The organism is Flavobacterium sp. TSSA_36, assembly GCF_051547165.1.
GTDB lineage: Bacteria > Bacteroidota > Bacteroidia > Flavobacteriales > Flavobacteriaceae > Flavobacterium.
In genome coordinates, this window is the sequence record NZ_JBPTTP010000002.1 from 115,344 (window position 1) to 173,014 (window position 57,671).

48 protein-coding genes, 1 tRNA gene and 1 other RNA gene (2 of these 50 cut by a window edge) are annotated in these 57,671 nt (G+C 34.8%); 25 read left to right on the plus strand and 25 right to left on the minus strand.

Going from position 1 to position 57,671, the window contains the following annotated elements; translation table 11 throughout:
• Positions 1 to 994, plus strand: the end of a protein-coding gene (locus ACSVH7_RS04715) for an endonuclease MutS2 (protein WP_438065539.1). It extends 1,172 nt beyond the left edge of the window; the window shows 994 of its 2,166 coding nt (coding positions 1,173–2,166); the start codon falls outside the window, past its left edge; the stop codon is at positions 992 to 994.
• Positions 995 to 1,258: 264 nt separating this feature from the next.
• Positions 1,259 to 1,681: a thiol-disulfide oxidoreductase DCC family protein gene (locus ACSVH7_RS04720; protein WP_438065540.1), complete on the plus strand. Its 423-nt coding sequence runs from the start codon at positions 1,259 to 1,261 to the stop codon at positions 1,679 to 1,681.
• A 210-nt stretch (positions 1,682 to 1,891) separates the two neighbouring features.
• On the opposite strand, the gene glgB is transcribed toward ACSVH7_RS04720, so the two are convergent.
• The 3 genes from glgB to ACSVH7_RS04735 are packed head-to-tail and all read right to left on the minus strand — an operon-like array spanning position 1,892 to position 7,110.
• Positions 1,892 to 3,799 carry a 1,4-alpha-glucan branching protein GlgB gene (gene glgB, locus ACSVH7_RS04725; protein ID WP_438065541.1) on the minus strand — a complete coding sequence of 636 codons (1,908 nt, stop codon included), beginning with the start codon at positions 3,797 to 3,799 and terminating at the stop codon, positions 1,892 to 1,894.
• A 52-nt stretch (positions 3,800 to 3,851) separates the two neighbouring features.
• Positions 3,852 to 5,792, minus strand: coding sequence for an alpha-1,4-glucan--maltose-1-phosphate maltosyltransferase (locus ACSVH7_RS04730; RefSeq protein ID WP_438065542.1), 1,941 nt, complete (start codon positions 5,790 to 5,792; stop codon positions 3,852 to 3,854).
• A gap of 37 nt (positions 5,793 to 5,829) precedes the next feature.
• The gene (locus tag ACSVH7_RS04735) at positions 5,830 to 7,110 is read right to left on the minus strand and encodes a glucose-1-phosphate adenylyltransferase (protein WP_438065543.1); all 1,281 of its coding nucleotides are present in this window, start codon (positions 7,108 to 7,110) and stop codon (positions 5,830 to 5,832) included.
• A 194-nt stretch (positions 7,111 to 7,304) separates the two neighbouring features.
• On the opposite strand from ACSVH7_RS04735, the gene ACSVH7_RS04740 reads away from it, so the two are divergent.
• Together ACSVH7_RS04740 and ACSVH7_RS04745 are read left to right on the plus strand one after the other, a co-directional pair.
• On the plus strand, positions 7,305 to 8,171 hold the full coding sequence (locus ACSVH7_RS04740; RefSeq protein ID WP_438065544.1) for an alpha/beta hydrolase: 867 nt from the start codon (positions 7,305 to 7,307) through the stop codon (positions 8,169 to 8,171).
• A 383-nt stretch (positions 8,172 to 8,554) separates the two neighbouring features.
• Entirely contained in the window at positions 8,555 to 10,612 is a 2,058-nt protein-coding gene (locus ACSVH7_RS04745; protein ID WP_438065545.1) for a beta-glucosidase, read from the plus strand.
• A 116-nt stretch (positions 10,613 to 10,728) separates the two neighbouring features.
• On the opposite strand, the gene ACSVH7_RS04750 is transcribed toward ACSVH7_RS04745, so the two are convergent.
• The 11 genes from ACSVH7_RS04750 to ACSVH7_RS04800 form a co-directional block, all read right to left on the minus strand.
• Positions 10,729 to 11,241 carry a CAP domain-containing protein gene (locus ACSVH7_RS04750; protein WP_438065546.1) on the minus strand — a complete coding sequence of 171 codons (513 nt, stop codon included), beginning with the start codon at positions 11,239 to 11,241 and terminating at the stop codon, positions 10,729 to 10,731.
• A gap of 164 nt (positions 11,242 to 11,405) precedes the next feature.
• Positions 11,406 to 12,050, minus strand: coding sequence for a pyridoxamine 5'-phosphate oxidase (gene pdxH / locus ACSVH7_RS04755; protein WP_438065547.1), 645 nt, complete (start codon positions 12,048 to 12,050; stop codon positions 11,406 to 11,408).
• A gap of 71 nt (positions 12,051 to 12,121) precedes the next feature.
• On the minus strand, positions 12,122 to 13,027 hold the full coding sequence (locus ACSVH7_RS04760; RefSeq protein ID WP_438065548.1) for a ribonuclease Z: 906 nt from the start codon (positions 13,025 to 13,027) through the stop codon (positions 12,122 to 12,124).
• Positions 13,028 to 13,084: 57 nt separating this feature from the next.
• Positions 13,085 to 13,417 (minus strand): ribonuclease Z, encoded by a 333-nt coding sequence (locus tag ACSVH7_RS04765; protein WP_438065549.1) that lies wholly within the window; start codon positions 13,415 to 13,417, stop codon positions 13,085 to 13,087.
• Between the two features lies 1 nt (position 13,418).
• On the minus strand, positions 13,419 to 14,345 hold the full coding sequence (locus tag ACSVH7_RS04770; RefSeq protein WP_024982693.1) for an aspartate carbamoyltransferase catalytic subunit: 927 nt from the start codon (positions 14,343 to 14,345) through the stop codon (positions 13,419 to 13,421).
• Between the two features lie 9 nt (positions 14,346 to 14,354).
• Positions 14,355 to 14,900 (minus strand): bifunctional pyr operon transcriptional regulator/uracil phosphoribosyltransferase PyrR, encoded by a 546-nt coding sequence (pyrR, locus tag ACSVH7_RS04775; protein WP_438065929.1) that lies wholly within the window; start codon positions 14,898 to 14,900, stop codon positions 14,355 to 14,357.
• Positions 14,901 to 15,064: 164 nt separating this feature from the next.
• Complete coding sequence (locus ACSVH7_RS04780; protein WP_438065550.1) at positions 15,065 to 16,684, minus strand: ABC-F family ATP-binding cassette domain-containing protein; 1,620 nt, start codon at positions 16,682 to 16,684, stop codon at positions 15,065 to 15,067.
• Between the two features lie 239 nt (positions 16,685 to 16,923).
• On the minus strand, positions 16,924 to 18,996 hold the full coding sequence (locus ACSVH7_RS04785; protein ID WP_438065551.1) for a beta-N-acetylhexosaminidase: 2,073 nt from the start codon (positions 18,994 to 18,996) through the stop codon (positions 16,924 to 16,926).
• Positions 18,997 to 19,094: 98 nt separating this feature from the next.
• Complete coding sequence (nagB, locus tag ACSVH7_RS04790) at positions 19,095 to 21,032, minus strand: glucosamine-6-phosphate deaminase (RefSeq protein WP_438065552.1); 1,938 nt, start codon at positions 21,030 to 21,032, stop codon at positions 19,095 to 19,097.
• A gap of 418 nt (positions 21,033 to 21,450) precedes the next feature.
• The gene (locus ACSVH7_RS04795; protein WP_438065553.1) at positions 21,451 to 23,031 is read right to left on the minus strand and encodes a RagB/SusD family nutrient uptake outer membrane protein; all 1,581 of its coding nucleotides are present in this window, start codon (positions 23,029 to 23,031) and stop codon (positions 21,451 to 21,453) included.
• 12 nt (positions 23,032 to 23,043) lie between these two features.
• Positions 23,044 to 26,073, minus strand: coding sequence for a SusC/RagA family TonB-linked outer membrane protein (locus ACSVH7_RS04800; protein WP_438065554.1), 3,030 nt, complete (start codon positions 26,071 to 26,073; stop codon positions 23,044 to 23,046).
• 291 nt (positions 26,074 to 26,364) lie between these two features.
• Between ACSVH7_RS04800 and ACSVH7_RS04805 the strand changes: the two genes are divergently transcribed.
• The 3 genes from ACSVH7_RS04805 to ACSVH7_RS04815 all read left to right on the plus strand — a co-directional run bounded on the left by ACSVH7_RS04805 (position 26,365) and on the right by ACSVH7_RS04815 (position 29,648).
• Positions 26,365 to 27,387, plus strand: a complete 1,023-nt coding sequence (locus ACSVH7_RS04805; RefSeq protein WP_438065555.1) for a sensor histidine kinase — start codon at positions 26,365 to 26,367, stop codon at positions 27,385 to 27,387.
• Positions 27,377 to 28,084, plus strand: coding sequence for a LytR/AlgR family response regulator transcription factor (locus ACSVH7_RS04810; protein ID WP_438065556.1), 708 nt, complete (start codon positions 27,377 to 27,379; stop codon positions 28,082 to 28,084). Before ACSVH7_RS04805 ends, ACSVH7_RS04810 begins: the two co-directional genes overlap by 11 nt.
• A gap of 304 nt (positions 28,085 to 28,388) precedes the next feature.
• Positions 28,389 to 29,648, plus strand: a complete 1,260-nt coding sequence (locus tag ACSVH7_RS04815) for an MFS transporter (protein WP_438065557.1) — start codon at positions 28,389 to 28,391, stop codon at positions 29,646 to 29,648.
• Between the two features lie 85 nt (positions 29,649 to 29,733).
• Here ACSVH7_RS04815 and ACSVH7_RS04820 read toward each other — a convergent pair whose 3' ends face one another.
• Entirely contained in the window at positions 29,734 to 30,246 is a 513-nt protein-coding gene (locus ACSVH7_RS04820; RefSeq protein ID WP_438065558.1) for an adenine phosphoribosyltransferase, read from the minus strand.
• A gap of 114 nt (positions 30,247 to 30,360) precedes the next feature.
• Here ACSVH7_RS04820 and ACSVH7_RS04825 point away from each other — a divergent pair.
• Positions 30,361 to 30,434: transfer RNA gene (locus tag ACSVH7_RS04825), tRNA-Arg, on the plus strand.
• Between the two features lie 62 nt (positions 30,435 to 30,496).
• Entirely contained in the window at positions 30,497 to 31,066 is a 570-nt protein-coding gene (locus ACSVH7_RS04830; RefSeq protein ID WP_438065559.1) for a pentapeptide repeat-containing protein, read from the plus strand.
• A gap of 2 nt (positions 31,067 to 31,068) precedes the next feature.
• On the opposite strand, the gene ACSVH7_RS04835 is transcribed toward ACSVH7_RS04830, so the two are convergent.
• From ACSVH7_RS04835 to glyA, 3 genes are all read right to left on the minus strand, one after another.
• Positions 31,069 to 31,563, minus strand: a complete 495-nt coding sequence (locus ACSVH7_RS04835) for an N-acetyltransferase family protein (protein WP_438065560.1) — start codon at positions 31,561 to 31,563, stop codon at positions 31,069 to 31,071.
• A 52-nt stretch (positions 31,564 to 31,615) separates the two neighbouring features.
• Complete coding sequence (locus tag ACSVH7_RS04840) at positions 31,616 to 32,209, minus strand: tRNA-(ms[2]io[6]A)-hydroxylase (RefSeq protein ID WP_438065561.1); 594 nt, start codon at positions 32,207 to 32,209, stop codon at positions 31,616 to 31,618.
• A gap of 162 nt (positions 32,210 to 32,371) precedes the next feature.
• On the minus strand, positions 32,372 to 33,646 hold the full coding sequence (gene glyA, locus ACSVH7_RS04845) for a serine hydroxymethyltransferase (protein ID WP_438065562.1): 1,275 nt from the start codon (positions 33,644 to 33,646) through the stop codon (positions 32,372 to 32,374).
• A gap of 108 nt (positions 33,647 to 33,754) precedes the next feature.
• Between glyA and fahA the strand changes: the two genes are divergently transcribed.
• From fahA to argH, 12 genes are all read left to right on the plus strand, one after another.
• A complete protein-coding gene (gene fahA / locus ACSVH7_RS04850; RefSeq protein ID WP_438065563.1) occupies positions 33,755 to 35,038 on the plus strand; it encodes a fumarylacetoacetase in 1,284 nt (427 codons plus the stop codon).
• A gap of 110 nt (positions 35,039 to 35,148) precedes the next feature.
• Positions 35,149 to 36,330 carry a hypothetical protein gene (locus ACSVH7_RS04855; RefSeq protein WP_438065564.1) on the plus strand — a complete coding sequence of 394 codons (1,182 nt, stop codon included), beginning with the start codon at positions 35,149 to 35,151 and terminating at the stop codon, positions 36,328 to 36,330.
• Between the two features lie 496 nt (positions 36,331 to 36,826).
• The gene (locus tag ACSVH7_RS04860) at positions 36,827 to 37,444 is read left to right on the plus strand and encodes a GNAT family N-acetyltransferase (RefSeq protein ID WP_438065930.1); all 618 of its coding nucleotides are present in this window, start codon (positions 36,827 to 36,829) and stop codon (positions 37,442 to 37,444) included.
• A 57-nt stretch (positions 37,445 to 37,501) separates the two neighbouring features.
• Positions 37,502 to 38,701, plus strand: a complete 1,200-nt coding sequence (locus ACSVH7_RS04865) for an argininosuccinate synthase (RefSeq protein ID WP_438065565.1) — start codon at positions 37,502 to 37,504, stop codon at positions 38,699 to 38,701.
• Positions 38,702 to 38,918: 217 nt separating this feature from the next.
• A complete protein-coding gene (gene argC, locus ACSVH7_RS04870; RefSeq protein WP_438065566.1) occupies positions 38,919 to 39,896 on the plus strand; it encodes an N-acetyl-gamma-glutamyl-phosphate reductase in 978 nt (325 codons plus the stop codon).
• A 127-nt stretch (positions 39,897 to 40,023) separates the two neighbouring features.
• Entirely contained in the window at positions 40,024 to 41,160 is a 1,137-nt protein-coding gene (locus tag ACSVH7_RS04875; RefSeq protein ID WP_438065567.1) for an aspartate aminotransferase family protein, read from the plus strand.
• A gap of 326 nt (positions 41,161 to 41,486) precedes the next feature.
• Positions 41,487 to 42,683, plus strand: a complete 1,197-nt coding sequence (locus tag ACSVH7_RS04880) for a glutamate-5-semialdehyde dehydrogenase (RefSeq protein WP_438065568.1) — start codon at positions 41,487 to 41,489, stop codon at positions 42,681 to 42,683.
• An 88-nt stretch (positions 42,684 to 42,771) separates the two neighbouring features.
• Positions 42,772 to 43,533: a glutamate 5-kinase gene (gene proB / locus ACSVH7_RS04885; protein WP_438065569.1), complete on the plus strand. Its 762-nt coding sequence runs from the start codon at positions 42,772 to 42,774 to the stop codon at positions 43,531 to 43,533.
• 64 nt (positions 43,534 to 43,597) lie between these two features.
• Positions 43,598 to 44,572 carry an N-acetylornithine carbamoyltransferase gene (locus ACSVH7_RS04890; RefSeq protein ID WP_438065570.1) on the plus strand — a complete coding sequence of 325 codons (975 nt, stop codon included), beginning with the start codon at positions 43,598 to 43,600 and terminating at the stop codon, positions 44,570 to 44,572.
• Positions 44,573 to 44,581: 9 nt separating this feature from the next.
• The gene (gene argB, locus ACSVH7_RS04895; RefSeq protein WP_438065571.1) at positions 44,582 to 45,358 is read left to right on the plus strand and encodes an acetylglutamate kinase; all 777 of its coding nucleotides are present in this window, start codon (positions 44,582 to 44,584) and stop codon (positions 45,356 to 45,358) included.
• A gap of 54 nt (positions 45,359 to 45,412) precedes the next feature.
• Positions 45,413 to 46,483 (plus strand): M20 family metallo-hydrolase, encoded by a 1,071-nt coding sequence (locus ACSVH7_RS04900; protein WP_438065572.1) that lies wholly within the window; start codon positions 45,413 to 45,415, stop codon positions 46,481 to 46,483.
• Positions 46,484 to 46,530: 47 nt separating this feature from the next.
• A complete protein-coding gene (gene argH / locus ACSVH7_RS04905) occupies positions 46,531 to 47,811 on the plus strand; it encodes an argininosuccinate lyase (RefSeq protein WP_438065573.1) in 1,281 nt (426 codons plus the stop codon).
• A gap of 40 nt (positions 47,812 to 47,851) precedes the next feature.
• Here argH and ACSVH7_RS04910 read toward each other — a convergent pair whose 3' ends face one another.
• The 3 genes from ACSVH7_RS04910 to ACSVH7_RS04920 all read right to left on the minus strand — a co-directional run bounded on the left by ACSVH7_RS04910 (position 47,852) and on the right by ACSVH7_RS04920 (position 50,327).
• Positions 47,852 to 48,226, minus strand: a complete 375-nt coding sequence (locus ACSVH7_RS04910; protein WP_438065574.1) for a hypothetical protein — start codon at positions 48,224 to 48,226, stop codon at positions 47,852 to 47,854.
• Positions 48,227 to 48,336: 110 nt separating this feature from the next.
• A complete protein-coding gene (locus tag ACSVH7_RS04915) occupies positions 48,337 to 49,380 on the minus strand; it encodes an AMP-binding protein (RefSeq protein ID WP_438065575.1) in 1,044 nt (347 codons plus the stop codon).
• A gap of 23 nt (positions 49,381 to 49,403) precedes the next feature.
• Positions 49,404 to 50,327: a CPBP family intramembrane glutamic endopeptidase gene (locus ACSVH7_RS04920; protein ID WP_438065576.1), complete on the minus strand. Its 924-nt coding sequence runs from the start codon at positions 50,325 to 50,327 to the stop codon at positions 49,404 to 49,406.
• Between the two features lie 103 nt (positions 50,328 to 50,430).
• On the opposite strand from ACSVH7_RS04920, the gene ACSVH7_RS04925 reads away from it, so the two are divergent.
• Together ACSVH7_RS04925 and ACSVH7_RS04930 are read left to right on the plus strand one after the other, a co-directional pair.
• Positions 50,431 to 50,775 carry an ArsC/Spx/MgsR family protein gene (locus ACSVH7_RS04925; protein WP_438065577.1) on the plus strand — a complete coding sequence of 115 codons (345 nt, stop codon included), beginning with the start codon at positions 50,431 to 50,433 and terminating at the stop codon, positions 50,773 to 50,775.
• A gap of 90 nt (positions 50,776 to 50,865) precedes the next feature.
• A complete protein-coding gene (locus ACSVH7_RS04930) occupies positions 50,866 to 53,310 on the plus strand; it encodes a TonB-dependent receptor domain-containing protein (RefSeq protein WP_438065578.1) in 2,445 nt (814 codons plus the stop codon).
• Between the two features lie 149 nt (positions 53,311 to 53,459).
• Here the strand turns inward: ACSVH7_RS04930 and ACSVH7_RS04935 are convergent, their stop codons facing one another.
• Entirely contained in the window at positions 53,460 to 53,630 is a 171-nt protein-coding gene (locus tag ACSVH7_RS04935) for a hypothetical protein (RefSeq protein WP_438065579.1), read from the minus strand.
• Positions 53,631 to 53,770: 140 nt separating this feature from the next.
• The gene (locus ACSVH7_RS04940) at positions 53,771 to 54,973 is read right to left on the minus strand and encodes an NAD(P)-dependent oxidoreductase (RefSeq protein WP_438065580.1); all 1,203 of its coding nucleotides are present in this window, start codon (positions 54,971 to 54,973) and stop codon (positions 53,771 to 53,773) included.
• Between the two features lie 231 nt (positions 54,974 to 55,204).
• Here ACSVH7_RS04940 and ACSVH7_RS04945 point away from each other — a divergent pair, with 231 nt between their 5' ends.
• Both ACSVH7_RS04945 and ssrA read left to right on the plus strand, forming a co-directional pair.
• Complete coding sequence (locus tag ACSVH7_RS04945; RefSeq protein ID WP_438065581.1) at positions 55,205 to 56,407, plus strand: serine hydrolase domain-containing protein; 1,203 nt, start codon at positions 55,205 to 55,207, stop codon at positions 56,405 to 56,407.
• A 94-nt stretch (positions 56,408 to 56,501) separates the two neighbouring features.
• Positions 56,502 to 56,898: a transfer-messenger RNA gene (gene ssrA, locus ACSVH7_RS04950) on the plus strand.
• A gap of 119 nt (positions 56,899 to 57,017) precedes the next feature.
• Here ssrA and ACSVH7_RS04955 read toward each other — a convergent pair.
• Together ACSVH7_RS04955 and ACSVH7_RS04960 are read right to left on the minus strand one after the other, a co-directional pair.
• Complete coding sequence (locus ACSVH7_RS04955; protein WP_438065582.1) at positions 57,018 to 57,188, minus strand: hypothetical protein; 171 nt, start codon at positions 57,186 to 57,188, stop codon at positions 57,018 to 57,020.
• Between the two features lie 350 nt (positions 57,189 to 57,538).
• On the minus strand, positions 57,539 to 57,671 hold the final stretch of the coding sequence (locus ACSVH7_RS04960) for a tetratricopeptide repeat protein (protein WP_438065583.1). 2,168 nt of this gene lie beyond the right edge of the window; only the last 133 of its 2,301 coding nucleotides appear in the window; its start codon lies off the right edge, out of view — the gene reads right to left on this strand; the stop codon is at positions 57,539 to 57,541.

The window sequence follows — 57,671 nt, forward strand, 5'->3', positions numbered from 1 at the left end:
CATAGAAAATCATTTGAGTACGTACAGTTATCGCTTAAAAAACATGAATTATTTTCTAAAAAAGTGCAATAGAAAAACCATGTTTTTGATTGATGAATTTGGAACAGGTTCTGACCCAGATTTGGGTGGCGCACTTGCCGAAATCTTCTTGGAAGAATTTTACCATCGTGAAGCTTTTGGAATTATTACAACCCACTACTCCAATTTAAAGATTTTAGCTAATGAATTGCCTTGTGCTCAAAATGCCAATATGCTTTTTGACGAGAAAACATTAGAGCCGTTGTACAAACTTGTTTTGGGTCAAGCGGGTAGTTCTTTTACTTTTGAAGTAGCTCAGAAAAACGGTATTCCGTTTGGCTTAATCAATCGTGCCAAGAAGAAAATCGAAACCGGAAAAGTACGTTTTGACAAAACCATTGCCACGCTGCAAAAAGAACGTTCTAAACTCGAAAAAACCTCTCAAGTATTAAAAGAAGAAGAATCGAAAGCCAGAGAGGAAAGCAAAAAAATGGAAAACATCAATGTAAAAATCAAGCAAAAACTGGAAAGCTATCAGGAATTGTATGACAGCAACCAAAAAACGATTTACATTGGTCAAAAAATAGAGGATATTTCGGAGAAATACTTCAACAATAAAAACAAAAAAGAACTCATTGGTGAGTTTTTGAAAATTATTGAAATAGAAAATTCTAAGCGTAAAAAGATTTCGGCCAAAGAAGCCAAAGTCATCACCGAAAAGAAAAAAGAGATTATCAAAGAGGTTGAAGTTAAGGTCGAGGAAATTCGAACAATCAAAAAAGAAAAGAAACTGAAACCCGTTGTTGAAAAACCAAAACCTATTCTAAAATTAGGCGATAGAGTGCGGATGGCTGATGGAAAAGCGGTGGGAACGATTGATAGTATTGAGAAAAATAAAGCTACTGTCAATTATGGTATTTTTACCTCAAAAGTAAGTTTAGACGAATTAGAATTAGTGGAAGCGGTTAAGAAATAAAAAAATGACCGCAAATTCGCAAATTTTTAATTGTATAAGAATTAATTTTACTAACACTTAATTTATCTACAAGGTCTTTTTTTTGACCTTGTAGGTATGAATTCAAGAAGCATACCTACAAGGTTTTGAAAACCTTGCAGGAAGTAATAAAACATTTGAAAATTCATCTAATTAACAATTGAATTAGGCTAATAAAAAAAATGAAATTTGCGAATTTGCGGTAATTAAACATATTCTAAAACCTAAATTAAGACCAATAAATAAATGCAACACTCGCTATCGCTTCCTGAAAACAAAAAAATCATCCTATTTGATGGCATTTGCAATTTGTGTAATTCTGCCGTACAAACCATTATACAACACGATAAAAAAGATGTGTTCCGTTTTGTGGCTTTGCAAAGTGAAATGGGTATAGCCATACAAAAACATATTGGGGTTGACACGCGCAAAATAGACAGTCTTGTTTTTTATGCGCCTGGGGTTTCGTATTCGTATAAATCGGAAGCGGTTTTAGATATTGCAAAGGAACTTGAAGGCATTTACAGTTTGGCTATTGTTTTCAAAATCCTTCCTTCTTCCCTTTTAAATTTCATCTATGATTATGTGGCGAAAAATAGGTACAAATGGTACGGTCAACAGGAACACTGCTGGATGCCTACTCCTGAATTGAAAGCAAAATTTTTATAAATCCAATAACGTTCTCACGAAGACACTTGCGTGAGTGATGGCAGTGGAGCTCTTTTTTTATTTTTCTTTTTTCGGAAAAATAAAAAAAAGCGGGAACGTACAGCACGACCTCCTCTAGCCTTTTTCTGGCTAGAGGAGGGCACGCCCAAATAAAAAAAACGTCTGTAAAATACTAGGTCTTACAAACGTTTTTATTTTGAATACGTTATGTTATTTCATTTTGAATACGGAAATAGCCAAAGGAGGCAACGTTAGGGCAATAGAATAATCTCTACCATCATAAGGTGTGGCTTCGACTTTTAACTTTCCGTTTTGTTGCACGCCACTACCGCCAAATAACTTGGCATCGCTGTTGAATAGTTCAACTAACTCGCCTTTTCTAGGAATTCCGATGCGATAATTTTCTCGAACTACTGGTGTGAAATTGCAAATCACAATCAAATCATTCTTTGAGTCATTTCCTTTTCGGATGTAGGTCATAACTGCATTCTCGTGGTCGGAATAGTTAATCCATTCGAATCCTTCTGGACTAAATTGCTTTTCGTACAAAGCTGGTTGTGATTTGTAGAGTGCATTCAGTTCGGTAATTACTGTTTGAATCCCTTTATGAAAAGGATATTGTAGCAAATGCCAATCCAAACTTTGCTCGAAATTCCACTCCCCACTTTGTCCGAATTCTGCGCCCATAAATAGTAACTTGGTTCCTGGATGCGTGAACATATACCCGTATAACAGCCTTAGATTTGCATACTTTTGCCATTCATCGCCTGGCATTCTTCCTGCTATAGAATGTTTTCCATAGACCACTTCGTCGTGAGAAAGTGGCAACATAAAATTCTCTGAGAAAGCATACGTCATAGAAAAAGTCAACTCATTTTGATGGTATTTTCTATAAACCGTCTCTTTTTGAAAATAATGCAAGGTATCGTGCATCCAACCCATCATCCATTTCATTCCAAAGCCTAATCCACCAGCATAAGTTGGTCTAGAAACCATAGGAAATGAGGTGCTTTCCTCAGCTATGGTTTGTACACCTTCATAATTGGCATAAACGGCTTCATTAAAATCTTTAAGGAAACTTATTGTATCGAGATTTTCGCGTCCACCAAAAATATTCGGTTCCCATTCCCCATCGTTTCTAGAATAATCTAAATACAACATTGAGGCAACAGCATCAACGCGTAATCCGTCTACATGATAATGGTGCAACCAAAACAAAGCATTGCTTATCAAGAAAGAGCGCACCTCGTTACGACCATAATTGAATACCAAACTTTTCCAATCAGGATGGTAACCTTTTCTGCGGTCTGGATGTTCGAATAGATTTGAGCCATCAAAAAAACCTAGCCCGTGTGCATCATCTGGAAAATGAGACGGTACCCAATCCAAAATTACTCCAATTCCTGCATCGTGCAAACGATCTACGAGATACATAAACTCTTGAGGGTTGCCAAAACGAGAAGTTGGCGCAAAATACCCAACCAACTGATACCCCCAAGAAGGATCGTAGGGATATTCCATTACGGGCATGAACTCAACGTGTGTAAATCCTGTTTCTTTGACATACCCAACAAGGTCCTCGGCCATTTCGGTATAACTTAAGAAACTATTGTCATCAGCGTGGCGTTTCCAAGATCCCAAATGCACTTCATAAACAGAATAGGGTTTATCTAGCGCGTTGTGCTCTTTTCGAGACTTCATCCATTTGTCATCATCCCATTTATAATCCAAATCCCAAATTACAGAGGCGGTGTGTGGCGGTTTTTCACAATAAAAAGCAAAAGGATCCGCTTTCTCAGTAACTATTCCGTTGTTGGATGACTGAATTTTATATTTATAAGTCATACCTTTAGTAATATTAGGAATAAAACCTTCCCATATACCCGAAGCATCCCAACGCACATACAACTCATGATTGCCTGCTATCCAATAATTAAAATCTCCAACCACAGAAACTGACTGCGCAGAGGGTGCCCAAACGGCAAAATATACTCCTTTCACGCCATCCACTTCAATTGGATGTGCGCCTAATTTTTCATAGAGACGAAAATGCTTCCCAGCTTTAAATAAATCGATATCAAATTCAGTGAAAAGAGAATGTACTTGTACTTTATTCATTTATTTGGTGTGGTATAAATATGAAAATTTGTTTTGTTTTTTTAAGGGAAAATTATTTCAAAATTTTGAATAAATGAAAAGGTAAGTCAGGCCGTAATTCAATGAAATTCCATTCCTTTTCCCAGTAATAAATCGCATCTGTCATTAAATCGTGTACACGAACGGGTTGATTCCCTAATTGTGCATAAGGCAAACGCACCATAGCTTGAACCATATGTTGATCATTTAAACTTACTACCATTAAAGTTTCATTTTGCTTGCTATCATCAAACTTATAATAGGCTATAACTTGATCGTTATTGGTTTCACAAAAAACGATATTATTGGTTTGTTGTAATGAATTTTGTTCTTTTCTGATTGCATTAATTTGTGAAATTCTATGAGTCAAATTATTTTGAATGTTCCAATCCCATGTAACAAACTCATATTTCTCAGAATCTAAATATTCTTCTTTTCCTGGAGCTAATGGTGCACTAATCCTATATTCAAAAACAGGCCCATAAATCCCCACATTAGAGCTTAGAGTAGCCGCTAAAAAATACTTTTGTAAATGAATGGATTCGTTTCCGCCTTGTAAAGCAAACGGGTTAATATCGGGAGTGTTGGGCCAAAAATTGGGTCTATAAAATTCTTTTTGAGCAGATTGTGTCAACTCGGTCACATATTCAGTTAATTCGTGTTTGGTGTTTCTCCAAGTAAAATAGGTATACGATTGACTAAAACCTTGTTTGGCCAATTCATTCATAATTTTTGGGCGTGTAAAAGCTTCGGCCAAAAACAAAACATGGGGATGTTTTTTCTTGATTTCACCAATCAACCATCCCCAAAAATAAAAGGGTTTAGTGTGTGGATTATCAACGCGGTATACTTTGATATTACATTCTTCTATCCAAAACAAAGCCACATCTAAGAGTTCTTTCCAAAGGTTTTTCCAGTCTTTGCTTTCAAAATAAATGGGCTGAATGTCTTGGTATTTTTTGGGAGGATTTTCGGCATATTGTACCGTTCCATCAGGTCTCCACTTAAACCATTGAGGAAAATCTTTTACATAAGGATGATCGGGTGCTGCTTGCAAGGCATAATCCATCGCTACCTCAATACCTAAATCTTGGGCTTTATTCACCAAAGATTTAAAATCTTCTATAGAACCTAACTCGGGATGAGTCGATTTATGGCCGCCATATTGAGAACCGATTCCCCAAGGTGAACCTACATCACCTTCCTGTGCATTGGTAGCGTTATTTTTGCCTTTTCGATTGATTTCCCCAATAGGGTGAATCGGCGGAAAATATAAAGTGTCAAAACCCATAGCAGCGACTCTAGGCAACAATCTTTCGCAGTCTTTAAAAGTACCGTGTTTCCCTTGTTCTTCCGATGAAGATCTTGGAAAAAATTCGTACCAAGTACTGAACAACGCTTTTTTTCTATCCACATACATCTTTAATTCTAAGGATTTATTTTCGATGTAACGAACGGGATATTTTTTAAAAATATTTTTTAATTCAATGGATACGGCCATTTTTATGGCTGTATCATAATCTGCTTCGTTTTTAAAGCACTGTAAAGCGTTTTGAAGGAAATCCTTCTCCGAAGCATCAACTTTGCTTAGGATCACTTCAATATACTCCGCTCCTTCTAGCAATTCAGATTTTACATATTGATGATCTTGAATTTTGCGTTCAGTTCCGTGTTGCCAATTGAGCGCATAATCCACCCAACCTTCTACAAAATAGCTATAATATCCCTGTTTTTCAACGATAAAACTTCCATTCCATTCATCATTATGAGTAGGCCACATCCTAACTTCTTGCCATTGCTTTTCTGACTCATGTTTGTATTTAATACAAGATTCAATTACATCATGTCCATCAGAAAAAACGTCTGCGGTAACAGCTACTGTTTGTCCGACTATTCTTTTGATAAAATGAGCGCCACCATCTAATTGAGGCCTCACATTTTCAATTACAATTCTTGTTTGGTTTTGTAAATTCATTCTTATTTTTTTTGATTTTCATCCCGTTGAAACAGATTTATTCTATTCTAAAATTATCTGGAATGATTTTCCCTTTTTTAATCACAACGATTCCTTCTTTGACACAATATAATTCTTCGTTGGAATTTTCGAGGTGTTTCCCGCCATTAATAAAGACGTTATTACCAACTCTAGAATTTTTTTCTATAATAGCTTGATTAAGATAACAGTTTTCTCCAATGCCAACTACTGGTTTTCCGTTAGCTTTATCCTTTTCTAAATTGTCAATGCTTTGATAAAAATCGTTACCCATTACATAACAGTTTTCAATAATAGTTCCATGTCCAATACGGGATCTATTTCCAATGACCGATTTTTTAATTTCTTTAGCATTAATGATACAACCATCAGAAATCAGGGCGTTATCTAGTTGTGTTGCTTTAAATTTCGAAGGAGGCAATAATCGAGGACGGGTATAAATCTTATTATCACTATCAAAGAGATTAAAATCAGGTAAATCGTCCGTAAGTCCAATATTGGCTTCAAAAAAAGAATCTATGTTTCCAATATCGGTCCAATAGCCTTCATATTGATAACTTACAATTTTGTTTACTCCAACGGCTTGAGGCATAATTTCTTTACCAAAATCCTTCGTTTCTTTATTTTTCATCAATTCAACCAATAGGTCTCTATTGAAAATATAAATTCCCATAGAGGCCAAATAATGTTTGCCTTGCGCTTTCATTTCCTCACTTACTTCCGAAGTCCATTCCGATAACAATGCTGGAGCAGGCTTTTCAATAAAGGATTCTATAACATTTTCTGTATTGGTTTTCAAAATGCCAAACTCAGGAGCATCTTTCGCATTTACGGGCAAGGTTGCAATTGATATTTCAGCATTGGATTCAATATGAGCTTTTAGCATATCATTAAAATCCATTTGATACAATTGATCACCCGAAAGAATTAAAACATATTCAAAATCATGATTGACAAAATAAGGCATACATTGTCGAACTGCATCAGCAGTCCCTTGAAACCAAGTGTGATTTTCTACGGTTTGCTCTGCCGCCAAAATATCCACAAAAGCATGGCTGAAAATACTAAAATTATAGGTGTTTTTGATATGAGCATTTAGTGATTTTGAATTGAACTGTGTTAACACAAAAATTCTAAAAATATCCGAATTCATACAATTCGAAATTGGAATATCAACCAATCGATACTTCCCACCAACAGGTACAGCAGGTTTTGATCTAAATTCTGTTAAGGGATACAATCGTGATCCCTGCCCTCCTCCTAATATAATCGCAATTATATTCGTCTTGTCATGTCTCATCTTTTAGTAATTATAGGTTTTTATTAGGTAATAAACAAATTAAATTATTGATTTTCAAAACATTACAAACACAACATCACCATTCCATAAATAAAACAACAAAAGAGTAAAACAATAGAATAAATAGTACTTTTATGTTTCTTAAATTTAGTAAAAAAAAAGATTGAATTTAACTTTGTAGAAAAATTAATAAAATGCCAAAAAAAAATACCCAACCACCAAAAAATTTAGAGATACCCAAATTTATTATCCTTACTGCTAAACTATTCGCTTTTTTATCTACAAAACTTGTCACTCGTTTTGCGGCACGACTTTTTGTTACTCCCATGAAACACAAAATGCCTAAACGAGAGTATGAAATGTATACTAACAGTACCAAATTAATGATTACAGTTCCGACAATTAATAAAAAAATCATGACCTATCATTACGGTAATGGTAACAAAAAAATACTTTTGGTACATGGTTGGTCTGGCAGAGGTACGCAACTTTGTAAATTAGCCGATGAATTACTTAAAAATGATTGTGCAACAGTAAGTTTTGATGCTCCCGCGCATGGAAAATCGCCAGGAAATTCTACAATTATGACTGAATTTATCGCGTCAATTCATGAAATTGATGCTAAATTTGGTCCTTTTGAGGCTATTGTCGGGCATTCCTTAGGAGGTATGTCTACTTTAAACGCCATTAAGAACGGATTACAAGTAAAAAACGCAACTATTATAGGGAGTGGTGACGTAGTACAAGATATTATTGATGATTTTATTTTCAAATTACAACTACACAAAAAAACAGCAATTCATTTAAAAAACTATTTTGAAAAAAAATACGGCGGATCGCTTGATGATTTTTCAGCTTTTAAAGCTGCCTCAAACCTAACGCTCCCCATTTTGGTCATTCACGATAATGATGATTCAGAAGTACCTGCTAGTGCTGGTATACATATCCATGAATATTGTAAAAAAGGAAAATTGCTTTTGACTAACAATTTAGGGCATCGAAAAATTTTAGGAGATAAGGAAGTGATACAAACTACCCTTCAATTTATAAGAAGTTCTTAAGCTCTTACCTTTTCAAATTAATAAAACGCAATTTTTAAATGATTGCGTTTTTTTTTATTAAATAGTACCACATGTAAAAATCACAACTAATTAGCAAAAGAATTTATTTAACAAATTATTCATCAAAAAAAGGTAACATTTGGTATGAAATAAAAAATCATAAAAATATTTCATTATATTGTGATACAGAAAGTTATGATAAACTTTGAATTCATTCAACCTACGTATCAAAACGCTGTAACAAAATCATTATCTAACGAAATTCTAATAACCTTTGTTGTATGAAAAAAATAACCTTTTTTATTATTTTATTTATAAAATGTTTTGCCTATTCCCAAACTGAGTCCCAAACTGAAAAACGCATTCAGTCATTATTAAAAAAAATGACATTAAAAGAAAAAGTAAGTTTATTACATGGTAATTCGAAATTCTATGTATCAGATATCAAACGATTAGGCATCCCGGAATGGGCTTTATCCGATGGTCCTCATGGAGTACGTGCCGAAATGAACCGACACAATTGGCAATATGCTGGTTGGAAAGACGATGCTGTTACTTGTTTTCCTCCGGGTACTGCCATGGCCGCCACTTGGAATTTAGATTTGACAGCCAAACGAGGATATGTTTTAGGTGAGGAAGCCCGATTTAGAAAAAAAGATGTGCTATTAGGCCCCGGAATCAATATCATTAGAAGTCCTTTATGTGGCAGAAATTTTGAGTATTTAAGTGAAGACCCTTTTTTGGTTGCTCAATTGGCAATTAGCTACATCAAAGCTTTGCAAAGTAAAGATGTAGCAGCAAGTGTTAAACATTTTGCAGCCAATAATCAAGAAGACAATCGTTTTGTAATTGATGCTTCTATGAGCGACAGGGCTTTACACGAAATTTATTTACCAGGGTTTAAAGCAGCGATTATGGATGCGAACGTTTTAACTGTAATGGGAGCTTACAATAAATTTAGAGGAGACTATTGTACCGAAAACATGTTATTGGGACGAACCATTTTACGCGATTTATACCAGTTTAAAGGAGTCTATATGTCGGATTGGGATGCGACTCATAGTACAGTCAATGCGGCTTTGGCTGGATTAGATTTAGAAATGGGTACCAATAACACCAATTATAATGAATGGTATTTTGCAGACCCTTTAATTAAAGCGGTGCAAGAAGGAAAAATAAAAGAAAGCCTTGTTGACGAAAAAGTTGCTAATATCTTAAGGGTTATGATCAAGACGAAGGTATTAGATCCCAAAACCAGAATTAAAGGAAGTCTAAACACCAAAGAACATCAAGCGATGGCGTATCAATCCGCAGTAGAATCTATTGTTTTATTAAAAAACGAAAACCAGCTATTGCCTTTGCCAATGAATGCCTTGAAATCGGTGGCGGTTATTGGAGATAACGCGACCAGAAAACATTGTGGGGGTGGACTGAGTTCCGAAATTAAGCCTTTATACGAAATCACACCATTAGAAGCCATTACCAATAAGTATGGAAACCAATTGCAAATTAATTATGCACAAGGTTACAATAAGCAATCTTCACCAGGAGAAGGCAGCAACAAAGGACAACTGAATTCTGATTTTGTAGATTGGAAATTAATCAATGAGGCTGTTTCTCAGGCCAAAAAATCCGATGTAGCTATTGTTTTTGCGGGTTTAAATCACGATTTTGATTCGGAGTCCTTTGACCGAATTCATATGCGTTTACCTTATGGACAAGAAACTTTAATTCAGGAAGTGACAAAAGCTAATCCCAAAACCATCGTGGTGATCATCGCGGGTTCTCCCTTAGAATTATCAGGAATACAAACACGAGTACCTTCAATTGTTTGGGCTTGGTACGGTGGAATGGAAGCTGGAAATGCAGTGATGGATGTCTTGAGCGGGAAAGAATCTCCTTCTGGAAAATTACCTTTTACAATGCCGGTTACACTACAACAATCCCCTGATATTGCCCTAGGTAATTATCCTGGAAAAGATTTAAAGGTCCACTACGAAGAAGATATTTTAGTGGGCTATCGTTGGTATGACACTAAAAACATTGCTCCTTTATACCCGTTTGGTTTTGGTTTATCCTATACTACGTTTGACATCAATCAAGCGAATATTGCTAAAAAAGAATTAGATAAAAATGAAAACATAACCGTGACATGCACCATAAAAAACACGGGAAATAAAGAAGGAGCCGAGGTAATTCAATTGTATGTCGCTCCAACTAATAGTAGGGTAATGAGAGCGAAAAAAGAATTAAAAGCTTTTCAAAAAGTGTTCTTAAAACCGGGTGAATCAAAAAATATCGAACTTACAATAAGAGTTAAAGATTTAGCATTTTATGATGAAAAATTAGCTGATTGGTCCATTGAAAGTGGTGAATATCAATTATTGTTAGGACAATCTTCTAGAGATTTAAAAGCACCACTAAGTGTTATTATAAAATAATTAAAAACACAGCCTATAATAGGATTAGAAACAAAACTCATATAAAAACAAAAAAGTCGAAAGTATAACTTTCGACTTTTTTCACTAATAAAACCATTCCATTTTTTATTCAGCCATTATATTTTTGCAAAAATATTTACATAATACGTTTTTCCAGTAAGTGGATCTTGTTTAATTGAAATTCCAAAATGAGTAAAATTACCCACGATATTTTCTTTGTGGCTTGAACTTTTTAACCATGCCTCAAAAGCCCCAGAGGGAGAAACATAATTGTAGGCTATATTTTCAGCTACATTTTTCGCACCAAAAGCACGAATAATTTCATTAGATCTTGAAGTAAAATCATTATGGTTTACCACATTATTAGCAATCATATAATTTACATGCCCTTCTGATTTTAATGAAATAAAATTCAATTTTTCAAGTGAATTCAATCCCAAAGATTTTCGGTAATTATTGATTAAACTCAAGGTTTCTACTTCTGTTGCATTGTAATTATAAACAGAAGTATCCGTGATTGCAGCAGTTGAGGTTTGAGATACACTAACTTCCTCAGGCTCGGAAGAACATGAAGACAACAAAACAGCACTAACAAACAACACCGCTAGTAATGAAAGCTTTGTTTTCATAATAATGGTAGATTAAGTTTAAAAGAAGATGTGGGGCAAATTCTTTATTTGATTTATAATATCTTTATTTTCAACACTATAAATTTACTATAAAACCCGTTAAACTACCAAATATTATCGATGAACTACATCATTTTTTTTTATTTGTAAAATATTTACTATAATTATGGTGAAAGACGATTAATCTTCCATGAAAAATCATCTTGAAGTTGATACTGTATCCTGTCATGCAGTCGGTTAGGTCTTCCTTGCCAAAATTCCACTTCAAAGGGAACTACTAAATAACCTCCCCAAAAATTGGGTCTCGGAATTTCTTTACCTTCATATTTGAGCTCTACTTCTTTTAAATTATTTTCTAAAAAAGCTCTAGAAGGAATGATTTCACTTTGATTGGAAACTATAGCACCTAATTTACTGCCGTCAGGTCTTGAATCAAAGTAACCATCAGACACAATATCGCTAGTCTTTTTAGCCTTACCTTTAATTATTACTTGGCGTTCCATAGAATGCCAAAAAAAGGACAAACAGATATTTGGGTTTGCCTCTATCGCTTTTCCTTTTTGTGAATTATAATTGGTATAAAAAACAAAACCTTCTTCGTTAAACTTTTTCAACAGCACAACCCTAGATTTTGGAAATCCATCCAAACCTATGGTAGCAACTGTCATGGCATTGACCTCCTCTACTCCACCAAAATCTTCTACTTCATGAAACCAACGGTTGAATAAATTAATTGGATCCTCAGGAATAGTAGATTCTAATAATTCACTTTTTTCGTATGATTTTCTGTAATTACTTAAATCTTTCATGATCTTATTTTTTAAAGAAAAGAACAAATTGAAATATTCTCTTGTTATTGATTATGTAAAACGTACCTATATTAAATTTCGAAAATTGCTCCATCATCTGCCAATTGCACATTAGAAAAAACAGTTAAAGCTTCCTCTTTAAATAAAGCAATACTTTTATATCGTGTAGAATAATGGCCTAAAAGTAATGATTTCACATTGGCCTTTGAAGCAATTGTAGCGGCTTGAATTGCTGTTGAATGCATCGTTTTGGTTGCTAACTTTGATTCACTTTCTAAAAAGGTAGTTTCGTGATATAATAAATCAACTCCTTCTACTAAAGGAATTAGTGACTCTGTATAAACTGTATCTGAACAAAAAGCATAAGATTTTGTAGGTTCTCCAGGAAAAGTTAGTTGCTCATTTTGGATTACTTGTCCATCCTCTAGCGTAATGTTACCTCCTTTTTTAATCTTCTTATAATAACAAATATCAATAGCTAATTCTTGAATAGCATCAATATTCAATTTTCTATCTCCTTCTTTTTCTTTGAATAAAAAACCATTGGTGTATACTCTATGTTTTAATGGAATAGTGTGAACCGAAACTTTTTCATCTTCAAATATCAATTCGCTTTCTTTGGAATCCAACTCATGAAAATGTATTTCATAATTGGTCCACGAATGTGAGAGCTTTAGTTGTAATTGAATAATTTCTTTCAAGCCTTTGGGACCGTAGATATGTAAATCTGTCACTCTTGATAAAAGAGAGAAAGAAGAAATTAAACCGATAAGACCATAAAAATGATCTCCATGTAAATGAGAAATAAATATATGACTGATTTTGGTAAACTTGACTTTGTTTTTACGCAATTGCACTTGAGTTCCTTCACCACAATCTATTAAAAAATACCTGTTTTTTATCTCCAACAATTGAGCTGTTGGATTAGTAAAAGTTCGAGGTGTTGCAGCATAGCAGCCAAGTACGGTTAATTTCAAAGTAATGAATGTTGTTTTTAGATAAACTATAATCTAACAATCTTGAGAAGCTTTTTACTAAAAGCCTAAATCTCTTTCAATTTCTTCCATTTCAATAATATCATTTGCTTCTAACATAGAAGGAACTACTGTTATGGATTGTGGAACCGCATTAAAATCAATGGCATCTGTAACTATAACCAATGACTTTTTGGCTTTTTTATGGCTTTTGGCCAAAGGCAAAAAAAGCTTTATGGAAGCTATATCGACTGTTTTATCATTAGACACGTCTAAAATCAAATTAAAATCTTTGAAACTAGCATATTGATTGGTTACTTTTTCTACAAAAGTAGTAACAATACCTTCAGTATCTTTTATGGTTATGGTATGTCCTTTGGTATCTACTTTCATTTTATTGAATTTTTGAAGCTAATAAATAAATTACAGCCATTCGAATGGCTACTCCATTTTCTACTTGGTTCAAGATTACTGATTGTTGAGAATCTGCGACGTCTGAAGTGATTTCCACACCACGGTTTATAGGTCCTGGGTGCATAATTACAATCTCTTTACTTAATGAATCTAGTAAATTTTTATCGACTCCGTATTGTTGCGCATATTCTCTCGTAGATGGAAAAAAGTTAACATCCATACGTTCATTTTGAACTCTCAACATATTTGCTACATCACACCATTCCAATGCTTTACGTAAATCTGACTCAACTGTTACTCCAAGTGATTCGATATATCTAGGAATCAATGTTTTGGGACCACAAACTTTAACTTCTGCTCCTTGCATTTGCAAAGCATATATATTAGACAACGCTACTCTTGAATGCAAAATATCTCCAACAATAACCACTTTCTTCCCTCCTACATCTCCTAATTTTTCTCTGATTGAATAGCTATCTAACAGCGCTTGTGTAGGATGTTCATGAGCACCATCTCCAGCATTTACGATACTTGCTTTTACATTTTTTGACAAAAAATAAGCCGCTCCAGGATTGGCATGACGCATAACAACCATATCCACCTTCATTGATAAAATGTTATTAACGGTATCGATTAACGTCTCCCCTTTTTTCACAGAAGATTGGGCTGCAGAAAAACTGATGACATCTGCAGATAAACGTTTCTGGGCCAGTTCAAACGAAAGTTTGGTTCTGGTACTGTTTTCAAAAAAAATATTGGCTATGGTAATGTCTCGTAAAGAAGGAACTTTTTTGATGGGTCTATTGATAACTTCTTTAAAATGATCAGCTGTTTCAAAAATAAGGTCAATATCGTTTTTGGTGATATATTTAATTCCTAATAAATGATTTACGCTTAACTCGCTCATTTTTTATACTTATTGATTATTATTGATTAAAAAAACACCATCTTCACCTCCTTGTTCTGACCAACTTACCACTACTTTCTCGTCATTAATGGCATCGACTTGTCGTCCGCGATAATCAGGCTGAATAGGTAAATCTCTACTGAATCTTCTGTCGATTAGCGTTAAAAGCTCAATGCCAGAGGGGCGACCAAAAGACTGGATTGCGGTCAGAGCCGCTCTGATACTTCTGCCTGTATAGAGTACATCGTCTATAAAAATTACTTTTTTATTTTCGACCAAAAAATCGATTTGTGTAATATTAGCTTCTAAGGGTTTATCAGTTCTTCTAAAATCATCTCTAAAAAAAGTGATATCTAAAAACCCTATTTTTATATCGGACACACGGTAGTCGTTTTCTAAAATACTTTTCAAACGTTTCGCTAAAAAAGTACCTCTCGGCTGAATTCCAATTAAGATGGTTTCAGAAAAATCAAGATGTTTTTCAATTAATTGACAAGCCAAACGATTTAGGATGATATTGACTTCTTTGGAAGTGAGCAATACTTTTTGATTCATGGTGTAATTTTGTTTGGTGCACAAATATACAAATTTCAATGCAGCAATATAACTTGGGATTAAAGTGATTTCAACTTTTTTCAATTGGTGACAAAATTTATTTTTGCATCAAAACAAGTAAGGAATATAAAAAAACCTCTCTTTCGAAAGGTTTTTTTTTGTTTTTATTTAGTATACATTTTAACTCTTAACTCCTGAATTTTATCATCATCCAAATATTCATCAAAGGTCATGTAACGATCAATAGCTCCATTTGGCGTTAATTCCACTACTCTATTTCCAACAGTTTGAGCAAACTCGTGGTCATGAGTGGTAAAAATAACAGAGCCTTTAAAGTTTTTTAATGAATTATTAAAGGCCGTAATTGACTCCAAATCAAGGTGGTTGGTAGGCTCGTCTAACATCAAAATATTAGCTCTTTCCATCATCATTCGAGACAACATACAACGTACTTTCTCTCCTCCAGATAAAACTCTACTTGTTTTTAAAGCTTCTTCACCGGAAAAAATCATTTTTCCAAGAAATCCTCTAATAAACACTTCATCGCGTTCTTCTTCTGTTTTTGCATATTGACGCAACCAATCTACAAGTGTATAATCATTTTCAAAAAAAGAATGATTGTCTCCAGGTAAATACGCTTGATTTGTTGTAACTCCCCAATCAAATTTTCCTGAATCTGCAACTTGATTGCCATTTAAAATTTCATAAAAAGCAGTTGTTGCACGAGAATCTTTTGAAAAAAGTACAATTTTATCTCCTTTTGCCATATTCAAATCTACGCCTTTAAACAAAAGCTCTCCATCCACAGAAGCACTCAAATCTTGTACATTTAAAATCTGATCACCTGCTTCACGATCTTGATCAAAAATAATAGCTGGATAACGACGGCTAGAAGGTTTGATTTCAGAAATATTCAATTTCGAAATCATTTTTTTACGAGAAGTCGCTTGTTTAGATTTTGCAACGTTGGCACTAAAACGACGGATAAACTCTTCCAATTCTTGTTTCTTCTCTTCGGCTTTTTTGTTTTGTTGTGCACGTTGTTTCGCAGCTAATTGGCTAGATTCATACCAAAACGTATAATTTCCTGAATAATGGTTGATTTTACTAAAATCAATATCAGAAATATGAGTACAAACCGCATCTAAAAAGTGTCTGTCGTGAGAAACCACAATCACTGTGTTTTCATAATTGGCCAAGAAATTTTCTAACCAAGCGATGGTTTCAAAATCCAAGTCGTTGGTAGGCTCATCCATAATCAACAAGTCAGGATTTCCGAATAAAGCTTGTGCCAAAAGGACACGTACTTTCATTTTCCCTTCCAAGTCGGCCATCAAAGTATAATGATTATCTTCTGTAATACCTAGATTTGACAACATAGCAGCCGCATCAGAATCGGCATTCCATCCGTTCATTTCTTCAAATTGCACTTGCAATTCTCCAATTCTGTCTGCGTTTTTATCATTGTAATCTAAATAAAGCTCGTCCATTTCTTTTTTGACAGCATACAACACTTTATTTCCCATCATCACTGTTTCCAATACCGTATGTTCATCAAACATGTTGTGATTTTGGTTCAGCACTGACATTCTTTTTCCTGGTTCTAAATGAATATGCCCAGAAGTTGGATCCATTTCACCAGAAATTATTTTTAAAAAGGTGGATTTTCCAGCGCCATTGGCTCCAATAACTCCATAAACATTTCCATGAGTAAAGGTAGTGTTTACTTCGTCGAATAAAATTCGCTTGCCAAATTGAACTGATAAATTATTAACTGTTAACATGAATCGTAGTTTTTAAAAATTTTTGCAAAAGTACAAAATTAGCTTTGTTATCGCTTTAAATAGCCTTTTATCTTTTGCTAAACCTATAAAAAAAAGAGGAAATCTAATGAAATCCTCTTTTTAAAATTAATCTCTAATAAAAACAATAACCAAATTGAAAAGAAATTAACACTAATCAATAATTAATAGTAACATAAAAAACCTCTTATTAACTAAACCCTATTAATTGTTGAACCAAACTAAAATTCTACTATTTTTTTTAAACCTGTAACAACCGCTAATTCAACATCAGCATGTTTTTTAGATTTACATTTTTCGAGTAACTCTATTGCTAAAGTAGCTTTGTACTCCGATTTTTTTTGTAATTTCAAGAGCAATTGTTCTGATAATTCACTTAGACTTTTTGACAACGGCAAGAGTGGCTGTACTAATGGAGCATTCTTACTGATTCCCTCTAAATCTTTTTGATTTTGAACCCATTTATTAAAAAACAATACTAAACCCTCTTCAGCTGTAACCGATTTGTTTTTCAGATATTCCTCAACCAATTGGTTGAATTGCAAAGCATCCTCAGCATCGGGTGTGCAAGCATCGGCAAACAAAGACAAAGGAGAATACACTTGATATTCTATCCCTCCTGCATTTCGAGAATAAATTTTTAAGGGTTCACAAACTGCCGAGAATGTTTGCAAAGCGGCTGTGTCCTGATAATTGCTAATATTTCGCAATAGCACTTCTTTGTTTCGAATGTGGGTGATGCCTAATTCTTCCAATCGAGTAGCAACCACTTTCATTCTTTTTCGCATGCTATTTAAATCCGTTACAGTAGCATCAGACCAAAATCGTTCTGCAATAGCTGCTGTTCTTGGCCAAATTCTGGAATCGATAGTTTGTGGAGTAACTAATTCAGTCCACATAGTGGCTTCACCTCCTAAAATTCTGGCTTGCTCTTCAGGTAACAAGACGGTATTTTTGGGCATAGGATCTACAAGATAATGATCTTCAACTCCTTGCATCAAATCAACATAATAACCATTTGACAAAACTGTTTTATAGCCATTTTTAACAGCATTTACTAGTGAAGCTCCTGCTGCAACGCCTTCATTAGGCCCTTTCCAAGAATGAATAATAGCCTCCTTGGACATATTTTTCGTCATGATTTCTTCCCAACCCATCAATTCTTTTTGATGCTTTTTTAACATCGGAATTAACTGCATGGTGAAATACGTCTGCAATTCATGATTATTGGCCAACTTATGCTTTTTCATGAATTCCTGTATCTTAGGATTTGCATCCCAGTCTTTGCCTTCATTTTCATCACCTCCAATGTGAAAATATTTGCCAGAAAACAAGGGACAAACTTCATCAAAAATCTCACCTAACAACTGGTAGGTTCTTGGATTAGAAGGATCTAAGGTAGGTGTGAAAATACCTGCATTTCTCTCTAACGAATAAGTTACTAAACCTGATGCTTTCTGTGTAGTTTCAGAAGACCCTTTGTTTATTGTCACAACTTTACTTCCTATTTCTGGAAAAGCAGTCAAAATTGCGGAAGCATGACCTGGTACATCTATTTCAGGTACCACAAGAATACCTCTATCAGCAGCATATTTTACAATACCTTTAATTTCTTCTTGCGTATAAAAAAGGCCATCAGAAGCTTTATCTGTAAGCACTTTATGCTTTTTCATTTCAATTCTCCAGCCTTGATCATCTACTAAATGCCAATGAAAAACATTCATTTTCATTGCTGCCATTGCATCTAAATTTCTTTTTATCACATCAACAGGTTGAAAATGTCTTGCAGCATCAACCATTATTCCACGCCATGTAAAACGAGGCATATCGGTGATGGTTACGTTAGGGAAATAAAAAGAAGTAGCATTATTTTGAAGCAATTGCAAAAGCGTTTCCAATGCATGTATCGCACCTAAATCAGAGGAAGCATGGATTGAAATTACATTCGATTGTATCGTCAATTGATAACTTTCATCTTCGTACAAGCCAATTTTTCCAGCTTTTACGCAATTAATTTGCAACTGTGCCTCAGGAAATTCATTAGTTGATGTCACAAAACCTTGTTTAAAAAACAATCCTGTTCTCCCATCTAATCGTCTTAAAAAATTAGAAGCAGCTACAAAAATTCTAGAATTAGGTTGCCCAGTAACATTTACTTTAAAAAAAGCATTCAATGCAAAATTTCCAGACTTGAATTCAATTTTTTGTGGCCAAGGCATTAAATTTAAAGACTCTTGGCTTACTTGAGCAGTCGAAGCTAATGTTACAAAAAACAGTACAAAAAGGTATTTCATAAGTGGTTTTGGTATATAAAATCTTCCATCAGGTGGTTAATCCTAATGTTAAGAAGAACCATTCGGCCGAATAAAACAACCGAATGGATTTCTAATTCTTAATAATCAAATCGTTTGAAGGCTTCGATAGCTTCATATTCAGCTAAGCCTAACTCGTCATATAATTTGGCGGTATTTTTATTTCTATCTTCGGCACGTACCCAGAATTCTCTAGAGTCGTTTCCTTGAAACATCACACGATCCTTTTGAGATTGGTGGAATAAAATCGCTTGTCGTTTCAACAATACTTCGTCTGGACTTAAGGGCACTGCCATGTCAATTTCGTGTAAATCCCATTCGTGCCATGCGCCTCGGTACAACCACAACCAACATTCTTTCATGTAAGGTTTGGCTTTTAATTGTTTCATCGCTGCAAAAATGGCATTCAAACACACCTCATGAGTTCCGTGTGGATCCGCTAAATCTCCGGCTGCAAAAACTTGATGCGGTTTAATTTTAGCGATGATATCCGCAACAATTTCAATATCTTCTGTTCCTAGAGGGTTTTTCTTTACTTGACCTGTTTCGTAAAAAGGCAAGTCTAAAAAGTGTACATTCTCATCTTTCAATCCGATGTAACGCACTGCAGCATACGATTCTCTTCTTCTAATTAATCCTTTTAATTTTCTAACCTCTAGAGAATCTATTTGATTATCATTCTTGTTTTTCAAGAAATCAATGACCGCTTGGAAGTTAATTTTACTGCTATCTTCCCCTACAAAATCATTACATACTTCTGCAAATTTTAAGGCCTCATCATCGGTCACTGCAATATTTCCAGAGGTTTGATATACCACATGCACCTCATGGCCTTGTTTGATTAATTTGGCAAAAGTACCTCCCATTGAGATCACATCATCATCTGGATGTGGACTGAATAAAATCACTCGTTTCTTTGCAGGATTCGCTCGCTCAGGACGATTGGCGTCATCTGCATTAGGTTTTCCTCCAGGCCAACCTGTAATGGTATGTTGCAACACATTGAACATATTGATGTTCAAATCATAGGAAGAGCCTTCTTGTGCTAACAAGTCAGACATTCCATTGTTGTTGTAATCTCTATCGGTAAGTTTTAAAATAGATTGATTGGTTTTTTCACACAACCAAACAATAGCTTTACTTTTTAGTTCTTGCGTCCAAATGCACTCACTTACTAACCATGGTGTTTCAAAACGGGTTAGAGATGATGCAGCTGATTGATCTAAAACAAAAGTTGCGTTAGGATGATTTTGCAAAAAGGTAGCCGGTACTTCTGAACTAATGTCACCTTGAATGGTTCTTTTGATGATATCGGCTTTATTTTGACCCCAAGCCATCAAAACGATTCGTTTAGAACGCATAATGGTAGAAACTCCCATTGTAATGGCGCGTTTGGGTACATTATTAATTCCATTAAAATCAGAAGAAGCATCTACTCTAGTAATATGATCCAAAGTAATAATTCGAGTACCTGAATTGATATGTGAACCCGGCTCATTGAACCCTACGTGACCGGTACGGCCAATTCCTAACAATTGAAAATCAAGTCCACCTGCTTTTTTAATGTTCATTTCATAATCAATACAGTACTGATTCAATTCTTCAATTGCTACCGTTCCATCAGGAATGTTTACATTATCAGGGTGAATGTCTATATGATTAAATAAATGCTGATGCATAAAATAGTGATAGCTCTGCTTGCTTTCTTTATTCATTGGATAATATTCATCCAAATTGAAGGTGATCACATTTTTAAAACTCAAGCCTTCTTCTTTGTGCATGCGAACCAATTCTTCATATACTTTTATTGGTGAAGAGCCTGTAGCTAGTCCTAAAACACAGTTTTCGTTCTTTTCTTGTTTCGAGCGAATCAATGACGCTATTTCTTCGGCTACTATTTTGGAAGCTTCCGCTGAATTTTTAAAAATCTCATTGTGGATTTTCTCAAATCGCGTTTCTTCGAATTTTCCTGCACTTTTGTAGCTAATATCCGGTTTTATCTCTAAAGTGTTTTTCATTGTATTTTTTATTTTAAATTTTTTATTTTTTTGAAAAAACCATAACAAATTCAACAGAGAGTTATCATTTTTTATAACAATTTTTACTTACAATTTTTAAATATCTGTGCTATTTAAAAAGGGAAGATTTGCTAATTACATATCAAATGTAAGCGTATTAATTGTAGCAAAAAAATAAAAAAAACAAACGGTAAGAGTTCATATACCAACGACAATAATTAATCAATAACAAGCTTTTTTAACCTAAATGCTAATCTTTAGCCCTCGTATTTTAACTAATTTAGTAGTGTTTTTATATTTTAAATCTAAAGAAATTGAGTAGCGTTACCCAACTTAATTTTTAAGAAGAATTCAGTAATTGAATAAAATGGAATAAGTAATTTTTCAGGTTACTTATTCCATTTAGTACTATCAAATATTAAAAGTTAGCACCTGTAGTATCCCACCACAATCTTGTACCTCCAGTATCAGGGCCACCGAGTTTACTAACACCAGTAGCAACACCACCAGCGTTACCATCTTTTTCAGATTGCACAAAGTTTATTCTTCTTGGGCCAAATTCAGTGGTAATTTTACCTCCACTTAAATTTTTCACAACTTTGAATAACTTTGGATATCCAGTTCTTCGATATTCTGACCAAGCTTCTTGTCCTTCAGGGAAATTTGCAATCCACTTTTGAGTAATAATCTTTTGCAATTTCACTTCATTAGCTGCAGCAGCATCCCAAGCCACAGTTACATTGTTAACCGCAACTCCATTATTAGCAGCATCTTTCACATCAACAAAATTTTTGGCTGTTTTAACATTGTCAGCTACATAAGCATCTGCACCACCAACACCATGTTGTTCAAAAGAGGCTTTGATTCCAGATTCATAAAGACTTTGAGCGGTACCACCCATTGCCCAACCTCTTAAAGCGCCTTCAGCACGCAAAAAGTAAATTTCTGCGGTACTCATCAATACTTTTTCGTTACCAGCAACTACACCACCGATTTCTGACATACCTGTACGATCAGATTTGGCAACGATATCAATTCCATTTCTAATACCGCGATATTGCCCAGGAAAATCAGTAGATTCTGAAAAATACTTAGCCAAACGAGGATCATTGTATCCGCCCATAATAGATTCCATATCCGCAGACATACGAATATCTCCCCATGATGATGAAATAGTTTTTATTGGATCTATAAAAGTAGAAGCATATCTAATTTTTGCGATATCATCTTTTACGGTTAAAACACCAATTTTGTGTGCAATTGCTTTCTCTGCTTCAGATTTTGCCAAAGTTGGATTTACTTTAACAATACGTGTCGCTAAACGCAAACGCAAAGAGTTAGCAAATTTTACCCATTTAGTGTAATTCCCTTCATAAGCAGTCAAATCTGTAGTTGCAAAAACGGTTTTCTCATTAGCATCAACACGCTTAGTCAGTTCTGTTACAGCAAAGTCTAATTCCTTAAACATCGCTTTATACACTTCCTCTTGAGAATCATAAGCAATAAGTGGATCTGTTGTTCCAAATTTTGAATACACGATAGGACCAAATGTATCGGTCATACGTTGCATCGCTTGCACCTTAAGAACAAGAGAAATCGCATACACCTGATCTAAAGAACCTTTAGTAAGTTGTTGCACTTTATAAAGATTGGCCATCACATCGGTATAACCTAAATTCCATACGAAACCATTCCATCCATCTACCAAATCATAAGTCGCATTATTACTTCCTCCTCTAAAACCTGTAGGAGTAGCCATATAACCTGACCATAAATCAGCATTTAAGTTTTGTTGCAATTGATATTTCCAATGCAAAGTATTGAAAACGCCATTAAAAGCTGACTGAAAAGGAGATTTTATGTGGTTAAAATCCTGAGTCAATTGCTCATTTGTTAATCCGTATGGATTTTCATTGATAGACTTAAAGTCATCCGTACACCCTATTGCCAAGAATAGAGACGCACATATAGCTGTTGATTTTATTTTATTTAACATCATTGTAAACACGAATTAGAAAGTTACATTTAAATTTAGACCGATACTTCTTGTAGAAGGCATACCAAATACATCTACTCCCTGTAAACCATTTCCTGTACTCAATGAAATGTTTGGATCAAAAGGTGCATTTTTGTAGAAAAACAATAAGTTTCTACCAACAACTGACAAGCTAGCTGCTTTCAAATATTTATTTTCGCTTAGTTTAAAAGTGTACCCTAATGATAATTCTCTTAAACTAATATTAGTAGCATCATAAATATATTCTCCTGTAGCACCTGCTCTACCTCCAACTTGAGTATAATAACTATCTGCTGGATATTTACCAGTGTAAGCACTTCCATTTGGATACACAGCGTTGATAGCCACTCCTCCAGCATTACGAGCATCACCTGTAGCTTTAGACACACCAAATTCGTCATTGATAGCCTGAGTTAAACTCATTACATCACCACCAAAACGTCCATCAATGGTAAAGTTCAAGAAATAATTACCCAATTTGAATGAATTTTGAAAACCAATCATGAAATCAGGATTAGCGTTTCCTACTTTTTCTAATCCAGTTTTTTGGATAGTTCCATCAGCATTTAATAGTACTCTACCTTGAGCGTCACGTTTTAAATTCACCCCTTCGATAATACCAAATGGTTGATTGTTATAAAGCGCATATCTGTAATTGTTAACTCCTGCAGGAGTTAACACAACAACTCCTCCTAAATTATCAGGCAAATTTGTTACTTTATTTCTGTTCAAAGAGTAATTCACATTAGCATCCCATTCAAAAGTATCAGATTTGATAACTTTTGCAAATAATACCGCTTCAATACCTGAGTTTTTAATTACTCCTGAATTAAAGATATAATTTTGATATCCTTCAGGGTTAGTAGCTGGAGCAGGTACAGAAAGTAATTGATTTTTAGTAGTGTTATTATAATATGTTAATTCTAACCCAATTCTATTTTCTAAAAATCTCCATTCTGTTCCAATTTCAAATGAATTTTGACGCTCTGCTTTTAATTTTGTTCCTGCCTGAGGGCCAAAAGTTGGAGCTATATTAGTTGGATTTGTAGCCGTATATAAGTTCATTGGATTCGAAACAAAGTTAGGAATATCATTTCCAACCGCTGCAACAGAAGCTCTAACTTTAGCAAAAGAAACATAAGAAGGAAACTCTACAATTTCAGATAACAAAGTCGTAACACCTAAAGAAGGATAAACAGCTGGTTGCTCAGCATTTACTAACGAAGATGACCAATCTTTACGTGCAGTTACATCGGCATATAAATAATCACGGAATCCAATTGTTGCAGCTGCAAAAAGAGATTGAGTCTGTTTTCTTTCCCCATAGTTTTGGAAAATACCTTGGGTATCATTAAAATTATGTAAAGTAAACCAATTGGCTATTTTTAATCCAGCAGGATTGGAATCCAAAACTTGCTCATCATTTAAAAAACGATCCGTTATACTAGCTCCAATATTGGCATTGAATGAAAAATCATCATTTATTTTGGTATTGATAGTAGCAATCAAGTCACCATATTTTTGAGTGCTTGCATTGTTAATCAATATATATCTTCCATTAGGATGTGATAATGTTCCTTCAGTTGTAGCATAAATGAATTTCTCAAATTTGCTATCAATTTTGTCATAGTTAAAACGAGAACCAATGCTTAACCATTTGTTTGCTTTGTAATTTACTCCTAAAGCACCATTAAAATAGTGATTCGAGTCTTCCGATTTATTTCTGTTCAATCCCCAATAAGGATTTTGCCAAATATCTCTACTTCCCACCCAATTTTGAACCATCATATTTCTAACAGGGTCAAAAACTTCAAAGTTGTTTTTATAATTGTTAAAATCAGCACCTCTTGGCATTAAATACACCCCTGTAAGAGGGTTAAAGTACAAACCACTAGTTGGACGGTTTGTGATTTCTTGAGTAACATAATTAACATTAGCATTAACAACTAATTTGTCATCTAATAATTTAAAAGTTTGTTTTAAACCAAAATTGTGTTTTCTCAAACTGTTTGTTGGAATAATACCATTAGAAGTAGTATTCGCATAAGATAAATAGGAAGATGATTTTTTTGAAGCCGTTCCAATATTCAAAGCAGAAATTTGTGTAGATCCAGTTCTAAAAAAATCTTTAACATGATCTTTGCTACCACTTTTAGCTCCCCAAGATTCATTAGCTCCTGGTTTAGCTATATAATCTGTTTGAAATTTTGGCAAATAAGCCGCAGACTCAAAAGTAGTATTAGATGAAGCTCTTACAAACGAAGTATCCTCTTTAATCTTTTTAGAAGTCAATATAATTACCCCTCTAGCTCCTTGTGAACCATAAAGAGCAGCAGCTGAAGCTCCTTTTAAAATTGTCATTCCTTCATAATCTTCAGGATTAATCAACGAAGCCACATCTCCACCATCTCTGTTCCCCCCTTGAGTACTTCCAAAAGAATCATTAGGTTGGCTTGATGAAGTATTCAACATCGGGATACCATCAATTACATAAAGAGGCTGATTATTCAATACCGATGAATTTCCTCGAATGGTAACTTTCGTAGAACCTCCAGTACCACCAGCACTTTTAACTACATTCACCCCTGCAATTTTACCTGCAATAGTATTAACAATGTTAGCATCTTTTGCACGTGTTAACTCTTCCCCTTTTAATTCTTGAGCGGCATAAGTTAGCGACTTTCTAGTTTTCTTAATCCCTAAAGAAGTTACCACTACTTCGGTCAATGCCGTTGTGGATTCGCTTTTTAAGATTACTTTAATTACTTCTTCATCTCCTACAGTTACGGATTTTGACTCATATCCGATGTAAGAGAAAACTAATGTTTTACCTTTGTTTACTTTTAATGCAAAACTACCATCAAAATCAGTGGAGGTACCATTTGATTCTCCCTGTACTTTTACATTGGCAGATGGTATTGGTGCACCACCGCCGTCAACTACCGTTCCTTTGATTGCTTTTACTTGTGCAAGTGTCAATTGCGAAGTAAAAATAATCATAACGATTACTAAAATTTGTTTCATTTTCATAAATGTATTTGTTAGTTATGGTGTAAATCTATTCTTAAGGTTTTGTTAAAAAAAATAAATTATACAAACAGTTGCTTTTTTTAAACCAACAACATTATTCATTCAATAATATGCTAAACGAAAACGTTTTCTTACCTAAACATTCACATAAAAAAACAATATCTATTACTTTTTACCAACCAAAACCAATTTTTAAGGACAAAATGAGTATTGTTGCATAATGAATTTTAAAAAAAATAATACGATCTAATCATAATGAATCGCATAAAGACATTAACTTTTGAAATGAAAATCAAAAATCACTTTTGGTTTTGGGGAATTTACTTTGTTTTAAATTTTTTGAGATGGGGGGCTTATTTTAATGACTATGAATATTCTTTCAAGTCTAATGTCATTGAATTTGCGTTACATATTCCGTTGGTATATTTCAACTTATTCCTATTAGTGCCTAGATACGTTTTAAAATCAAAGTATTGGCATTACACTTTATCGTTAATTCTGTCTTTGGGAGTCATTTATATCCTCAAAACGGGGCTCACTTATTTTCTTATCTCAAAAAACATTTGGCCCGAAGCCAATCGCGATTACGAAGCTTTTGAAATTAACCATATTATTGCGGTGTGCATTGGCGAATTGTATGTCTTAGCCATGGCATCATCGGTTTACCTGACGCTTACTTGGCTCAAAGAAAGAGAGAGAAATAGAATTCTTGAGGAAAATCAATTTAAAATAAAACTTAAGTATTTAAAAACTCAAATTCAACCTCATTTTTTCTTCAATACATTGAATAATCTATATGCACTTTCCCTTGAGTCTTCAGACAAAGTACCCAATGTAATCATAAAATTATCCCAATTAATGGAGTACGTTTTGTATGATGTTGAAGGCACAAAATACGTCTCTCTAATCAAAGAGTTAGATTATATTCAAAATTATATTGAAATTGAAAAATTGCGTTTTAACAATGTAGAAGTCGGTATTCATCTGGAAAACAACATAGAAAATATCTTTGTTCCTCCCTTGCTTTTAATCAATTTAATTGAAAATGCCTTCAAACACGGTGGCGCTAATAATAACGATTTAAAAATTAAAATAAATATCAAAATCACCCCTGAAAAGGTACTTGAGTTTGAAATAATAAATAATTTTGTATTTTCACAAAATGAAAATTCAAAAAAAGGAATTGGACTTACCAACACCCGAGAACGATTAGAATTACTATTTAATAACGATTTTCAATTAAACTATCAAATCAAGTTTAATTTTTACATAATTCGTTTACAAATCCCAATAAGCAATGAAAATTAAGTGTGTATTGATTGATGATGAACCATTGGCTGTTAAAGTTATACAAAATTACTTTCAAAATTTCCCAGAATTCGAGATTGTTAACACTTTTTCAAATTCCATTGAAGCTTTAGATTTCTTAAATAACAATACCATAGACGCCCTTTTTTTAGACATCAACATGCCGTTAATGTCTGGTTTCGAATTGATTAATTTGTATCACAATAAAAAAAATACCAAAATCATTATTACCTCAGCATTTCGAGAGTTTGCAGCAGAAAGTTATGATTTAGATGTATTAGATTATTTAGTTAAACCCATTCCGCTTCCAAGGTTTATCAAATGTCTTAATAAAATTACTGCAGAATTTCAACAAAAAAACAATTTAAAACAAGAAAACCACCGCGTTGAGCCCCATATTTTCATCAAAGTAGATAAAAAAATGGTCAAAATAAACATTGAAGAAATTCTTTTTGTAGAAGGTATGAAAGAGTATATTAAGGTAGTAACTTCTGAAAAAACCTATATTACTCACAAATCACTTTCTTCTTTAACCGAGGAACTACCCGAAGATCGCTTTATGCGAATCCACAAATCCTACACAATTGCTATAGATAAGGTAAAAACCATCGAAGGTAACCGAATTCAGATTTCCTCTTATACTATTCCTATTGGAAGAAATTTCAGCAAAGAAGTAAAAAACAGAATCCTTGAATAATGTTGTTTTCAAACATTTAACATTTCTATTAATAAAAAAAATAATTTGACTTCAAAAGCACAAAAGATTGATTGACTTCCTTTAGACTTATCCGATTGACTCCTCAATTTAACACTTATCACGTTTGATGTTTTTTTTTTAGATATACTAACAAAAAGTTAAAAAAATACATCTTGTTGAAGAAAAGCGACAGTTCATATAAAAAAATGTAAAAAAAGTCCAAAAAATTTTTTTTTCGAAAACGTATGAGATATATTTACGGCTAGTACAATATTGCATTATAAATTAAAAATTTAAAAAAACTATGTCTAAAAATAACAATTATTTGCTGCCTATTGCTATGATGTTCTTTTTGTTTTTCATCATTTCATTTGTAACTGGACTTCAAAACCCAATGGGAAACATCCTAAAAGTTCAATTTACTTTAAGCAATTTCGAATCACAACTAGCCAATATGGCGGTATTTCTAGCCTACCTCTTTATGGGAATACCTGCTGGTAAAATGATCGAAAAAATGGGTTACAAAAAATCAGCATTAATCTCTCTAGTTATTGGTTTTACAGGAGTTTTAATCTTATTTTTAGCTGGTAAAATTGAATCATTTAACTTTTATTTATTTGGAGCATTTGTTTCTGGATTCTCAATGTGTATTTTGAATGCTGTAGTTAACCCTATGTTGTCAATACTTGGCGACGAGAAAGGAGCCAATTCAAGACTTAATTTTGGAGGAGCATTAAACTCTTTAGGAGGAACTCTCGCTCCTATCTTAGGAGGTGTCGTAGTAGGCAATATTTTATCTCCAAAAATATCTGATGCTAATCCACTTTTATACATGGCTATGGGTATTTTTGCTTTAGTTTTCTTGGTATTATACAGCGTTCAAATCCCTGAGCCTGAAATTTCAGTAACTGAAAACGGAAATGAAAAAAATAGCCCGCTATCCTTTACCCATTTCAAAATGGGATTAATTGCCATTTTCTTATACGTAGGAGTAGAAGTTTCTATTTCTAACACCACCCTAAATTACTTAATAAACGATTTAAAGTTTGACAAAGGTGTCGCTGGTTCAATTGTTGGATCCTATTGGTTATTAATGTTAGTTGGTCGTTTATTCGGTGGTGTTTTAGGGAAAAAATATTCAAGCAAACAAATGTTGGTTACCGTTTCATCAGTAGCGCTATTTTTTGTAGTTGCCTCTATTTTGATAGGTACAGGTACTTCTGCTTATATGCCAGCTTTTTCCGGAGAGTCACTCTCGTTTAGCATGACACAAGTCCCCTTAAGCATTTTACTTTTGGTACTTTGCGGATTGTGTTTATCAGTAATGTGGCCTGGTATTTTTAATTTAGCCACTTCAGGCTTAGGAAAATATACCGCTCAAGGGTCAGGTTTTTTTATGACCATGGTTTTCGGTGGTGGAATTATCCCATTGGTTCAAGCTTATGCTGTAGATGTTACTGGAAGTTTCCCTTCAAGCTACTGGATTGTAGTGATAAGTCTTGCTTATATTTTATATTTTGCAGTATCCGGATGTAAAAACATTAACAAAGATATTCCAGTATAATTTTTAAACGTTAAGTATCAAAACTTCCCGTTTTTACTTCAAAAGAGCTCGATTTTCGAGCTCTTTTTCATTGATATAAAATCCACTAATAATGAAATAGCGAAAAAATAGCCGTATCTCCCAGTTTTGATCTTCCATTTAGAAAATCTAATTCCATAATAAAGTTACATTGTACAATCGTACCTCCTAATTTTTCTACTAATTCACAAACCGCTTTTGCAGTACCACCTGTGGCTAACACATCATCGTGAATCAAAACCCTATCCCCTTGCTGAATCGCATCGGTATGAATCTCTAAAGTGTCTGTACCATATTCTAAAGCATAAGAAGCCGCAAGCGTATCATAAGGCAATTTGTTAGGCTTTCGAACAGGTACAAATCCAACGTTTAATTCTTGAGCAATCAAAGTCCCCATAAAAAACCCCCTACTTTCAACTCCAACTACTTTTGTAATTCCCATCGTTCTTAATGGAGCAACTAGCAAATTCAAGCATTCTTTTCTTGCTATAGGGTCTAACAACAAGGGAGTAATGTCTTTAAACGAAATTCCTTCTTTCGGAAAGTCCTGAATATCACGAATATACTTTTTCATGTTCATTTTTTTTATAATTTATCCAAATTCGTGCTTGCAATTTACACATTTATTCTTATATTTGCACCCGCAATCAGGTCATCAATTAAAGCTCGCTAAGATTAAATGACTAACGCAAAAGGCCTCGTGGCGCAACTGAATAGCGCATCTGATTACGGCTCAGAAGGTTACTGGTTTGAATCCAGTCGAGGTCACAAAAAAACGCAATTATCACTCTGGTAATTGCGTTTTTTGCATTAAAACACTTCCTTTGTGCATGCCAAAATATCACCTAGATCAACAATATCATCAAATAATCTTCAGTAAAGACGAATTAAATCACAATGAATTCGAATGTTGCGCTTTCGAAAACTGTGATTTTTCGGCTTGCAATTTTATGGATGTCATATTTATTGATTGCGTTTTTACAAAATGTATTTTCGATGGCGCCCACATCAATCATGTGGCCTTACGAACGGTGACCTTCCATCATTGCGATATTAAAGATGTGAATTTTGCTATGTGTGACAAATTGATATTTGAAATACATTTTCATCACTGTATTCTAGATTTTTCAAAATTTTATACCCTTAAGATAAAAGAGACCACATTCAATCATTGTAGTTTAATTGCTGTTGATTTTATGGCAGCTGACCTAACCGAAAGCATTTTCGAGTATTGTGACTTGTATCGCGCCGAATTTGACAAAGCAATTGCCAACAAAACCAACTTCAAAACAAGTTATAACTACACCATAGATCCCACCAAAACAAAGCTAAAAAAAGCAATTTTTAGCCTCAAAGACGTAAAAGGATTACTATTCAAACATGAAATTTCAATCGAATAACATCAAAGTTTTCTTTCCATCACATAATCTTCCATCAAGTAACCATGCTCTAATTCAATTGTGACTTCATCGGAAATAGAGAATTTCATTTTTTTATAAAATTCAATAGCTTTATTGAAACGATTCACATTCAAACAAAGAACATCCGAACCATGCTTTTGAGCTTCAGAAGCAACATAGTCTATAAGTATCTTTCCCACTCCTTTTCCTTGAGCAGAAGGAAGAATATAAATTTTATGAATCTTAGTTTGTTTTTGATTATTGTAATCCCACTCAAAAGAGGCAAAGCCTAAGGTTTGATTTCCTTCTTTAGCTAAAATAAAATGATGCTCTTTAGTCACACTTTCCGCTAATGCCTTATCATTGTAAAACGCTCCTAACATATACTCCAACTGAGCTTTTGATAAAATTTGACCATATGCTATTGGCCAAGTTTCATAGGCAATAGCACGAATCGTGGCGAAATCAGCAGCAGTAGCTTGAAAAACTGTAATCATTAAAATAAAATTAAATTTAGAAATAGCCATTAACCCAAAAACTCGTTAAAAACTACCCATGAATAGTTTGGCTTTTACCATAATTTGCGATGACCGATTCTTCATAAGCCAACCATTCTCTCCACCGCTTCTCCACATCGATTCCGACTCCATATTTTCGGGCATAAGTGATAAAGGTAGTATAATGCCCTGCTTCACTTTCCATTAAATCTCTGTAAAAAATTGCCAATTCTTCGTCTTGAATATTTTCCGAAAGCACCTTAAAACGCTCACAACTTCTAGCTTCAATCATCGCAGAAAACAATAAACGCTCTACCAAACCCGAAACACGACTACCGTCACTACTTCGTTTCATATACAAATACAAGTCATTAACATACTCATCCTTACGCTCTCTCCCTAGCTTTAAACCACGCTTAATAATGAGGTTATGCACTTGCTCAAAATGATCAATTTCTTCTTTGGCCAACGCTAATAAATCTTGAACCAAATCCTGATATTCTGAATTGTTAGTAATAATTGTTATGGCATTGGTGGCGGCTTTTTGCTCACACCAGGCATGATCCGTTAGAATTTCTTCTATATTTTTCTCTACTATATTGACCCATCTTGGATCCGTTGGCAATTGTAATCGCAGTACCCCCATTTTTATAAGTTTAATATTGTTCTTAAAGTTGTTTTAACTGATTTAAAACAAACCTACACCAAATAAAAGAAAAAGTTTAAAGTTTAAATTATCGTGAAGACTTATAGTAATCACGCGCTTTAAACTTTAAACTTTTATAAAATATGAACCTTCAAACGAAAATTAGTACACAAAAATAGCTCTTTCGCTCATCATTTCATTCACTTGAGCAGCTACTTCTTCTATTACATCTTCATCGGTATGATTGGTTAACACTTTATCAATCATGGCTACAATTATTTCCATATCTTCTTCAACCAAACCTCGAGTCGTAATAGCTGCAGTACCTACACGAATTCCTGAGGTTACAAAAGGAGATTTATCATCAAAAGGAACCATGTTTTTATTGACCGTAATTTCGGCTTTCACCAAAGCATTTTCAGCATCCTTACCAGAAATATTTTTATTTCTTAAATCAATCAACATCATGTGATTGTCTGTGCCTCCAGAAATAATTTCGTACCCTCTTGATACAAATGCTGTCGCCATTGCTTTTGCATTCTTTTGTAATTGCATCGCATAAGTAAAGAATTCATCTTGTAATGCTTCACCAAAAGCAACCGCTTTAGCCGCAATAATATGCATCAAAGGCCCTCCCTGATTTCCAGGAAAAACCGCTAGATCTAATAAAGAAGACATCATACGAATTTCACCTTTTGGTGTTTTGTGTCCCCAAGGATTTTCAAAATCTTTCCCCATCATGATTAGACCACCACGAGGACCACGAAGAGTTTTGTGCGTTGTAGTTGTTACAATATGGCAATGCGGAATAGGATCACTCATTAATCCTTTAGCAATCAAACCAGCAGGATGAGAAATATCAGCCATTAAAATAGCGCCAACACTATCCGCAATTTGTCTGAAACGAGCAAAATCCATATCACGAGAATAAGCTGATGCTCCAGCGATGATTAATTTTGGTTGTTCTTTTGTGGCAATTTCTTGTATTTTATCATAATTCAAACGACCTGTTTCTTTATCTACACCATAAAAAACTGGTTTATACAAACGTCCTGAAAAGTTAACAGGAGATCCATGCGTTAAATGACCACCGTGAGACAAATCAAACCCCAAAATAGTATCTCCAGGCTGTAAACAAGCATGATAAACCGCTGTATTAGCTTGCGATCCGGAATGTGGTTGCACATTTGCATATTCCGCTCCAAACAAAGCTTTAGCTCTATCTATTGCAATTTGCTCTACCACATCAACTACCTCACAACCACCATAGTATCTTTTACCAGGATAGCCTTCAGCATATTTATTTGTAAGTACCGAACCGGCGGCTTCTAATACTTCATCACTCACGAAGTTCTCAGAGGCAATAAGCTCTAATCCGTGTATTTGTCTGTCTTGTTCTTCAAGAATTAAGTCAAAAATTTGTTCGTCGCGTTGCATTTTGTTGTTTTTCGTTAATTATGGCGCAAAAATACAAAAAATCGTTTGGTTACATCCTAGATTATAATATATTTGATGTGTAATTTTCAACAATATAATTAACACATTATGCCGTTATCCGCAAATAATCCTAATAGAAAATCATGGTTAGACGTTCCCGTTGACAGTGATTTCCCCATACAAAACATTCCATTTGGTGTGTTTCTAACTAAAGAAAATATTGTAACAGTCGGCTCCCGTATTGGGAATTATGCCATTGATTTAGGCGCTTTACAACAACTTAATTATTTTGAAGGTATCGAATTAACAGATGATATGTTTATGCAAGATACCTTAAATGATTTTATCTCTGATGGAAAAAAGACCTGGCGCTTGGTGCGCAATAGAATTGCCGCTATTTTCGACGCTACTAACCCTGAATTGCGTGATAATGTAAAGCATAGAGAAATCGTAATCTTTAATATTACTGAAGTTGAGATGCAGCTTCCTGTATTAATAGGTGATTATACCGATTTTTATTCTAGTAAAGAACACGCTACCAACGTTGGAAAAATGTTTCGTGATCCAGAAAATGCTTTATTACCGAACTGGCTTCACATCCCTGTAGGGTATCATGGAAGAAGCTCTACTATCATTCCTTCAGGCATTCCAGTACATCGTCCGATGGGACAAACCTTGCCTAATGGCGAAACAACTCCAGTTTTTGGTCCTTCTCGCTTGGTTGATTTTGAACTTGAAACCGCTTTCATTACAACCGACGTAAATATTATGGGGGAAAATATCCCAGTTTACGAAGCCGAAGATTATATTTTTGGAATGGTACTCCTAAATGATTGGAGCGCTAGAGATATTCAAAAATGGGAATATGTGCCCCTTGGTCCTTTTTTAGCTAAAAATTTCGCCTCTTCAATTTCACCATGGATCATCACTTTGGACGCCTTAGAACCTTTTAGAACTAAAGCTCCAAAACAAAGTCCATCACCACTTCCTTATTTACAGTCCAAAGGAAAACATGCTTTTGACATTAATCTAGAAGTAACAATAACCCCACAAAACGGAGTTCCCAACACTGTATCGACTACCAATTTTAAATATATGTATTGGACTATGTGCCAACAATTAGCCCATCACACTTCTAATGGCTGTAGAGTCAATTCGGGAGACATGATGGGGTCCGGTACTATTTCAGGCCCCACTCCAGATAGTTTTGGCTCTATGCTTGAACTTACTTGGGGAGGAAAATTTCCAATACAAATGAATGATGGCAGCGAAAGAAAATTCATAAATGATTACGACACCGTTACCATTAAAGGACACAGTAAAAACAACGAAGTCCGAATCGGTTTTGGAGAAGTTTCTAGCCAATTATTACCTCCATTTGTAAGAAAATAATTCTTTTTATCCTATCTCATAAAATCCGATAATTTGAATTGTCGGATTTTTTTTTGGTACTATATTTGGCCGCTCTTACAAATCATACACTTAACCCTAAAACTAAGAACATGAATAAATTTTCTTTATTTTTTATACTACTCTTATCCCTTTCTTCCTGCGGAGTAAAACAAACACAACAATTAGTTAGTAACGGAAATTACGACGAAGCCATTAACAATGCTTTGGCGAACCTTAGAACCAACAAAGACAAAAAAGGAAAACAAGACTACATTTATTTGTTAGAAGAAGCCTTTGCGAAAGCCAAAGAAAGAGATTTGAACAATATTCAAATGCTTAAAATCGAATCCAATCCCAATCAAATCGAAAAATTATACAATTATTATGTACAGTTACACGACCGACAAGAAAAAATAAAACCAATACTCCCCTTATTTTTAATAAAAGAAGGTCGCAATGCTATTTTCCCTTTTGACAATTACAACAGCCAAATCGTATCTAGCAAAAATGCTTTAGCAGAACACCTCTATACAAATGCAATTCAGTTAATAAAAACCAATACCAAAGTAAATTTCAGAAATGCATTTGATGCATTGACTTATCTTAACAAAATCAGCCCTAATTATAAAGAAGTAAACCGATTACTAGACGAAGCCAAATTCAAAGGAACTGATTTTGTTTTGGTAAAAACCAAAAACGAAACCAATATGATTATTCCTGAGCGCTTACAAACAGATTTATTAGACTTTAGTACTTATCGTTTGAATAATCCTTGGATTGTATATCACAATGCGCCACAAAAAGGAACCAAATACGACTTCTCAATGATGATTCTGTTCCGAAACATTTTGGTATCACCAGAACAAATCAAAGAACGCGAATTCATTAAAGAACGTGATGTTAAAGACGGTTACAAAAAAGTAGTCGATGCCAATGGCAAAGTGGTCTTAGACGAAAAAGGCAAAGAGGTTATGGTCGATAACTTCAAAAAAGTAACCATTCAAATCTATGAGTACCGTCAACTTAAAACGTGTCAAGTAGCCGCAAAAGTTGAATTTATCACCACAAAAGGGAACCAATTACTCCAATCTTATCCTGTTAGCAGCGAATTTGTTTTCGAAAATATTTATGCAACTTACAAAGGAGATCGAAGAGCAACAGAAGAAAACTATTTCCCAAATTTCGACCGTCGCGCCGTACTTTTTCCTTCAACCGAGCAAATGATTTTTGATACCGGCGAAGATTTAAAGTCAAAAATCAAGGAAATCATGAATACTAACCATTTCGAATAGCATTTTTCGAGTTACGAAAACCAATTCTTCTACACCAAAGAACAAAAAAAGTGATTTTGACTTTCAAGATCGCTTTTTTTGTTTTAAAAAATAAATTTTGTTGAATTTTAACTATTTTAAATAAAATTTGATTTTTATAAAAAATATATTGTAAATTTGCATCGATGAAAAAAACAAGTTTACATATAACTTCCATCTACCGGATACATTTACTTGCCACTTCTCCCGAAGTGCGGATGCTATTAGTATAGTTTCCAAAAAAAGTAATTCTTTTATTTTATCCATTTTTCACCAAGTTTTTTTGAAATTCAATTCATTTTTAGGATGACGTTTCAAAAATGATTCAAAACCAAACAAAACAACACCTAAGTATTTATTTTTCAAATACATAAACAAGATTTGTTGAAAATTTTATAGTACTTTTAATAGCCAATAGACTATGATCGCATTACAAAAAAAATCAAAACGAATAATAACCCATAATTCGAATCCTGAAATGAAAATTTCTATTATAGTAGCACAAAAAGAGCATTATCAATTTGCTGCAGAAATTTGTGATACCATTGAAACTTCTGCCTTGCTAAGAGGCACTGGAATTGCCAAAAGAACTCCAGAATACATCCAAAAGAAGATGGAAACTGGCGATGCCGTAATTGCTATTATTGACCAAAAATTTGCTGGTTTTTGTTATATCGAATCTTGGCAACACGGGCAATTCGTCGCGCATTCAGGTTTGATTGTACACCCAGACTTTAGAAATTTAGGATTAGCTAAAAAAATCAAAACATTCGTTTTTGAGTATTCTCAACAAAAATACCCAGAAGCCAAGGTTTTCGGTATCACCACTGGATTAGCGGTAATGAAAATCAATTCCGATTTAGGATATAAACCCGTTCCTTTTTCTCAATTGACTACCGACCCAACTTTCTGGAAAGGTTGCCAAACGTGCACCAATTTTGAAATTCTAAAAAGCAAAGACTACAAAATGTGTTTGTGCACAGGAATGCTGTATGACCCCAAAGAAAAACAAAAAAATCCACCAAAACACCCTTTCAATGTCCGGATTTGGAATCGTTTAAAAGAGATTAAACAAGCCCTTTTCTTAAAAAAATAATAGTTAAAAAAATAAAAATCAACGTTTTGTCAGACACAAAACATTAAAATATATACAATGGAAAATAAAAAAGTAGTATTAGCCTATAGCGGAGGATTAGACACTTCGTATTGCCTAAAATATTTAAAAAACGAAAAAGGATTCGAAGTACATACCGTTTTAATTAACACGGGTGGATTTGATGACGCCGAGCTAAAAGCTATCGAAGACAGAGCCTACGAATTAGGAAGCACCAAACACGCCAACCTTACCATTTTAGACAAATATTACGACAAAGCCATCAAATACTTGATTTATGGGAATGTCCTAAAAAACAACACCTATCCTCTATCCGTAAGTGCTGAGCGTGTTTTTCAAGCGATTGAAGCCATAAAATACGCCAAATCCGTTGGAGCCACAGCCATCGCACACGGAAGCACTGGTGCAGGAAATGACCAAATTCGTTTTGATTTAATTTTCCAAACCATCGCTCCCGAAATCGAAATCATCACTCCTATTCGTGATTTAAAGCTATCCCGTCAGGAAGAAGTAGATTATTTAGCCAAAAATGACGTGCATTATTCTTGGGAAAAAGCACAATATTCTATTAACAAAGGCCTTTGGGGAACCAGTGTGGGTGGAAAAGAAACCTTAACTTCAGGACAACCTTTACCAAGCGAGGCTTACCCTTCGCAATTGCAAAAAGAAGGTGAAGAGAAGGTAACTTTAGAATTCCAAAAAGGGGAATTGGTTGCTATAAATGGCAAAGCAGACAAACCTTCTAACAATATTGTGGCCTTAGAAAAATTGGCAAGCGCTTACGCCATCGGAAGAGACATTCACGTGGGCGACACCATTATCGGTATCAAAGGAAGAGTTGGTTTTGAAGCCGCAGCCCCATTAATCATCATCAAAGCGCACCATTTGTTAGAAAAACATACACTCGGCAAATGGCAACAATACTGGAAAGAACAATTGGGCAACTGGTACGGAATGTTATTCCACGAAGGGCAATTTTTAGACCCAGTGATGCGCAACATCGAAACGTTCTTAGAAGACACTCAAAAAACAGTCAATGGAACTGTAACGGTCTCTTTAAAACCGTATCATTTCAGCTTAGACGGCATCGAATCACCAAACGATTTAATGAACACCGGCTTCGGTCAATACGGCGAAATGAACAATGCTTGGACGTCTGATGATGCCAAAGGATTTATCAAAATTCTAGGCAATGCGCAAAACATATTTTCATCTGTGAATCAAGAAACTTACGAATAGTATAATTACTGATTAGGAGCGAAAGTTCAGGCATTTTTGGATACATTAGTTCCCGCTATACGTTGCAATATTTGTCGGCTGAACCCCAGCCCACATAGGATTTCCACTACTATCGGGGCTAAAAGAGAAAAAATGGTAACTTTTGAATGACAAACTTACATTTTAAAAACAAACCCTTAGCGCTTTGGCGTCTTTGAGTTGAAACAAAATAAAAATTATGATTAATGTTGGAATTATTGGCGGTTCGGGTTATACGGCTGGCGAACTCATCAGAATCTTGATGTTTCATCCCAACGCCAAACTCGACTTTGTGTACAGCACCACCAATGCGGGAAAACCCCTTTCGATAGCTCATCAAGATGTGATGGGCGATATCGAAATGAATTTTACAGATACCATCAACCCCAATGTAAACGTTCTTTTTCTGTGTCTAGGTCACGGCAAATCCAAAGCTTTTTTAACCGAAAATAAATTTGCCAGCCATACTAAAATCATTGATTTAGGCAATGATTTCAGGTTGGAAAAAGACTCAATTTTTGAGGGCAAAAAATTCATATACGGCTTACCAGAACTGAATAAAAAAGCCATTAAAAATGGACAATTCATCGCTAATCCCGGTTGTTTTGCCACTGCGATTCAATTGGCTTTATTGCCTTTGGCGGAAGCCAAATTACTCAACAGCGATGTGCACATCAACGCCACAACCGGAAGTACAGGAGCTGGAGTGAGTCTTTCAGAAACGTCACACTTTAGTTGGAGAAACAACAATATGTCGCATTACAAAGCTTTTGAACACCAACATTTGGGAGAAATTGGCGAAAGTTTGCATCAATTACAGGAAGATTTCAAAAACGAATTGCTTTTTATTCCTAATCGAGGCGATTTCCCAAGAGGGATTTTTGCCACCTTGTACACACATTGTGAGGAAAGCTTAGAAGATATCGTATCCAAATATGAAGCCTTTTATAAAAACGAACCGTTCGTAACGGTTACCACTACCAACATTAATTTAAAACAAGTGGTTCAAACCAACAAATGCATCATTAGTTTGATGAAAAAAGGCAACCGAATTTTGATTACTTCGATTATCGATAACTTAGTCAAAGGCGCCTCAGGTCAAGCCATTCAAAATATGAACTTGCTCTTTGGACTCGACGAAAGTACCGGATTGCATTTGAAACCAAGTGGATTTTAAAAAAAAAATGAAAGATTAAAAGATTGAAGAATTTAAAGATTATGAAATCCATAAAGTTTAAATCATTCAGCAACAAACACAAATCTTTCAATTTTTAAAATATTTAAATCTTTAAATTACAACAACAATGAACCTATTCGACGTTTACCCATTATACAACATCACACCTGTAAAAGCAGTAGACTGTACCATTACAGATGAAAACGGTGTGGAATATTTAGATTTATACAGCGGCCACGGAGTTATCTCCATTGGTCACACACAACCGCATTATGTAGCGAAAGTAAAAGAACAATTGGATGCTATTGGATTCTATTCTAATGCCATCCAAAATCCGTTACAAGTAGAATTAGCTCAAAAATTAGGCGAATTATCAGGTTATGATGATTACGCTTTGTTTTTGTGCAGCTCAGGAGCCGAAGCCAATGAAAATGCATTAAAACTAGCCTCTTTCCACAACGGGAAATCGAGAGTGATTGCGTTCGATAACTCTTTTCACGGAAGAACATCGGCAGCAGTGGCGGTAACAGACAACAAAAAAATTGTGGCACCCATTAATGCCCAACAAGTGGTTACTTTTTTACCACTAAACCAGATTGATTTGGTGGAAACCGAATTACAAAAAGGCGATGTGTGCACCGTAATTATTGAAGGAATTCAAGGTGTGGGCGGTTTAGATGAAGGCACTCCTGAATTTTTTCAAGCCTTAGAAAAGCTGTGCAAACAATACGAAGCCGTTTTGATTCTAGACGAAGTACAATCAGGTTATGGAAGAAGCGGGAAGTTTTTTGCGCATCAGTACAATAACATCAAAGCGGATATCATTTGCTTGGCCAAAGGAATGGGGAACGGTTTCCCTATTGGAGGAATTTTGATTGCTCCACATTTCAAAGCGAGTTATGGCTTGCTAGGCACAACTTTTGGCGGAAGTCATTTGGCTTGTGCCGCTGGAATTGCCGTTTTGGATGTGATTAAAAGCGAAAAATTAATGGATAATGTAAACGCCGTTAGCGAGTACTTTATGAATGCCATCCAACAAGTGCCTGAAATCATCAAAGTGAAAGGAAAAGGATTGATGCTGGGCGTAGAATTTGATTTTGATGTGAGTGCTTTACGCAAGAAAATGATTGTGGAAAAACATATTTTCACAGGAAGTGCTAATAATAAAAACCTGTTGAGAATTTTACCGCCCTTGACCATTACCACAGCAGCAATTGATACCTTTATCGTTGCTTTGAAAGAGTCGTTGGCCGAATTGAAATAAGAAACTGTGTGAGTATTCCTTGCCAGTCCGCTGCGTGAGGGCAATATCATTAAGTTAAGGAATAATCAATAATTTGATTGCTGATTTTTGATTAACGATTTTTGATTTCTGATGTAAAAAATAATGAAAATCATTTAATTTTTCATTCACTTGCACCAAAATCTAAAATCAAGAATCGTTAATCTTCAATCTAAAATCTCTTAACTTAATGACATTGTGCGTGAGGGATAGTCCCTATTTTTTCATCGAGAAGCGGGAAACCCGACCTACTGAGCTTGTCGAAGTATCGGGAGGGACACGCCAAAAAAATTAACTAACCAAAAACTATGAATACACTACTAACCATCGAAAAGAGAAACGCCGTTTTAACCACGATGGCGGCTTTGCTAGCGCAGGAACGAACGGCGTTGAAAAGTAGTAACCAACAAGATTTAGCCAATTATTCTGGAGAAGATTTGGCGATGGAAAAACGTTTGTTGGTCGATGATGCCAAAATTGACGGTATGATTTTGTCCTTGCAACAATTGGCCAGTCAAGAAGACCCAGTGGGGAAAGTTCGTTTTGAATTTGTTCACGATAATGGTCTCAAAATCTATAACAAAACAGCTGCATTTGGCACTATTTTAATTATTTATGAGTCCCGACCTGATGTAACAGTTGAAGCAGGTGGTATTGCTTTTAAGTCCGGAAATAAAATTCTTTTAAAAGGCGGCAAAGAATCATTACTGTCTAACCAAAAAATTGTAAGTCTTTGGCATCAAGCTTTGGAATGCAATGGTGTAGCAACGGATTGGGTAGAATACCTGAATTACGATAGAGCACAAACCCAAGCTTTTTTGGAAAAACCTACTCAAAAGGTCGATTTGATTGTGCCTCGTGGAGGAGAAAAATTGATTGAATTCACCAAAAAACACGCAACCTGTCCGGTGATTGTAAGTGGACGCGGTAATAATTTTGTGTACGTAAGTGCCGATGCCAACTTAGACAAAGCAATGGCAATAATTATAAACGCAAAAACTTCAAATATATCAGTTTGCAACGCTTTAGATAAAGTAGTAATTGACATTAATTTACCGAATTGGGAAGATTTTGCTAACCAATTAGTCCGTGCTTTACAAGAACGAAAAGTAAGCGTTTTAGGAGATGCCACAATGGCCAAAGCAACTCAAATTTCCCAAATTGATTCAGACGACATTTGGTATGAAGAATTTTTGGACTACAAGATTGTAATTGGCACCGTTTCTTCAAATCAAGAAGCAATAGCTAAAATCAACACCTATTGCGGAGGTCACTCAGCTGCTATCATCACCAAAAGTGAAACTACAGCCCAAGAATTTATGGATAACGTTGATGCTTCATCCGTTTATCATAATGCTTCAACTCGTTTTACCGATGGAGGGCAATTTGGTTTAGGCGGAGAACTGGCTATCAGCACAGACAAATTACACCAACGTGGCCCTATTGGTTTACAACATTTGGTTACCAACAAATGGTATGTTTACGGAGAAGGACAGGTTCGTTAGGGACATCGTAGGGACAGTAGGGACAAGTCGCGACTTGTCCCTACGATGCCCCAACCCAATGCACAATCTGTTTGTAAAAAAATACAAAATGACAAAAAAAAGAATATTATTAAAATTAGGCAGCAACACCTTAACCAAGGAAACCAATCATATTTCTAGAGGAAAAATTGAGGATATTGGAATGCAAATTGCCGCGCTACAAGACCAATACGAATTCATTATTGTGAGTTCTGGGGCAATTGCCGCTGCCAAGCAATTTGTTAAGCTGGACAATAATGACCAAGAAGTATTTGTAAAACAAGCCCTTGCATCCATTGGGCAACCCCATTTGATGCGTATTTATCACGAAAATTTCAGCGATTTAGGATTGCATATTTCACAATGCCTTCTCTCCTATTCTGATTTTGAGAAAGAACAATCCAAAGTCAACATCGTAAACACAATCAATGTGTTGGTCAAAAACAATTACATTCCCATCATCAATGAAAATGACACGGTGGCTACGGACGAAATCAAGTTTGGCGACAACGATAAATTAGCCGCTTTAGCAGCCGTATTGTTAGATGTAGATATTTTGATTATTGCCACCAATACTAATGGAATTTACACTAAAGCTTCTATCAACGATGCACTTCCATCAACGATAGAACTAGTAACCGATTTGTCATTGCTAGAAAAAGAAATCGGCGATTTCAAATCTTCACACGGAACTGGAGGTATGCAATCGAAAATTGAATCGGCAGCAATTGCCAAAAAAGCCAATATTGAGACTTGGATTGTGAATGGCCTAGAGGATGATTTTATGCGGAAAGCGCTGCGGAATGAAATCCCTTTCACTAAAATTATTTAACTTAGAGCCACTAAAAATTACAAACTACAAATCCGCTTATTCAGCATTCTAATAAGATAAAGCTATGAATTACACCTCAATAAAAGAAATCGATTCCCTAAAAAAATGGGTAAAACAAGCCCTTAAAATAAAGAAAGACCCTTTAAAAAATCAAAGATTAGGTAAAGACAAAACATTGGTTATGCTCTTTTTCAATCCAAGTTTGAGAACGCGTTTGAGTACTCAAAAAGCAGCCATCAATCTAGGAATGAACGTGATGGTTATGAATTTTGGAGCTGAAGGATGGACTTTAGAGTTCGAAGACGGCACAATTATGAATCAAGGCGCCTCAGAACACATCAAAGAAGCCGCCGAAGTCGTTTCGCAATATTGCGATATTATTGCCATCAGAGCTTTTGCGGGACTAACGGATAAAGAAAAAGATAATGCAGAAACTGTGTTGAGTGGTTTTGCAAAATACGCCACTGTGCCTATTGTTAATATGGAAAGTGCTACGGGTCACCCGCTACAATCCTTGGCCGATGCAATTACAATGGCCGAATTCAAAACCAAACACAAACCTAAAGTAGTACTGACTTGGGCACCTCATCCCAAAGCATTACCTCAGGCCGTGGCCAATTCGTTTGTAGAAATGATGCAACTGCAAAGAGATATGGATTTTGTAATTACGCATCCAGAAGGTTATGAATTGAATCCTGAAATCACCAAGGATTCGGTAATTGAATACAATCAGGACAAAGCTTTTGAAAATGCTGATTTTATTTATGCCAAAAACTGGAGCAATTACAACGACTACGGGAAAGTGACGAATACAGACGAAAATTGGACCGTTACGGCTGAGAAAATGAAGTTGACGAACAATGCCAAATTTATGCATTGTCTTCCGGTGCGTCGCAATGTGATTGTAGCCGATGAAGTGATTGATAGCGAAAACTCAATAGTGATTCAGCAAGCCCATAACAGAACCTATTCGGCACAATTGGTTTTAAAAAAAATACTGAAAAGATTACCTAATAAAACCAAAAGTTTAGAGTATTAATTCAAAAGAATGGAACAACTAACAATAGTAAAAATCGGTGGCAATATCATCGATAATCCAGCCGAACTACAACAATTTATTGCCGATTTTTCAAAAATTGAAGGCTATAAAGTGTTGGTGCACGGCGGAGGAAAATCAGCCACCAAAATGGCGAAAAGTATTGGTTTAGTCCCTCAAATGATTGATGGAAGACGCATCACCGACCAACCTATGCTAGACGTTGTGGTGATGATTTATGCTGGCGAAATCAACAAAAATATCGTAGCACAATTACACGCAAAGGGAACTAATGCTATGGGCTTTTCAGGTGCCGATGGTAATTTGATTCAGTCCACCAAAAGAAATCATCCCACGATTGATTACGGTTTTGTGGGCGATGTACAAAAAGTAAACACCTCGCTGCTAGAAACATTGCTAAAAAACGAGATAACACCAGTTTTTTGCGCTATTACACACGACAAACAAGGACAATTATTGAATACGAATGCTGATACGATTGCCAGTGAATTAGCCATTGCTTTGTCGGAAGTTTTTGAAGTAACTTTGACGTATTGCTTCGAAAAATCGGGGGTTTTGTATGATGCCGAAGACGACACTTCTGTCATTGAAAACATCAATAAAGAACTGTATGACCAATTAAAATCAGAAGGCGCCATACATTCAGGAATGATTCCAAAACTCGACAATTGCTTTAACAGCTTGTCCAAAGGCGTTCATAAAATAAAAATTGGACATCACAGACTATTGAAAGACAACAACGCACTTTGTACCAGTATAACATTATAGATTACTAACAACCCTTTCAGAATTCAGAACTCTGAAAGGGTTAAATTAAAAATTTTGAAAACCATTACAACCCTTACACAAGAAGCCATCGCCTTACTAAAAGCCCTGATTGCGACTCCTTCCTTTTCTAGTGAAGAGGAACAAACAGCGCTTTTAATAGAACAATGGTTCCAGCAAAATAACATTCCCTTTGAGCGGGAAAACAATAATATTTGGGCGTATAATCAACATTTTGATGCGGCTAAACCTACCCTTTTGCTGAACTCTCATCACGATACGGTAAAACCCAACCAAGGCTATACCAACGACCCTTTTGAACCTATAGAAAAAGACGGGAAATTATTTGGTCTCGGCAGTAACGATGCTGGAGGTTGTTTAGTGGCTTTATTGGCCACTTTTGTTCATTTTTATGGGCAAGAAAATTTGCCTTACAATTTGGTTATAGTCGCTTCCGCAGAAGAAGAAAGCAGTGGCAAAAACGGCTTGAATAGCGTACTACAACATTTACCAGAAATTGATTGTGCCATAGTGGGCGAACCAACCTTAATGCAATTGGCCATTGCTGAAAAAGGCCTTTTGGTTTTGGACGTGGTTGTAAAAGGAACCGCTAGCCACGCAGCGCATCATAATCCTGACAATCCGATTTACAATGCTATGCCAATTATTAGTTGGTTTAACAGTTACCTATTCGAAAAAATATCAGAAGTTTTAGGGCCCGTGAAAATGACGGTAACCCAAATCAACGCAGGAAAACAACACAATGTAGTGCCTGCTGAATGCCATTTGGTAGTCGATATTCGAGTAAACGATTGTTATACCAATGCAGAAATATTAGACACGGTTCGTCAACTAGTGAATGCTGAGATTACACCACGTTCTATGCATCTCAATGCTTCTTCTATTCCTCTTTCACACGGATTAGTACAAGCAGGAATCGCGTTAGGCCGCACCACCTATGGCTCTCCTACGCTTTCGGATCAATCGGTGTTGAGTTGCCAGTCGTTAAAACTTGGCCCAGGAGAAACCCTGCGGTCTCACTCGGCTGACGAATTCATTTACATCAATGAAATCGAAGAAGGAATTGAATTGTACATTAAAATATTGACAGATTTTTTAAAAAATTAATTTGTAGGGTCAGGTCGCGACCTGACCCTACGCATCATAAAAAATATATGAAACTCTGGGAAAAAGGAATACCAACCGACAAACAAATCGAACATTTTACGGTAGGAAATGACCGTGAACTTGATTTGGTTTTGGCCAAATACGATGCTTTAGGCTCTATCGCTCACGCTAAAATGTTGGCTCAAATAGGATTATTGGAGGCAACAGAAGCTGAGGACTTAGTTTTGGTCTTACAAGATATAATTACAACTATTGAAAAAGGAGATTTCGAAATCGAAGACAGCTTTGAAGACGTACATTCCAAAATCGAATACTTATTGACCGAAAAACTAGGCGACGCTGGTAAAAAAATACACACAGCACGTTCTCGAAATGACCAAGTATTAGTAGATGTCAATTTATATTTAAAAGATGTAGTTATAGCACTCAAAGAGCAAGTAAAAACACTATTCGATTTGTTGATGGAATCCGCTGAACAGTATCAAAATGTACTATTACCTGGCTATACGCATTTACAAATTGCTATGCCATCTTCCTTTGGTATGTGGTTTTCCGCTTACGCCGAAACTTTGATAGATGATATCACGATGTTGAATGCTGCTCTAAAAGTGGTAAATCAAAATCCATTAGGTTCCGCCGCTGGTTATGGCAGCTCCTTCCCTATCAACCGAACCTTTACTACTCAGGAATTAGGATTTGCTACTTTAAAATTCAATTCAGTAGCAGCACAAATGAGTCGTGGAAAATCTGAAAAAACAGTCGCTTTTGCTATGAGTAGCGTGGCTGCGACTTTAGCAAAATTCTCCATGGATGTGTGTCTATATATGAGCCAAAACTTCGATTTTATTAGTTTACCAGCTCATCTAACGACTGGGTCGAGCATTATGCCTCACAAAAAGAATCCCGATGTTTTTGAACTAATTCGTGGAAAATGCAATAAAATTCAAGCGCTACCTTATGAAATCACTTTAATTACCAACAACCTACCTAGTGGCTATCATCGTGAATTTCAATTGTTGAAAGAAGGATTATTTCCTGCTATACAAAATCTAAAAGCCTGTTTGGATATTGCTATTTTTTCCATCAAAGACATCAAGGTTAAAGACAACATTCTAGCCGACCCGAAATACAATTACCTATTTACTGTAGATACCCTAAACGAAATGGTAGTTGCAGGAATGCCTTTTAGAGATGCCTACAAAGCTGTGGCAGAACAATTAGAAAATGGTACCTACCAATCACCAAAAGCTACCCAACACACGCATGAAGGAAGTATTAATAATTTGTGTTTAAAGGAGATTAGAGAGAAAATGAACACTACTTATTAAAAGCAGAAGGGCTTTCCGTATTTTGGAAAGCCCTTTTATATTAAAGCACTAATCGTGCTAATTTTATTTTCATTCGCAGAGAACGACTTTTTTTACGATACTCTTTTTTATATTTTTTTATATAATTAGAATCATTACCAAAAAGACTATCAACATCCTTGTCTCTTTTATCAAACAGTTGATCAATTGCGATTTCCCTTTCAGATTTAGATTGTTTTTTGGATTCAATTTTGTACAAATCAGAAACCAAGTTAGAATTTAGATCATCCATACCCTTTTTTTGTGAAGAAGAAATAGTACTAATTCCAGTGTCGCTTAATGAGTTGAGCAATGATTTTTTAGAAATCATTTGGGCATGTACTACAGCACAAGAAAACATAATAATTAACCCGTAAATAAAAGAAATTTTTCTCATTAAGTTTAAAATTAAAAGTTGGACATTATTGTAATATTCTATATTTCTATTGCTCTTTTGAGCAAAAAAAGTAAAATAGCGACATCAAAAAAACTACTGAATTTGTAAAACTAAGCTACGATAGGCTCTTTTCTGATGATTTTTCCAGTGGCAGTTACTTCAAAAACAGGTACAAAAACGATCTCTTTTGGTTTTTCAAATTTATCAAGACGCTCAAAAATAGAGGCATCTATGGTCATGGGGTCTCCTTCAACATATAAAATTACTTTTTCACCCAAAACAGCATCCGATTGCCCCGCAATAAAGAAACGTCTTGGAATATGTGTGGAAAGTTTTTCTTCAATTTTTTCCGGCATTAATTTCACTCCTCCACTATTGATGATATTATCTAATCTTCCCAACCAAACAAATTCAGTGTCAGAAATTAAGTCCACGATATCATTCGTTACAATTGGATTCGAATTTATTGCAGGGGCGTGAACCACTAAACCGCTATTTTCATCTACAGAAACAGTAACATTTGGGAGCGTTTTAAACGCCTTTTCTCCAACACGTTTGGCTGCTATATGAGTGATTGTCTCTGTCATGCCATAGGTTTCATAAATTTTGTTTGGAAGTTTTACCAATTTTTCTTCCAATGATTTATGGATTTTTACCCCGCCAATGATAATTTTCTTAATATTTTTTAACTTATCCAAAGAATTTTTTGCCTGTAACGGAACCATGGCAGTAAAATCATATTTGCTATCAATATATTGCAATGGATTAGAATTAGGAGCAACAAAATCCATGTCTAAACCTAAAATAAAAGAGCGGACAAACATCATTTTTCCTGCAACATAATCTACAGGTAAGCAATGCAATACCTTATTACCAGGTTGCAAATCAAAAAAATCTCCCGTTGCCAAAGCCGAGCTTACCATAGCTTGCTTTTCAACACGAATCAATTTTGGAATTCCAGTACTACCTGAGGTATTCATTTCGATATAAGATTTATTATCAAACCAATCAATTAAAAAATCTCCTAGTGCTTTTTGAAAATCAGCTCCTTCCTTAATAAAAGAGTAGGCTACCATGCACAATTGCTCTCGATTTAAGTGAACTCCATTGAATTTAAAATGATTATGAACATTTTTGTATGTAACTGTTTTCATAACTGAACTGTATTTATAAGTTATTATACTTTATTATTGATGGACCCCGTAAGTTTAGATTTCCAATTAGTCCACCGATATTTTCTACCAAATATAAGCAAAAGAATTGGGTAAATCAACAAAACTGGGAGGAATACATCATATCCGATACTCGGTTCGGCCACTTGTTTTAAAATCGAATGGGTTTGAAAAACTGTCCAATCTGAGGTCACCAACAAAGCCCCAATTAGATTATTTGAAGCATGAAAACCTAAGGCTAATTCCATTCCTTCATCCATTAAGGTAAGTATTCCTAAAAATAAACCTGTTCCAATATAGTAGATCATAATGCTGCTTCCCATTTTAACTACTTCGGGATTCGCTAAGTGCATTACTCCAAAAATAGTAGCCGTCATTAGTAAAGGAAACCATCTATTCCCGGATAAATTAGCAAATCCTTGCATCAGATAGCCCCTAAAGATATATTCTTCAGTTGTAGTTTGTATCGGAATCAACACTAAACTAATCATAAAAAGCACCATAAAAGGATAGCATTCAAAATTCAGAACAAAATCATCGGGATGTAAGACCCAATCTACTAAAGTTGAAGTAACACCAAAAAAACTCCAAATACAAAAGGCATAAAATACTCTACCCCAATCTACTTGAGGCCTCGCGCTAGTTACCGAAAGGATAGTTTGTTTGTGTAACATTTTAACCACCAAAAAAAAAGCGCCAAGTGCCACCACAAAAGACAAAAGCATCAAAAACAAAGTTGTATTAGGTGCTAAAAAATGCATCATCTCTTCATTAGAAACTGGGAAATTACGATTTTCTTTAGTCGCAACCATAAACAGGACTATGATCATGGGCAATTGGCCTACAAAAGAGGCTGCAATAACAATAAGCGAACCTACTAGGTACTTCAAAAAATAATTTTGTGGACGAATCCCTTGTTCTAAAAACATAGTATTAACAGTTAGTTTAGTTGTATTACAATAAAGTTCTTATATTTTTGCAAGTTAAATTTACTTTATTTATTTGGCTTAAAAGCTATAATACCCCTTAAAAATGTTACAAATTTTGCACAACAACCGCTGCGGTAAATCACGAAATTGTCTTGCTATACTTGAGTCTAAAAAACTAGAATTTGAGATCATCAATTATCTCACTACTCCTCCAACCGAAGCAACTTTAAAATCAGTTTTAAAAAAATTGGGAATACCTCCAATAGATTTAGTACGTCAAAAGGAAAAATTATGGATCGACACTTTCAAAGGCAAAACACTAAGTGAAGAAGAAATTATCAATATCATGATTACCAACCCCATACTAATAGAAAGACCATTATTAATTACTGAAACAAGTGCAATTATTGCGCGAGATGAGGCGAAAATCCATAATTTCCTTCAATAAGGATTTTATTATTTAACAAATAATTATGAAAACCAAATGAAACTATTTGGACTTAAAACAGTCTAAAATGGCATAACATTAATTCTAAAAATGAAAAAACTTACCCCAACGCTTACTGTATTACTATTTTGCTTTAGTCTATTCATTTATGCACAGCCCGGAAAACCAAAACTAAAAGTTACCGGAAAAGTCTTCGAAAAGATTTCAAAACAACCGTTAGAATATGCAACTATTACCCTTAAAAACAGCACCAATCCCAAAATAATTGCAGGAGGAGTTACTAATACTAAGGGAGAATTTTCGATAGAAGTATCACCAGGTACTTATGACATCATAGCAGAATTTATTTCTTTTAAACCCTTCGAAATAAAACAAAAAATCATTACGGATAATCTATCACTTGGCAGTATTGGTCTAACCGAGGACGCAGCACAACTTAATGAAGTGGTGATTAGAGCTGAAAAAACGACCGTTGAGATTAAGCTAGATAAAAAAGTATACAATGTAGGTTCAGATTTAATGGTAAAAGGAGGAACAGTAAGTGACGTACTAGATAACATTCCCTCAGTAGCAGTGGATGCGGAAGGAAACGTAAGTTTGAGAGGCAATGAAAATGTTCGCATCCTCATCGACGGACGTCCTTCAAATGCGATTAATATCACCGAAGCACTTCGACTTATTCCTGCGGATGCCATTGAAAAAGTAGAAGTAGTAACCAATCCTTCTGCTAGATACGATGCTGAAGGTGGCGGTGGATTATTGAATATTATCTTAAAAAAAGGAAAAAACCAAGGCTTCAATGGAACATTTATTGCTAATACCGGATACCCTGACAATCATGGAATAAGTGGAACACTGAACTATAAAACTGAAAGATATAATATTTTTACTACCCAAGGATACAACAACCGAAACAACCCTGGAAAAGGATTAAATAATTCAAAATATTTTAATACCGATGGCACAATCAAAAATTATATTTATGAAGCGCGTGAAAACGACCGTTTTAACAATGCCTACAACGGTACAGCAGGAATAGAATGGTACCTGAACAAGACAACTTCTTGGACAAACAGTATCAATTACCGAAAAAGCAATGGTACTAATAAAGACGATGTGTTTCAAGATAATTACGACAAAAATTTCAATTATCAATATACTCGAAACCGTTTAAATCAAGAAAATAGTGATAGTGAAAATTTCGAATACGCTTCTAATTTTATCAAAAACTTTGAAAAGGAAGGACACAAACTTAGTGTTGACATTTCTATTTCAAGTAACAAGGATTTAAATGCTGCATTAATTACTGACAAAACCACCAATTCTACATTGGTTAAATTTGATGATTCCCGTAATAACCAAGATCAAAAAAGAAATTTATTTGTCGTTGACTATGTATTACCCTTAGGAAAAGGACAACAGCTTGAAGCAGGTTATCGTGGTGATTTTACAAATTTAAATACTGACTATGCTGTAAACAGTAGTGGATCTGCTGTTGGTATTTTTACCAATTTCATGGAATATAAAGAAAGAGTAAATGCCTTTTATTCCCAATATGGTGCCAAAGTAAATCGACTTTCAATGCTTTTCGGTTTGCGTTTTGAAGATTCAAATATTGATATCAATTTTCTTCAAACTAACGACTTTAACACTAAAAAATATGGGAATCTTTTCCCAAGTGCATTTTTTACCTATGAATTATCAGACAAGAGCAGTACGTCAATCAGTTATAGTAAAAGAATTCAGAGACCAAGAGGCCGTTTTTTAAATCCTTTCAACGGATTGTCAAGTAATATTAATATATTCGTTGGAAATCCGGATTTAGATCCCGCTTTAACAGATGCAATTGATTTTGGATACATCAAAAGATGGGATAAATTGACTTTAAATACGTCATTGTACGTTAACAAAACTTCCGATGCTTTTCAATTCGCACGACGAGAATCCGGCGATTTGGTTAATGGAGTTCCAGTAATTATTGCGTCACCAATCAATCTTGGTACTGAACTTAGAAGCGGTTTTGAATTTACATTAAATTATACGCCTTACAAATGGTGGAAATTAAATAGTAATTTCAATGTTTTTGCGGTTCAAACTCGAGGTGATTTTATTTACACCAATTCTAAAGGAGAGGAAATTACGCAAAATTTTGATTTTGATGCCACCTCATGGACGGCACGATTAACCTCAAAAATTACCCTACCGGGAAAAATTGATTGGCAAACAAACATGACCTATAATGGTCCACAAGACAATGCTCAAGGTAAAAGGCTAGGCGTTTTAGCTATGAATTTGGCCTTTAGCAAGGACGTATTAAAGGATAAAGGTACGGTAGCTTTTAATGTAAGTGACGTATTCAATAGCCGAAAAATGATCTCAGAAACTCGACTTGATGCCGTAGAATCCTATTCCGAAATGCAATTTAGAATACGGCAAGTCTCACTTTCTTTTACCTATCGTTTCAACAAATCCAAAAACGAAAAAGAAAAACCGAAAAGAAACATGAACGAAGGAGAAATGGATATGCAAGGATAATTAATACAGTAAAGGCTCCCAAAAGGAGCCTTTACTATAAATGACGCTACAAAGAAAACGCAACCCACCTTCTTATTTTTAAAATTTTATTCAAATATCATCAATAAAAAAGGACCCAGACGGGTCCTTTCTATAAGATTAGATTAGCTTTAAGCTAACTCTTCTTCTTGCTGTTTCGCTTTTTTAGCTTTATAAGCTTCCCAAGAAGCGCCTCCTACCCAATAGGATATGAAACCAACTAAGAAAAACATCAACCAAAACCCCATAGTAAGGATGGTTAAAAAAAGTAAAAAGCCTAAGTACTGTGAAAATTCAAACATGTTTTCCGGAATTTTGAATGTTGCGACAAATATAGCGGGAATATTGTTTTAAACCAATTAAAACCTCAAAATCTATTCATTATTTTTTGGAAAATTTTAAGAAATAGCGATAAACCAAATAGTTAAACGACTGTAATTGGTTATTTTTGATTCACATAATCCTCTAAATATTGAAAACGTTCCGTTAATTTGCCATTTTGGGTCATTTTACCTCGAGCCAAAATTCCATCTTTATCCCCATCAAAAAAGGCAGGAATAACATGTTTCGCAAACATTTCTCCGAATCCTTCACTAGCATCTTTAGGCAATTCGCAAGGTAAATTATCAACTGCCATTACCACAATTGCTGCTGGATGAAACACATCAACTTCTTTGTTCTCGGAGGGTAAGTAACCATATAAAGGATCTTCTATCGTTGAGGCTCTTAAAGTACAAGCGATAGGCCCTTGGACATCACAAGACACATCTGCCACGACTTTAATCTTGCAATCATTGGCTTGTAACATTTTTTGAGATAAAATTTCGGGAGCCTCATTGGCATAAAAATGTCCGGCGATGTAAATATCCGCTACTTTTGTGAAGCGCTCAAAATCAGATTCATATTCCGCAGGATGGGTATAAAAATCGGAATAGTCTAACTTTTGTCCGTCTTTCCTTTTGTTATAATCTAAAACATCTATTTGGGTAAAAACAGGCTGTGTGAAGTTTTTGGTTAAAAAGTGATCCACCGAAACTTCTTTTATTTTCATATCCTTCAAAAGTTCTCGAATCCCCCCTCCTACTTTTCCTGTACCGGTAACCACGATTTTAATGGGAGGCAAAATTTGTCTTTTTAACTGAATAATCAATTCTTCCTTTCCTTTAAGGGCAGCTGCTTTAGGCATTTTGAACAACTCAAACTTTATTCCAAAAGCCCTAATAGCATTATAAGCACCCACAATTCCAGCATAACGGCCAAAACCAATTAATCTTTTGTTTGTCGCATCCACTAGCGTTTCATGATCATATAGTTCAATATTTTTGTCTAATATTGCTTGTAACAACTTGCGGTTATACGGTTGTTTTTTGATGGTATGTGAAAAAAAGAAATATTTCTTATTAGGAAGTAAAGCCTCCACGGGTATTTCTTTGACACCAAACAACACCTCACAATCGGATACATCATCGGTTACTTCGATGCCAATATTTTGATAGCTTTCATCCTCAAACACCCTAATAGCTGAAGCTTCAACTTTAAATGAAACGTTGGGATATTGTTTTTGAATGGCTATGATCTCATTTGGAGAAAAAACTACGCGACGATCTGGTGGATTTTTTCTTTCTTTTAGGATTCCAAACTTCATTTTCTGATTTTTATAATTTATAAAATTTAACTTTTTATTGATGTAATGTTACAAATATAACATTTATTACTAATATTTTATTTCATTTCTAAAAAGAAGAGGCTTATTACCATGATTTCATAAAACAAAAGCTACTTCTATTAAAATTGTATTAAAACCAAGAAAATAAAAAACAAGAACCCAAAAAACGTGCCCGATTCTTTATCTTTGCATTTTTCAATTTTATACTAAATGGCACTTCTTAAAAAAGCAAATATAGCACAATTACTACTGGTTTCATTGGCCATGGTATCGTGTGCAAAAGAAATAAAAAAAGTAACATTAACCGATGCACAGTTGCCGAAAAACGTGCTTCCAATTGTAAAACCCTCTATCAAAGACAGTATTCCATTAACTGCCAATTATGTAGCCACTCAAAAACAAAAAATAGAAAATTTTTACAAAAAAAATTGGCCCAATAATTCCATGAATGGTAGTTTTTTGGTAGCACAAAATGGTCAAATTATCTATGAAAAATACAACGGTTACGGAAATTTTAGAGATAAAGATTCGATTACAAGTGATACACCACTTCATATAGCATCCGTTAGTAAAGTACTAACGGCAACGGTTGTCTTAAAATTAGTGAACGCCAAGCGATTGGATTTAGACCAAAAGGTTTCTACACTTTTAGATCATTTTCCGTACCCAGATATTACGGTTAGAACACTGTTAAATCACAGAAGTGGCCTTCGTAATTATTCTTATTTTACGGATCGCAAAGCCAATATTTGGGATCGCAAGAAAACATTGACTAATCAAGATGTTTTAGATTTAATGGCTACCAAAGCTATTGGTTTAGAATTTAGAACAGATAGTCGTTTTGCCTATTGTAATACGAACTACGCTATGTTAGCCCTCATCATTGAAAAAGTCACCAAACTTTCCTACATAGAAGCTATGGATAAGATGTTGTTCCAACCGTTGGGCATGACCCATAGTTTTGTATTCGATATCAACAAAGACAAGAAAAAAATAGTCCCTTCATATAAAGCCAATAAAGTAGAAATTGGCATAGACTATTTGGATGGTGTTTATGGAGACAAAAATATTTATGCTACTCCAAGAGACCTTTTAAAATTCGATTTGGCGCGTAATGCTCCGAACTTTTTGGAACCCGAACTTTGGAAAGAAGTTTTCACACCTTACAGTAACGAACGCAAAGGCACCAAAAACTATGGTTTAGGAATTCGCATGATCAATTGGGAAACGGGTCAGAATTTTTATTTTCACAACGGTTGGTGGCATGGCAATACCTCTTCCTATGTAACACTCCCTAAAGAAAAAGTAACCATTATTGCGCTTTCTAACAAAATGACAAAAAACACTTATGCGGTGCGAAAATTAGCTAAATTATTTGGCGATTATCCATTCAAATTAGAAGATGAAGAATAGCAATAGCGATTTTTAAAAAAATATAGGCATAGATTTCAGGAAAGCAGCTTGTAATAAATACAAAAAAACTATATTTGCAATCCAAAAATAAAATGGGGTCGACTGGTTTTGACAGCAAGTCGAATTGAAAAGTAAGCACGCCGAGCATTGAGACCTTGCTCGTAAATATAAGATCTCACACTTTTACACGGCGAAAATAACTACGCTTTAGCTGCATAATCCGAATTATAGTAAGATTGCGCCACGTTCCTACAAGGTAGGAAAGCTGGATTCTCCTTGAAAGCCTTGGTTTGTGGCGGTCAGTACAGGGGAACCGTAAAAATAAACCTAGATTACCATGAGCTTCGGGTGGTAGTCGAAACTAAGAAGATAAGTTGGATGTGGCTGTTTTTGGCCTAGCATTCGATCGAAAAACCAATCAGAAACTAAGCGTGTAGAAAGCCTTTTAATTGCTTGTTTGGACCCGAGTTCGATTCTCGGCGACTCCACTTTTACTTATTCAAAACAGCTCAAAAGCCTGTAAATCGTAGGATTCACAGGCTTTTATGTTTTTTTTGTGAAAAGTCAAATCGAAAAGAACAAATAAACGAAAGTGACAGAACCGATACTATTAATTTTGATTTTTTGTTACAATAGGCTTATCGTAATACAAACCATCATAACCTTCATCATATTTAGAAACACGACGAAATACTTTTTTTTGATTTGCCTGTGGTTTCATAATGTTTGCCAACGAATATCCTCCCAATAATCGCTGAAATGTTTTAAGATTGAAATTCATAGCGTTATTATTTTTCTCAAACTTACAACTTAAATCAATTCATTTTATTTGTTTAACTTTTTATTACAAAATGTTAAACAAATAAAATTTCAATTAAAAAAAGATAATAAAAAATAATCAGATAGAATTTACCACTGTATCAGGAGTAGCAACCTACAACCATCCACTTTTTCTATAAAGCCTCAAATCCAATCGACTAATAGATTTAAATTCGAATAATTAACAAAATAAAAAAAAAGAATTCTAAGTAATTAGAATAAAATAGTATCATACTTCATATTGATTTCTCGCAAAGCCGCAAAGAAAACTCTTTGAATACTGCTATTGAACAATTCAATTTCCTACGAAGACTAAGGCTGAATTGAGTTAAGACGAAATTGTGCAAACAAACTTTGATAATTTGGATTATTACCATCCATTTTTTTTAGCAATGACACTGTTTCTTGAGCTTTATCCATGGCATTTGATTGCATATAAACAAAC

Coding starts and splice junctions, on each gene's coding strand:
- ACSVH7_RS04720 (WP_438065540.1), top strand. CDS start 1,259: ATGCAACACTCGCTATCGCTTCCTGAAAACAAAAAAATCATCCTATTT.
- glgB (WP_438065541.1), bottom strand. CDS start 3,799: ATGAATAAAGTACAAGTACATTCTCTTTTCACTGAATTTGATATCGAT.
- ACSVH7_RS04730 (WP_438065542.1), bottom strand. CDS start 5,792: ATGAATTTACAAAACCAAACAAGAATTGTAATTGAAAATGTGAGGCCT.
- ACSVH7_RS04735 (WP_438065543.1), bottom strand. CDS start 7,110: ATGAGACATGACAAGACGAATATAATTGCGATTATATTAGGAGGAGGG.
- ACSVH7_RS04740 (WP_438065544.1), top strand. CDS start 7,305: ATGCCAAAAAAAAATACCCAACCACCAAAAAATTTAGAGATACCCAAA.
- ACSVH7_RS04745 (WP_438065545.1), top strand. CDS start 8,555: ATGACATTAAAAGAAAAAGTAAGTTTATTACATGGTAATTCGAAATTC.
- ACSVH7_RS04750 (WP_438065546.1), bottom strand. CDS start 11,241: ATGAAAACAAAGCTTTCATTACTAGCGGTGTTGTTTGTTAGTGCTGTT.
- pdxH (WP_438065547.1), bottom strand. CDS start 12,050: ATGAAAGATTTAAGTAATTACAGAAAATCATACGAAAAAAGTGAATTA.
- ACSVH7_RS04765 (WP_438065549.1), bottom strand. CDS start 13,417: ATGAAAGTAGATACCAAAGGACATACCATAACCATAAAAGATACTGAA.
- ACSVH7_RS04770 (WP_024982693.1), bottom strand. CDS start 14,345: ATGAGCGAGTTAAGCGTAAATCATTTATTAGGAATTAAATATATCACC.
- pyrR (WP_438065929.1), bottom strand. CDS start 14,900: ATGAATCAAAAAGTATTGCTCACTTCCAAAGAAGTCAATATCATCCTA.
- ACSVH7_RS04780 (WP_438065550.1), bottom strand. CDS start 16,684: ATGTTAACAGTTAATAATTTATCAGTTCAATTTGGCAAGCGAATTTTA.
- ACSVH7_RS04785 (WP_438065551.1), bottom strand. CDS start 18,996: ATGAAATACCTTTTTGTACTGTTTTTTGTAACATTAGCTTCGACTGCT.
- nagB (WP_438065552.1), bottom strand. CDS start 21,032: ATGAAAAACACTTTAGAGATAAAACCGGATATTAGCTACAAAAGTGCA.
- ACSVH7_RS04795 (WP_438065553.1), bottom strand. CDS start 23,031: ATGATGTTAAATAAAATAAAATCAACAGCTATATGTGCGTCTCTATTC.
- ACSVH7_RS04800 (WP_438065554.1), bottom strand. CDS start 26,073: ATGAAACAAATTTTAGTAATCGTTATGATTATTTTTACTTCGCAATTG.
- ACSVH7_RS04805 (WP_438065555.1), top strand. CDS start 26,365: ATGAAAATCAAAAATCACTTTTGGTTTTGGGGAATTTACTTTGTTTTA.
- ACSVH7_RS04810 (WP_438065556.1), top strand. CDS start 27,377: ATGAAAATTAAGTGTGTATTGATTGATGATGAACCATTGGCTGTTAAA.
- ACSVH7_RS04815 (WP_438065557.1), top strand. CDS start 28,389: ATGTCTAAAAATAACAATTATTTGCTGCCTATTGCTATGATGTTCTTT.
- ACSVH7_RS04820 (WP_438065558.1), bottom strand. CDS start 30,246: ATGAACATGAAAAAGTATATTCGTGATATTCAGGACTTTCCGAAAGAA.
- ACSVH7_RS04830 (WP_438065559.1), top strand. CDS start 30,497: ATGCCAAAATATCACCTAGATCAACAATATCATCAAATAATCTTCAGT.
- ACSVH7_RS04835 (WP_438065560.1), bottom strand. CDS start 31,563: ATGATTACAGTTTTTCAAGCTACTGCTGCTGATTTCGCCACGATTCGT.
- ACSVH7_RS04840 (WP_438065561.1), bottom strand. CDS start 32,209: ATGGGGGTACTGCGATTACAATTGCCAACGGATCCAAGATGGGTCAAT.
- glyA (WP_438065562.1), bottom strand. CDS start 33,646: ATGCAACGCGACGAACAAATTTTTGACTTAATTCTTGAAGAACAAGAC.
- fahA (WP_438065563.1), top strand. CDS start 33,755: ATGCCGTTATCCGCAAATAATCCTAATAGAAAATCATGGTTAGACGTT.
- ACSVH7_RS04855 (WP_438065564.1), top strand. CDS start 35,149: ATGAATAAATTTTCTTTATTTTTTATACTACTCTTATCCCTTTCTTCC.
- ACSVH7_RS04860 (WP_438065930.1), top strand. CDS start 36,827: ATGAAAATTTCTATTATAGTAGCACAAAAAGAGCATTATCAATTTGCT.
- ACSVH7_RS04865 (WP_438065565.1), top strand. CDS start 37,502: ATGGAAAATAAAAAAGTAGTATTAGCCTATAGCGGAGGATTAGACACT.
- argC (WP_438065566.1), top strand. CDS start 38,919: ATGATTAATGTTGGAATTATTGGCGGTTCGGGTTATACGGCTGGCGAA.
- ACSVH7_RS04875 (WP_438065567.1), top strand. CDS start 40,024: ATGAACCTATTCGACGTTTACCCATTATACAACATCACACCTGTAAAA.
- ACSVH7_RS04880 (WP_438065568.1), top strand. CDS start 41,487: ATGAATACACTACTAACCATCGAAAAGAGAAACGCCGTTTTAACCACG.
- proB (WP_438065569.1), top strand. CDS start 42,772: ATGACAAAAAAAAGAATATTATTAAAATTAGGCAGCAACACCTTAACC.
- ACSVH7_RS04890 (WP_438065570.1), top strand. CDS start 43,598: ATGAATTACACCTCAATAAAAGAAATCGATTCCCTAAAAAAATGGGTA.
- argB (WP_438065571.1), top strand. CDS start 44,582: ATGGAACAACTAACAATAGTAAAAATCGGTGGCAATATCATCGATAAT.
- argH (WP_438065573.1), top strand. CDS start 46,531: ATGAAACTCTGGGAAAAAGGAATACCAACCGACAAACAAATCGAACAT.
- ACSVH7_RS04910 (WP_438065574.1), bottom strand. CDS start 48,226: ATGAGAAAAATTTCTTTTATTTACGGGTTAATTATTATGTTTTCTTGT.
- ACSVH7_RS04915 (WP_438065575.1), bottom strand. CDS start 49,380: ATGAAAACAGTTACATACAAAAATGTTCATAATCATTTTAAATTCAAT.
- ACSVH7_RS04920 (WP_438065576.1), bottom strand. CDS start 50,327: ATGTTTTTAGAACAAGGGATTCGTCCACAAAATTATTTTTTGAAGTAC.
- ACSVH7_RS04925 (WP_438065577.1), top strand. CDS start 50,431: ATGTTACAAATTTTGCACAACAACCGCTGCGGTAAATCACGAAATTGT.
- ACSVH7_RS04930 (WP_438065578.1), top strand. CDS start 50,866: ATGAAAAAACTTACCCCAACGCTTACTGTATTACTATTTTGCTTTAGT.
- ACSVH7_RS04935 (WP_438065579.1), bottom strand. CDS start 53,630: ATGTTTGAATTTTCACAGTACTTAGGCTTTTTACTTTTTTTAACCATC.
- ACSVH7_RS04940 (WP_438065580.1), bottom strand. CDS start 54,973: ATGAAGTTTGGAATCCTAAAAGAAAGAAAAAATCCACCAGATCGTCGC.
- ACSVH7_RS04945 (WP_438065581.1), top strand. CDS start 55,205: ATGGCACTTCTTAAAAAAGCAAATATAGCACAATTACTACTGGTTTCA.
- ACSVH7_RS04955 (WP_438065582.1), bottom strand. CDS start 57,188: ATGAATTTCAATCTTAAAACATTTCAGCGATTATTGGGAGGATATTCG.